Here is a 56,005-nt window from a genome sequence, read left to right on the forward strand (position 1 = left end):
CTCCCCGTCCTTCACCAGGGGCACGGGGGTGTCGTTCTCGAAGGCGTGCATCCACTCCGGCGCCGCCAGCGCCAGCACCGGCAGCAGCATGCTGGCCTCCTCCGCGTCGTCCGGATCCACGCCCCGCTGCATCCGCACGGTGAAGGTGCCCGAGACATCCCGAGCCCCCTCCAGCCGCACGCGCACGCCCGTGGGCGGGTGTTCCCGCAGCCGGCCCACGTCCACCCGCCCCGTCACCGGCTGCGTGGCGGGCACATGGTCGCCCCACCAGACCGTGCCGTCCGGCGCGTACGCCATCACCTGGTAGCGCGGCGCGGAAGGCACCGCCACCGGTCCCACCCCGCCGCCCTGCGCGGACGCGGTGACCGGGGCCTCCACCCACTCCCGCACGTTGGCCATCTCCTCCAGGCGCTTGGGACCCGCGCGCGAGCTGCGCCGGCGGCCCTCCTCTTCCCACCAGCCGCGATCCGAATCGGAGATGAACGCCGCGCCCACGCGCGCCTTGCCCTCGAACGGACGCGAGCCCTCCAGCGTCGCCGTCAGCCACAGGCCCGCGTCCACCGCGGCCTCCACCTGGGGCGCCACCTCCGGCGCACCGGCGTCCTCGACCCTCGCGGACACGGGAGGTGATGGCGGCGCGACCGGCGACGCGGACCCGGGACGCAGCAGCATCCACACGCCCACGCCCACGAGCACCGCCACCAGCATCCCTCCCAGGCCCCGCTTCACGCGCATCAGTCCGTGTCGCTGCTGGAGTACAGGGACAGCCACACCGGCGCGTGGTCCGACAGCCGGGTGACGTAGTCCAGCGGGTTCGCGATGTAGTCGCGGCCCGTGCTGGAGAACTCCGTCACGTAGGTGTCCTGCATCCAGAAGTGGTCGTACGGGTTGGCGTAGCCGCCGGACGTGTTCATCGTGGTGGCCACGTCCAGCTTGCAGGTCACCGCGGGAGACAGGCCCTTCAACTGGCTCCAGGACGCGTGCGTGCAGGCCATGTTGTGGTCGCCCACGAGGATGACGTCCTGGTCCGAGGTGCTGGCGGACTGCACGGACGCGAACACGCCGTCGATGGCCTGCGCCTCCAGCGTGCGGTCCGTCGCCGTGCCCCACACCGCGTGCCAGTTGAGGAACGTGTAGTCCGCGCCCGTGGGCACGTGGCGCACCTTCACCACCTGCGGCTCGCGCTCGAACAGGTCCCCCGTGTCCGTCCACACCGTGGAGGACAGGAGCGACACCGTGTCCGTCCGGTACAGCACCGCGTAGGACTCCTTGTAGGACGACCGGCCGATGAGCGGCGTCACCACCGCCGTCCACGTCACCCCGGAGACCTGCGTCAGGTTCTGCGCGATGGCCGTCGCCGCGGACGCGGCCATCACCTCCTGGAGGAACACCAGGTCACAGCCATTGTTCGAGTTGCTGTTCGCACCGAACTGGTTCCACAACTGCTTCGCGTCATCCAGGTAGGTCTGCTCGGCCGCCCAGCCCTCGTGGCGGAGGTTCCAGCTCACCACCCGGAGATACGAGCCCGCCTGCGCCAACGCGGGGAGCACCAGCACGGACAACACCAGGACGCGCGACAAGAAGGACGACCCTCTCATTTCACGGCACCTCCAGCCCTGCGGGACAAAAGCGCCCCATCTTCCGCACGCCCGCGCCCCAGGACCAGCCCCCCTTCGTGGAATCGAGGTGACAGCCACCCCGCACGACACTCCCTGGACCCGACACATCAAATGCAACTTGATTGCATGTGACTCCTGGTGGCATCTATTGCGGGCCCCTCGCGGGAAGGCGGGGCGGCGCGCGCACCGCCACAGGTGCGTCCGGAGGGGACACCATGAGCCGCATCATCTGGAGTGTGGGAGGCACGGGGGTCGTGTTGTCGTGTCTCGCGGTGGCCTGGCTGCACCGGCCGCTGGTGCTCCCCGCCGCGCCGGTCCCCGCCCCGCCCACCGTATCCCAGCCGGCGCCCGCCCCTCCCCCGGGGGCCGAAGCCGCGCCCCGTCCCACCGGGCCCGTGCGGGCGTCCCCGCCTGCCGCGCCAGAGCCGGAGACGCCCCTGTCGCCCGAGGTGTTCCTCGACGCGGCGTTGGCGGTGAAGGGGCCTCCTCAGCCGGAGCTCCGGGACCGTGAGCGCCGGGTGCTGCACGACACGCGCGTGCGGCTGGTGCGGGCCCTGCGCGAGGACCACCCCACTCCTCGGGCCCGCCGGGACGCCGTGCTCGCGGAGCTCACCGCGTCCGGCGACAGCGCGGAGCCCTGGACCCGGGACGCCCTCGCCGCGCTGGACACGTGGCACGCGCGCATCGGGCAGGACGTTCGGCCCGTCCAGGCGGAGCCGCCCCACTGCTACGCCGCGGGCTGCGTGACGCGCGTCACCTTCCCGGACGAGGCGTCCTTCCGCGACGCCTGGGAACGCACGGCCCGCCTGTCCCCCAGCGCCCGGGGCGCCCACCTCCAGCTCCCGCCCGAGCACCTCCCCTCGGGCGAGGTGCGCGTCCCGTGGCTCGTCCTGCGCCCGGACCGCACCTAGCCCCCGCCTTCACCCGCAGCACCCATCCAAGGAGTTCCCCATGTTGAAGCATGCCCTGCTCGCCGCTGGCGCCGTCGTCCTGCTCGCCGGCTGTGGTACCGAAGAAGCCCCCGCCCCGGAGTCGCAAGCCCCCGTCACCCAGCAGTCGGAGCTGCTCGCCGCCTGCGAGGACACGGCGGAGCTGGCGGAGGTCGCCGAGCACTCCTGCATCCACGCCGAATACGGACCCTTCGAGTCCGTCACCGCCGCGCCCTACGGCGGCCCGTCCTTCGTGGACGTGAGCGTGGGGCACACCGCGTACAACGTCACCCTGCCGGCCATCACCTACCAGCAGTGGACGCTGGCCTACGCGGGCTCCGTCATCTTCACGCCGGAAGAGTCCAACGAGTACGCCATCCTCACCTCCGGCTACCGCGCCGTCCGCGTCTTCAACGCGGCCACCAACGAGGAGGTCGGGCTCGAGTGCCGCTACCACGTCCCGCAGGAGGTCTGCGGCAACCTGCGCACCGCCGTCACGGCCGACCTGGAGGGTGGCGTGGACTACCGCCTGGACTTCGCGGCCGTCGTTCCCCAGCCCGCCACGTTCCTCCTCATCGTGGAGGAGACGGGCCACGACCACCACGAAGCCAGGTGAGGCAGCCCCATGCGCACCCCGTTTCCAGCCCTCCTCCTGGCCGGAGGCCTCGCGGTCCTGACCGCCTGCGGCGGCGACGACGCATCGCCCGGCCCGGACGACACGCCCCAGGAGCAGGGCGACCCATGCGCCCCCAACGGCCACATCCACCGCGAGCCTGAGGGCGACTGGTGCCACTGCAACCGGGGCTACCTGGCCAGCGAGGCGGGCCTGTCCTGCGTGGCGGACCCGAACTACGTGCCGCGCACGGACTTCGACTTCGGGGACAAGGGCGAGCACGCCTGCTGGCACGTCACGAACGGCCCCTTCGCCACCGTCACCGCGTCGCCGGAGCGGCAGCCGCGCGTGGATGACTTCCACACGCACTACACCGTCCAACTGCGCCCGGAGAACGGCCAGTCCGTGGGCACCTTCAGCTTCAAGGCCTGGGCGAGCGGTGACTTCATCCTCTACCTGAGCACGCCCGACGTCGCCGTCACCGTGAAGGAAGGCGAGCGCGTCGTGGAGCCCCAGGGCACCCAGGCCACGGGCGGCTCCTGCGACGGCCTGAAGCACATGGTCGGCTACGAGCTGACGGACAAGGTCCAGTACACCGTCACCTTCGGCCCCACCCCGCTCACCAGCCTCGGGCTCGTCATCGAGCACCTCCAGTGACGGCCTGAATCGCGCTGGGATTCATTGCAATACAGTTGCTTTTGCATCATGAATCATTCACCGGACGCACCGGCGGTTCTTGACCGCCTGGCACCCCGCCGCGTCCGGCATCCCGAAAGGAAACACCCATGTTGAAGATGAAGCGCATCGCGCTGGGCGCGCTGTTGTCGCTCGGCCTGACGGCCTGCGGACCGATGGAGGAGGCGCCGGAGGCCTCCTTCGAGGCGCAGGACTCGCAGGAACTGGAGGCCGGTTGCACGTCGCTGGGCACGAGCATCACCACGCACGCGTGCGCCCACGCCGGCAACCCCACGGACCACGTGTCCATCACGGCGAGCGCCACGCGTGTCACCAGCGCGCCCGCCATCAGCACGAAGCACAAGGCCTATGACCTGGCGCTGCCGTCCAGCGCCGAGGGCTCCGTGACGTACGTGCCGGCCACGACCGGTTCATACGCGTTCTACCGGACGCAGAACGTGGCCTTCACCGTCGTCAACGGCGCCACCAGCGCGACGGTGCCCTCCGCGCTGGCGCACACCGTGTCGGCCTCCGGGTGTTCGCTCGCGTACGTGTCCGTCTACGACCTGACGGCGGGCACGACGTACATCCTCGCGGCGGGGCCGGCGTCCGGCAACGCGCTCACCGTGGTGCCGGAGTTCCTCAACGACACGCGCACGCGCTACTACCAGGACGCGGACGGTGACGGGTACGGCAACAGCTCCGTGTCCGTCTACACCGCGTGCACGCCGCCCTCCGGCTACACGACGCAGCGCTTCGACTGCAATGACACGCCGGGCTCCGGCGCCAGCATCAACCCGGGCGCCACGGAGATCTGCGGCAACGGCATCGACGACAACTGCGACGGGTCGCAGTGCTGACCGCCGTCCCCTGACGCGGGCCTGAGAAGGTCCGCTCCCCGCGCCGGAGCACCTCCCTCGGAAGGGTGCTCTGGCGCGGGCCTTTCCCCGCATGCACGAAGGACTCCCCCGATGCGTCTCTCTTCCGCCACCTTCCTGTTCGCCACCTGTGCCGCCCTCGCGCTGACCGGCTGCGATGACGATGCCCCCATCGTCACGCCGGACGCGGGCACCAGCACCGACGCGGGCTCCGACGCGGGCACCAGCACCGACGCGGGCACCACCGTGTCCAGCGCCACCGTCACCACCTCCCGTCCCTCCGAGGGCGAGGCGGACGTCTACCCGCTGGAGATGTACCTGGACGCGTCCGGACAGACGCCGGTCATCGCCTTCCGCAAGGTGCTGACGCTCACCTTCAGCGAGCCCATGGACCCGTCCGCCGCCCGGGTCACGCTTCACGACCGCACGGACATCACCGCCCCGGCACGCGTCCTCACCGGCACCTGGTCCGAGGACTCGCGCACGCTCACCGTCACCGTGCCGCGCACCGAGGAGAGCACCCGGCCGCTGGAGGTCTCCACGCACCACGCCCTGTCGCTGGACGCGCTGAAGGACGCGGCCGGACGCGCGCTGTCAGCGGACACCGTGGGGCTGGGCGGCGACACCGCGCTGGACTTCACCACCGGCGAGCGCGACCCGGCGCTGGAGCACGCGTGCACGCACACGCTCGCCAACCCACCGGAGGCGGTCACCGCGGGCCGCACGCCCTTCGACTTCCCGCCCGACACGCACACCGGCCACGCGCGCTACGACGTCACCCTGCGCCCCGTCGAGGCGGGCTTCGGCGGCTACACGGGCTTCATCTCCGATCCGGAGAACGCCGAGCACGTCACGCTCTACCTGAACCAGGAGGTCCCCACGAAGGTCACCAACGACACGGCGGGGACGGACGTGGCGTCGGTGCTCGCCCCCGCGCGGTTCATCTGCGCCGGCATCACGCACACGCTGACGTTCACGTCGGAGCCGGGGGATCAGATCTACCTGCTCCAGTTCGGCCCCGTGGCCTCGGAGCACATCCAGTTCGTGCTGGAGCGCGAATAGCAACCCCACACGGCCCGCGGGGAGGGCCTGCGTCCACCAGGACAAGGTGGGCCGCCCCGCCGGTCCAATGCCGCGTGACGGGCTGCCCGCTACGGTGACGGTCTCTCTCGGACCCGGAGGCACCCCGCATGCGCCACGCCGCTACCCGAAGGACGCTCGCCCCCTACGAGGAAGTGCAGACGTTGCCCCACTATCTGGTGGGCGAGGCGCTCGATGGCATCCTCTACGTCTCGTCGCCGCCCATCGCGCGCAAGCAGGGCATGACGCCGCTCATGGGACGCGCGCCGGAAGGCTGGTGGTGGACCTCCGAGCCCCGGCTGCTGCTGGGCGAGGACGTGCTCGTGCCGGACCTGGCGGGCTGGATGAGCGGACGGCCGCCGACCCTGCCGGATGGCTCGTTCATCGACCGCGTGCCGGATTGGATCTGCGAGGTGCTCACGCCCGCCACGGCGAAGCTGGACCTGACCATCAAGCTGCCGCGCTACGCCCGCGCGGGCATCCGCAACGCCTGGGTCATCAACCCCGTGCACCGCGTGGTGGAGGTGTTCCGCCAGGAGCACGAGCGCTGGGTGCTCCTGCACACCTTCGTGAACGAGGAGCGCGTGCGCGTCGAGCCCTTCAACAAGGTCGACCTGGTGCTGGCGCCGTTCTGGACGCAGGTGTGAATCACGCCGCGGGCTCCCACGCGCCCGTGAACGCGTCGTAGCGGCGCACGTTGACGCTCAGCGCGCGGTACACCTGGGTGTCCGCCCCCACGTCCACCGGCGTCCCCTCCGCGGGCACCGTCAGCCGCTCGAAGCGCGCGCCGGTGAACCAGCGGTGCGGCTGGGGCTCCAGGACGAAGAGGCCCTCGTCGTCCAGGTCCACCTCGATGGGCACGAAGTCCACGCGCTGGAGCTCCACGGGCGGCGGGAAGTCCATCGCCACACGGAAGGGCACGCGCGCCGCGCCCTGGGTCGCGACGCCCTCCAGGAACAGGGAGCGCCCCTGCATCACGTCCGCCTCCGCGCCCAGGGCGCTCGATGGCGGCTGGAGCAGCAGCGACAGCGACCGCGCCATGCCCGCGATGCCAGGAGAGCGCCCCAACACGCGCGCCTGTCCCGCGTCCGCGAGCAGGTCGAAGACCACCTCGCGGTCCCACTCGCCCAGCACGCGCCCCCCGGAGAAGAAGTCCCCTTCGTGCGCGTGCGCGGTGGGCAGCAGCGCGTCTCCCAGGCGGCGCAGCAGGGCCTGGGGCTGGAGGGGCGAGGCCTTCTCGAACAGGTAGATGGGCCCCAGCACCAGGCGCGCGGTGGTGAGCGTCACGCGCCAGCCGGTGTCGGTGGTGAAGGCGCCGACGGTCGTCTCCCCGGGCGCGAGCGCCGTGCGCAGGCCCATGCGGAAGGTGATGCTCCGGCCGCCGGTGCCGGACAGGCCGCAGCCCGCCGCGAGCGCTCCGCCCAACATCCACGTGAAGGCACGACGCGAACAGCGCTTCATGGCGGGTCCTCCTGGAGGTCCAGGTACACGGTGAGGGTGCCGCGCACGGTGCGAGGGGCACCGGCGGAGAAGTGGCGCGTGGCCAGCAGGGACGCGGGCGCGTCGGGGCCCCGGAAGTTGGACACGTAGTTGAACTCGGACTCCCGCCAGCGCGCGTCCAGCAGGTTCTCCACGGCCAGGCCCAGCTCCACGGCGCGCCAGCGCGCGCGGGCCGCCACGTCGAAGAGGAAGATGGGCTCGCTGTAGCGGTTCAACGGCAGGGGCTTGGGCCCGATGGCGCTGTGCCCCAGCGCCACGCTCCACACCACCGGCTGCCGGGCCACGGTGGCCGTGCCCCGCCACGACGCGTCCACGCGGCCCAGCACCTGCGGAATGTACGGCAGCACCGCGCCGTCCCACAGCTTCCAGGCTGACGCTCCAGGCAACGGCTGCGTCGCGCGGGCCCACGCGAGGCTCGCCAGCACGTCCAGGTGTTGCTCCCACTGGAAGCGCGCGCTGCCGAACGCGCCCAGGCGCTGCGACGGGCCAATGGGTTGGTTGCGCCCGGTCGTCTCGCTGAACACCAGGTCCTGCGACACGCGCGTGGCGAACACGGCGCCGCGCAGCTCCAGCGTGGACGGGCCGGCGCCCCACCGCCAGCCCAGGCCCGTCTCCCCGGACGTCACCCGCGCGTAGGGCGCGAACTCCGCGTCGGACAGGCCGGCCGCGTCGCTGGAGCGGGCACCCAGGCCCGCGCTGGTCAGCCACGTGAGGCGCGGCGTCAGGCGCACCTCCGCGCTGGCGCGAGGGCTGGCGAAGAAGCCGTAGGCCTCCACGGACTCCTCCGGGATGCGCGCCCCCTGCCGGTCCGCCGCCGGCCGGTTCAGGTCCTCCACGCCGAACAGGAACGCGTCCACGCGCGCCCCGCCCCGCAGCGTGAGCCACTCCAGCGGCGCGCCGCGCAGGGACAGGTACGCGCCCAGGTTCGTCACGCGCACCTGGTTGTCGAACACCGTGGCGTAGGGCGCGCCGCCCTTGTCGCGCAGGCGCCGCGCGCGGGTGTGCACGTCGTCGTAGCGGGCCACGTAGCCCAGTTCCACCGGCCGAGGCTGCCCCCACGCGGTGAGGCCCGGGGTGTAGCGCCCGCGCAGGCCCACGGTGGTGCCCTGGTAGGACTGCTCCGTGTTGTCGCCGCGCTGGGCTTCGCCGATGGGGGGCGTGTCCTGGAGGAAGCCGGTGAAGTTCTCGCGGCTGCGCATCCGCCGGGCGATGGCGAAGGCCTGCTGCACGAAGCGGCCTCCGCGCTCCAGCCGGGACGTCAGCTCCACGGAGGCGAGGTGGCGCTGGCTCGCGCCGCCCTGGTTCGGGTCGTAGAGGCAGAAAAACTGCGAGTCCGCGTCCGGCCCGCACGGCAGCCGCGCGTCCACGACGTCCGTCTCCCGCACCACGCCCGCGGAGGCGTAGCGCGCGCCGTAGCTCGCGCCGAACAGGCGCAGCTTCGTCTCCGGCCCCAGGCGCAGCTCCGTCTGGGCCATCAGGCCCGCGTTCGCGTACGCACGGTTGGGGCCGAAGCCGTGCCCCTGGCGCAGCAGCACGCCGACGAAGGTGGCGGCGGTGGACTCGGGCGGGCCCCACACCAGGGACAGCCGGCGCGACGCGAAGCCGCCGTAGCTGGCGGACGCGGTGAGGCCCCGCCGCTCCAGCCCCAGTTGGTACTCCACCGTGCCCGCGACGCCGAAGTCGCCCTGGGACGGCTCATAGGGCCCCTCCGTCACGCGCAGGGACTGCACCAGCTCCGGGATGATGAAGTACGTGTCCGCGTAGCCGTGGCCGTGGGCGTTGGAGACCTCGTTGAGGGGCACGCCGTCCAGGCGCATCTCCACGTCCTTGCCCTCGCCCGCGTCGAAGCCGCGCAGGTAGACGGTCTCCGCGTGCCCCTCCCCGCCGTGGTTGGCGAGCATCACGCCCGGCGCGAGCAGCATCAGCTCCGTGGCCGAGTTGCGAGGCACGTCCGCCAGTTGCCCCACCGTGATGTGGAAGTCCCCCACCGCGACAGGAGGCGGCGCGGCGGACTGCCCGCGCACCGTGGTGGAGAACACGGGCGGCTCCCGCTTCGGGGGCGTCGTGGGTTGCTCCGTCCCCGCGAGCCCTGGCAGCTCCGCCGCGAGCGGCACGGCCTGCGCCACCGGCTCGAACGTCACCGGCACGTCCACGCGCACCTCCAGCGGCGCTCCCCCCTGGCGCGCGGGCTCGAAGCGCCAGCGCAGGGCCGCCGCCATCGCGGCCCGGTCGAATGCGGTGCCCCCGGACTCCTGGACCTCCACCTGGGACACCTCTCCCCCGCTGTCGATGGTCAGCCGCAGCAGCACCCGCACGGCCTCCGTCAACGGTGGGACGTCCGCCGGCATCAAGGGCGGCGGCGCCTCCACGGGCACGGGCGGCGTCACGGGCGCTTCGGGCGACGCGCTCAACAGCCAGAGCACCAGCGTCGGGATGAACACGGGCAACGACCTCGGCCTTCGGGGCCCACCCGGCACGGGCGGCCCTTCCAACGGCCGCCCGTGGATACCGCAACCCAGACTTGACTTGCAACATAGTTACAAATACCAACCAGATGCATGAACCAACGAAGCATGTGGACTCGTGGCCTGCTGCTGGGTGCGCTGGGGCTCGCGGCCTCCGGCTGCGGCGACGCCGTGGCGCGAGGTGACGTGCGGGTGTCGTTGAGCGGCGGGGACGGCACGCAGCGCGGCTACGCGGATCACCTCTTCCAGGACGGCTGGTCCGTGCAGTTCACGAAGTACCTGGTGTCCCTGGGGGACTTCACCCTCACCTCCGCGGCCGGCGGCGTGCACGCCACGACGGAGCACCTGCTGGTGGACGTGCAGAAGGGGGACGTGCCCCTCACCGGCCTGACGGGCCTGGAGGCGGGGCGCTACGGCGTGGCCTTCCGCGTGAGCCCTCCGGAGGCCCGCACCGTGGCGGGCGCGTCCGTGTCCTCGGAAGACCTGGCGATGATGCGCGAGCGCGGCTTCAGCTACTTCGTGGAGGGCCGCGCGCAGAACCGCGACCCCACCCTGGGCGTCTACACCTTCCGCATGGGCTTCCCCGTGGACGCGCGGATGGTGGACTGCATCAACGGCGCGGACGGCACCCAGGGCATCGTCGTGCCGGAGGGCTCCGTGGCGGAGGCGGAGGTCACCATCCACGCCGAGCACATGTTCTACGACCGGCTGGGCACCCACCGCGGCGTGCAGCTTCGCTTCGAGGCCATCGCCGCCACCGCGGACGCGAACCACGCCATCACGCCGGAGGGGCTGGCGACCCAGGACCTGCTCGACCTGCGCGGGCTGGATGGGGGCGAGCTGCGCGACGCCCAGGGCCAGCCCGTCGTCTACCAGCCGGGCGCCTACGCCCTGCGCACGCTCCAGGAGTTCGTCGCCCGGAGCATCGTGGATCAGGCGCACCTCAACGGCGGCGGCGTCTGCACCGTCGCCGCGCCGTAGGGCCTCCCCGTCACGACAGGGAAGGCCCCGGCGAACCCTCAGGCCTTGGGCGCTTCCTTCGCGGCGCGCTGCGCTTCGACCTCGCGCCGCACGTCATCCATGTTCAGCGCGCGGACCTGCCGGAGCAGGTCCTCCAGCGCCGCCGCCGGCATCGCGCCCGGCTGCTCGAACAGGAGGATGCCGTCCCGGAACACCATCAGCGTGGGGATGGAGCGAATCTCGAAAGCACCGGACAGCTCCGGCTGCGCGTCGGTGTCGATCTTCCCGAACACGATGTCCGCGTGCTTGTTGGAGGTGCTCTCGAAGATGGGCGCGAACGCGCGGCAGGGACCACACCAGGTCGCCCACCAGTCCAGGATGACGATGCCGCTCTTGCCCACCGTCTCCTTGAAGTTGTCCTTCGTGATTTCGAGCGTCGCCATGAAGTCTCCTCCTACCGGACGTCCAACAGCTCCACCTCGAACAGGAGGGTGGCGTTGGGGGGAATCACACCGGCCGCGCCGCGCGAGCCGTAGCCCAGCTCCGGCGGGATGGTGAGCTTGCGGATGCCGCCGACCTTCATGCCCGCGACGCCCTGGTCCCAGCCCTGGATGACGTGGCCGGCGCCCAGCGGGAAGGTGAAGCCCTGCCCCCGGTCCCGGCTGCTGTCGAACTTCTTGCCGTCCGTGAGCGTGCCCACGTAGTGCACCGTCACCCGCTTGCCAGAGACCGCTTCCGCCCCGGTCCCGACCTTCACGTCTTCTACTCCCAGGCTCATGCCAGGCTCCTCAGGCGGGAATCCGCCATGGAAAAATGCGCACTCTAACGCCGCGCGCACCCTCCTGCCTCCCTGAATGCCCCGCCCCGGACCGGAATAAAAAAGTGACGGCGGGGACCCGGATGATTCCGGACACCCCGCCGTCAGCTCCTGCCATGGAGACTTCAGGTCAGAAGGTACCGCCCACGTTCAGCGTGGTCGTGTAGCTACCACCGCCCGACGGGTCGCTGCCGCCCGGCTGGATGTCCGGGGCGAACTGCTTGTCGAACAGGAAGTTGTAGTAGCCACGCAGGTCCGCGGTGAAGTGGCCGAAGTGGCCGCGCACGCCCACGCCCGCCGGGATGTTGCCCACGGTGTCGTCGCTGTAGCCGAGCGACTCACCGCCGCGGAAGTGGTAGTTGCTGATGCCGATGCCACCCAGCAGGTACGGCTGCACCGCCGTGGGCGTCACCGCGAGCGTCAGGGCCGCCTGGCCGCCGTTGCGCACCAGGTCCGGGCCGGTATCCGCGCCCGCGGAGCCCGCGTCCTTGATGTTGTTCAAGGCGCCGGAGTAGCCGACCTCGATGCCCAGCACGGACGTCGGCTTGAGCGACGCCGTCACGGCCGCGGAGGGGCCGGGGGCGAGCTGCGGGGCCAGGGCGCCGGTGTAGCCTTCCACACCGCCACCGATGAGCAGCGTCAGGCCCTTGTTGTCGCCCTTGCTCTTCTTCTCCACCTCCAGCGGCTGGATGTCCTCATTGGCTGACGCCGAGGGCGAGTAGGCCGGAGGAGGCGTGGTCACGCCGCTGCCGCCCGTGGCCTCCTGGCCGTACATCCCGCTGTCACGCTGGCTCATGCCACCGCTGCTCGTGCCGGACGGAGGCGGAGGCGGCGCGGGAGGCTGCGCCGCGGGAGGCGGCGCCGCGGGCGCCGGTTCAATGGGTTCGCTCTGCGGCATCGTGGTGCCACTGGAGCCACTGCCGCCCACGCCGGCGCCGCTGCCGCCCACGCCGGACGGGTTCACCGGCTCGCAGCGCAGCGGCATGTTGAGGTAGACCGCGCCGCTGCCGCCCTTGGCGTCCGCGCTGGGGCTGCTCAGGCCCCGGTCGCTGGTGCCCAGGTTCTGGCTGGTCTGCGAGGAGTCATCGATCGACCCGCTGCCGCCCGTCCCCTGAAGCGATTCATCCACCGGCGTCTCCTCGATGAGGAGATCCTCCTCCTGGACCCCGTCCTGAGAGGACTGCGCCGTCGTCTGCTGCTTGTCCTTGTGGACTGCGGTCTGCCCTGGAGGGCAATCCTTCTCCGCCGCACCCGCGCCCGTCCCATACATGAGCGCCGCGACGGCGCCCGCCAGAATTTTCGCTTTCATCCAACCCTCCATCGTCGACTGACTGACATGAAGGTTGTCGTGCGAGGGACGTCCGGCAAGCCTTGCGCGGGTCGTCAAAGAAAGGTGCCCTGCCCGCCTGCCCCCCAGGGGACGAGGCGTGGTTTCAGAGCCACTTCACGGGGGCGGAGGGCCTGGACGCCTCCCCGTCCACCGTCAAAACCAGACATCAATAAACATCCGTCACGCTTTGCGCAGCCAGGCCGAGCCGGTGACGACAGGCAATTGCAGCGCGCGTTCCCGGTCCAGGTCCAGGTTGCCGATGTGCAGCGACAGCGGCGCCTGCACCCACTTGTAGATGGATTGCTGGAACAGGCGCACGAAGCGGTCCACGTACCCGCCCAGCCGGTCCGCCTCCACCTCCGGGAACATCGCGGTGAGCGCGGTGCGCATCTCCGACGGGGTGAGCTTCTCCCCCGCGTGCAGGTAGAAGCACGCGTCCAGGATGGGGAAGGGCATCAGCTCCTCCTCGCCCACCTGATCATGCGCCAGCTCCGGCCCCGCGGGCTTGGCCAGCACCTTGCGGATGCCCTCGTAGCCGGTGGTCTCCTGGAGGTAGTCCAGCAGGTACATCACCACCGTCTTGGGCACGTTGGCGATGACCGCGAGCGCGCCCATCAGGTCTCCGCCGATGGTGGTGTAGCCCACGGACTTCTCGCTCATGTTGCCCGTCTGCAGGAACAGGCCGCCGCAGGAGTTGCTCCAGTTCCACATGCGCTGGGCGCGGATGCGGGCCTGGATGTTCTGCTCCGTGATGGGGGTGAGCTTCGTCTCGCCCAGCATCGTCTGGGCGGCGGCCTTCTCCCGCTCGAAGGCCTCCTCGATGGAGACCACCTGGAAGGGCACGCCCAGCTCCCGCGCGATGGTCTCCGCCGCGTCGCGCGTCTGCTGGCTGGAGTACGGGCTGGGCATGTAGAACGCCTGGATGAGCGAGCCCGGGTTGTCCGGCCGCGCGCGCTTCGCGTACCGGTGCGCGATGAGCAGCGTGAGCAGCGAGTCCCGCCCGCCCGACAGCGCGATGCCGAACAGCTTGAAGGCGCGCGTCTTCTCGAAGTAGTCGCCCACGCCCAGCGACAGCGCGTCCAGGATGTCCTCGCACAGCGCCACGCGCGCGGTGCGGCGGGTGTCCGGCGCGGGCAGGAAGAAGCTGCGGTGCGCGGGCACGGGGTACGTCAGCTTCTGGCGCTGCGTCTTCACCGCCTGCGTGCAGTCCAGGGTGGGCACCTTCCCGCCGCCGGCCGCGATCCAGTCCTCGCGGTCCACGCGCCAGGTGGTGTTCTCCGTGCGCAGGCGCAGCGTGCGGTCCAGGTCCACCACGGCGGAGGTGAAGCCCTGCTGGAAGCGCGGCGTCTCCAGCACGTGGCGGCCGTTCTGGTTGATGAAGCCGCCGCCGTCGAAGATGAGCCCGTCGTTGCTGCCCACCGCGTTCGCGTAGGCGATGGTGACCTGGTGGTCGGACGCGCGCGTGGCGATGAGCTCGCGGCGCGTCTCCCAGAAGCCCAGCCGGAAGGGGGACGCGGACAGGTTCACCACCAGCTCGCCGCCGGAGTACGCGCGCCGGCGCATGGGGCCGTCCGCGCTCCAGATGTCCTCGCACACCTCCGGCGCCAGCGTGCCGAAGTCGAACTGGAAGAGGTAGTCGCCCAGCGGCACGCCCCGGTGGCGCTCCGCCATGCCCGGCTGGCCGTGGCCGAAGGTGCGGCCTTCATAGAAGACGTTGTACGTGGGCAGCTTCTCCTTGGGCACCAGGCCCAGCACCCTGCCGCCCGCCACCACCGCCGCGCAGTTGAGGCGCACGCCCTGGTGGGCCACGGCCACGCCCAGGATGCTCACCAGCGGCAGCGCCGCGGTCTCCCTCGCGAAGCGCTCCAGCTCCGGCCACTGGTGGTCGATGAAGCCCTGCCACTGGACCAGGTCCTCCGCGGGGTAGCCGGCGATGACCTGCTCCGGGAAGACGCCCAGCGTGACGTCCTCCGCCGCCATCTTCCTCGCCAGGTCCAGCACCCGGTCGGTGTTGGCCTGGAAGGCGCCCACGGTGGTGTTGACGCTGGCGATGCCAATCTTCACGAGCCGCATGGTGCGTCGCTCTCCCTCAAGAAGGCGTGAGGCCCCGAGCAATGCGCGCCTGGGGGCGCCAGGGCAAGCGGATGCTGCGGCCCCGGACCCGGCGCGTTCAGTTCCCGCGCCGGGCGCGACCGCGCGGCTAGTTCAGCGGTCCGCTGGGGCGCATGGGCTGGAGCTGGCTCAAGAGGTCGCTCACGTCCTCCAGCACCTGCTCCAGGCGGCGCCGCACGTCCAGCTCCCCCAGCAGCTCCTGCCGCCGTCCGGGCTCCGGCACCAGCGCGGACGCCACCACGTCCGCCAGCATGCCCCCGCCGGCGCGCGCGGCCACCGGCAGCAGGCTCTCCGCGAACGAGGGCGGCACCCGGCCCGCCAGCTCGAAGACGGCCTGGCGCAGTTGCTCCTCCTCCGGCCCGGTGTAGGGGGGATCCGCCAGCACCTGGGCGCGCACCTGGCGGTAGGGCGTGTCCGGCGCCAGCTCCGTCACCATCCGGACGCGGCTGACGCCCTGCAGGAGGATGTTGTAGCGCCCGTCCTCCACCTGCTCGTCCCAGACGATGACGCCCGCGCACATCAGGGGCTGGAGCGGCGGGCGGCCCTCGTAGTTGCCCTCCCAGCCCGGCTCCAACTGGCCCAGCGCCAGCACCCGGTCCGTGGCGAGGGCGTCCTTCACCAGGGCCCGGTAGCGGGGCTCGAAGATGTGCAGGGGAATCACGGTGTGCGGGAACAGGACCGCCGACGGCAGGGGAAACACCTTCAGCGCACCGGCGGCGCGTTCCACGGTCTCTTGTGCGGTCATGGTCACCCTTCCCCGTGTGTAAGCCCCCGGGGCATGGGGCGCATTCCAATCAGGCAGGCATCCGGGCCCGGGGGCCCGGTGGCAAGGGCCCCGCGTTCCGCTAGGGTGCGCCCCCGAATGTCCTCCACCGAGCCTTCCCCCCAGACCTCCCCGGCCGCCACGGCCGCTGACGCCCCGAAGCCGTCCTGGTACCGCCGGCTGTACCAGCGCGTGGAGGCCGCCTCCTCCACCCCGCACGCGCTCGCCACGATGATGGCGGTGTCGGTGGTGGATGGCTCCGTCTTCCCCATCCCGCCCTTCGCGGTGCTGGTCCCCATGGTGCTCGCCCAGCCGAAGAAGTGGGTGCGCTACTGCCTGCTGGGCACCCTGGCGAGCCTGGTGGGCGGCCTCATCGGCTACGGCCTGGGGGCGTTCGTGGGCGAGGGCATCACCCAGCTCCTGCACATCGACCTGGACGTGCGCGTGGACCGCTTCGGCGTGTCCGGCACGGTGGGCGAGCTGCTGGGGCGCAACTTCTGGGTGCTGGCGCTCCTGTGCTCCATCCTGCCCACGCCGTTCAAGATCGTCGCCATCGGCAGCGGGCTGGTGTCGGTGCCGCTGGAGCGCTTCCTGCTCGCGTCCATCATCGGCCGCTCGGTGCGCTTCTTCCTGGTGGGCGGCGTGGTGCGCTTCTTCGGCCCCACCGCCCGCAAGTGGCTGCGCGTCTGAGCGGACCCTAGCCGCGGCGCGTGCCGCCCACCGCGCCGCGCGCCGCCACCGGTTGGGGGCCGCCCTCCAGCACCGCCTCCACCGTGGACAGCAGCACGTCCGGGCGGACCGGCTTCTCCAGCACCCGCTGGGCCACCGCCTCCACGAACGCCCTCGCCTCCGGTGATGACGCCCCGCCGGAGATGAACACCACGCGCGACGCCAGCGCGGGCGCCTCCGACTGGAGCCGCCGGTACACCGCGATGCCGTCCATGCCCGGCATCTGGAGGTCGCACAGCACCAGGTCGAAGGACTCGCCCGCGGCCACCCTCGCCAGCGCGTCCTCGCCGCGCGTGACGGTGACCACGTCGTGGCCGGGCTCCAGCAACAGGCGCATGGACTGCGCCAGCCGGGGCTCGTCGTCCACGATGAGCACCCGCCCGCGCCGCCCGGAGGCCGCCGTCTCCGGCGCCTCCTCGCCGCGCGCCACGGCGTGCAGCGGCACCAGGCTCCCCGCGCTCTGCACGGGCGCGGGCGGCAGCAGCAGCGTGAAGGTGGCGCCCTGCCCCGGCGCGCTGTGCACGCGCAGCTCGCCCCCGTGCGTGCGGACGATCTGCTGACAGATGGCGAGCCCCAGGCCGGTGCCCTCGTCGTTGCCCTTGGTGGTGAAGAACGGGTCGAAGATGCGCGGCAGCACGTCCGGCGGGATGCCGCCGCCCGTGTCCTCCACCTCCACGCGCGCGTGGCCGGACGCGTCCGTCCCGGTGCGCACGCGCACCTCGTGGCGGCCGGGCTCCCCCTCCGGGATGGCCTGCAGGGCGTTCACCAGCAGGTTGAGCAGCACCTGCCCCAGCCGCGCCTCGCTGCCCAGCACGCGCGGCACCGGCCCGAAGTCCTCCACCAGCCGCGCGCGCGAGCGCAGGGCGTGCAACACCACGCGCACCGCGGGCGGCACCAGCGCGTTCAGGTCCACCAGGCCGCGCTCCGGCGCGCCCTCGCGGCTGAACACCTGCAGGTCCCTCACGATGAGGCGGATGCGCTCCGCGCCCTCCTGGGCCCCGCGCACGCTCACGAGCGCGTCGCGCACGGCCTGCGGGGCCTGGGCCCCCTCCCCCGCGAGGCTCTTGCGCGCGGCCTCCAGGTTCAGCGCCAGGTAGGCCAGCGGGTTGTTGATTTCATGGCCCACGCCCGCGGCCAGCGTGCCCACGGCCGCCACGCGCTCGGCGGCCACCAGCCGCGCCTGCAGCTCCTTCGTCGCGGTGACGTCGCGGTGGGTCGCCACGAAGTGCGTCACGGCCTGGCCGTTGGCGCGCACCGGGGAGAGCTGGATCTCGCTCCACACCCGCGTGCCGTCCGGCCGCGTCAGCGCCACCTCCGCGCGCAGCGAGCGCTCCTCGCGCAGCGCCTCCAGCAGCCGCTGCCGGTCCCCGCCGTCCGCGGACGCCAGCAGCTCCCCCGGCGCCGCGCCGACGAGCTCCTCGCGCCGCCGGCCCACCAGCGCGCACAGGGCCTCGTTGACGAAGACGGTGTGCAGGCCGCCCGACTCGCGCACCTCGCAGATGAGCACGCCTTCGTGCACCGCGCGCACGGTGGTGGCCAGCAGCTCCAGCAGCTCCACCGCCTGGCGGCGCTCCGCGCGCGCCGCCGCCAGCAGCAGGCCCGTCAGCGCGGTGATGCCGATGAAGAGCTGCAGCACCACCAGCCCCCGGTGCGGCAGGTCCACCGTGAAGAACGGCCCCAGCCCCCGCGCCGTGCCGGCGATGGCCGCCAGCGCGATGGAGAGCGAGGACAGCGCCGCCCCCCGCAGGCCGAAGCCCAGGGCCGCCCAGGCCATCAGCGGGAAGAGCAGGAACGTCAGGGCGTGCGCCGCCCCGGAGCCCGGCCGGGGGAAGGCGAAGACGCCCACGCACACCGCGGCCGTCAGCGCCGTGAGCAGCAGCGCCTCCCACGAGCGCGCCATGCGCCGGGGCCTGCGCAGCAGCACCACCGGCGTCACCAGCAGCATGCCCAGCAGGTCCGCCATCCACCACAGCCAGCCGGAGGGGCCCCACTGCGCGGCGGGCACCACCCCGCCCAGCACGAGCCCCAGCGTGCCCAGCCCGGAGCCCACGAGCGCCCCCAGCCCCGCGCCCGCGCCCAGCCACGCGACGTCGCGCACGCGGTGCAGCTCCCGCGCGCCGCCCATGCGCTGGAACAGCAGCGCCGGCAGCACCGCCTCCAGCGTGGAGCCCAGCACGACGGACAGCCCCACGCCCGGAGTCACCCCCATGGCGTACGCCACCGCGCCCGCGCCCAGCGCCACCGCCGGCCAGCGCGACACGCCCAGCAGCAGGAGCCCGCCCAGCGCCACGCCCGACGGCAGCCACACGGGACAGATGTGGCTCTTCTCCGCGGCCAGCGACAGCGCCACCCGCGCGGCCAGCAGGTACACCGCCGCCAACGCGAGGACCTCCACGAGGCCCCGGACCGGGAACGCCGCCACACGGGCCTGAGGACGACCTTGGATGATGACTCCCCCCGTCCTCTCCGGGCCGTGACACCAGGGCCGACAGGAACATGCGTCATGCTAGCGGGGACCGCGGTGCGTTGCACCCCGTCCGCCGGCAGGCCCGCCCGGCAGGCAGGCGGTGTGCGGCAGGCGATGCAATGACCACACTGGGGGACCGTAGGAAGGGGCAAGGAGGAACGAAATCCATGTCGCGTCCCGGACTTGCTGCGCTGCTGTCGTTCTTCATCCCCGGCGTGGGGCAGATCTACAACGGTGACATCCTGCGCGGGGTCTTCTGGCTCATCATCACGCCCGGCTTCTGGCTGGGCACGGGCGGCATCCTCGGCTGGGTGTGCCACGTCATCGCCGCGGCCACCGCCTACAACCGCGCCGAGGACAAGGAGCGGCTGAGATACGGCATGGGCTAGTCACGCGGACATGAAAAAGGGGCCCGCTGGCCCCTCGCCCACCGCCGCCCCGGTGCCCTCATGGGCCGGGGCGGTGTCGCTTCATGAAGCTCAGGTATTGAACGCGTCGGGCAGCGGTTGCGGGCCCGGGATGATGCCGGCGATATCGGGATCCTCTTCGCCCGGCCCGCGAGTCGGACGGTTGTCCTTCTCGGTCTTGCGCTCGGCCTTCTTGGCGTCCTTCTCGCGCTGCTTCTGCGCGCGCGCCATCTCCTTCTGCCGCTTTGTGGACCTTCCCTGCATGGAACCTCCTGGGAAACATTGACCGAAAAAGAGGCCCGGCCCCGTCAAGGCCGGACCTCGTGGATGCGTGAAGAGCAACCGAGCCGGTGGGCTCAGCCGACCGGGCGGACGTTCTCCGCCTGCAGGCCCTTGGGGCCCTTCTTCACGTCGAACTCCACCTTCTGGCCCTCGGCCAGGGTGCGGAAACCGTCCGACTGGATGGCGGTGTGGTGGCAGAACACGTCCGGACCACCGCTGTCCTGCGTGATGAAACCAAAGCCCTTCGCATCATTGAACCACTTCACCGTACCACTTGCCATGATCTGCTTCCTTGTCCCACAGACAACCTGGCGAGAGCGCCGGGCTGCCCGCCCCGTGACTTTGGGGCGAAGACCGCGCCTTAACCCTGAACAGGCATGAAGTCGAGCCGGGAACCACTCCCGGCCTGCCTCACGCCGTCGAAGGTAACAACCTCGATCTCAGCGTGAAACGCCTTCTCGGGGCCGGGCATTTCCCGCTGGCTGACGCTCCAGGCAGCCAGGGGGTGACAGGTTTTGGGCCCGGCGGTGTTCCGGAATAGTTTCCACCCCTGAACACTTCCGCCTGGACGTGTCCTATCGTGGAATCCGCCGGACCCTGCTCCACCCCGCCGTCCCCCTCCCGTGAGGCGCCCCTCCCAGTGACGAACCCGACCCGTGTGACCTTTGGCCAGCGCGATGCCTCCTTCGCGGAGGACCTGAAGCAGCGTGTCTCCGAGTACTTCGAGACCCGGAACCTTTCGCAGCGGGCCAACAAGGCCATGTACGTGAAGGCCCTGGCCATCCTGGGCTTCACGGCGGGCGTCTACGGACTGCTGCTCAGCGGCCACTTCAACGCCTGGGGCATGCTGGGGCTGTCGGTGCTGATGGGCGTGGCCATCGCGGGCATCGGCTTCTGCATCGGCCATGACGGCGTGCACGGCTCCTTCAGCGACGACGCGCGGGTGAACACGGTGGTGGGCTTCGCGTTCGACCTGATTGGCGCGAACAGCTACATGTGGCGCATCACCCACAACGTCCTGCACCACACGTACACCAACATCCAGGGCATGGACGAGGACCTGACGGTGAGCCCGCAGTTGCGGCTGTCGCCGTACAGCGAGTGGAAGGGGTACCACCGCTTCCAGCACCTGTACGCCTTCGCGGCCTACTCGTTCACCACCGTCTTCTGGGTGTTCGCCAAGGACTACAAGTACTTCTTCCAGAAGGACCTGGGCCCCTACAAGGGCAAGAAGCACGCGCCGGCGGAGTGGGCCCGCCTGGTGGCGATGAAGGCCGTGTACTACGGCTGGACGCTGGTGATTCCGTGGCTGGTGCTGGACGTCACCTGGTGGCAGTTCGTGCTGGGGCAGTTGGCCATGCACCTGACGGCGGGCTTCATCCTGGGCATCGTCTTCCAGTTGGCGCACGTGGTGGAGGACGCGGAGTTCCCCGTGCCGGACACCGACGGCAAGGTGGAGGACGCGTGGATGGTGCACCAGTTGCGCACCACCGCGAACTTCGCCCGCAAGAACCGCCTGCTGAGCTGGTACGTGGGCGGCCTCAACTTCCAGGTGGAGCACCACCTGTTCCCCAAGGTGTGCAGCATCCACTACCCGGCCCTGAGTGAAATCGTGAAGGCCACCGCCCAGGAGCACGGCCTGCCCTACCTGGAGGCGGAGACCTTCCGCAGCGGCGTGGCCTCGCACTACCGGATGCTCAAGCGGCTGGGCCGCCCGCCCGCGGTGGACGCCGTCGAGGAAGGCGCCAAGCCGAAGCTCGCCGTGGCCGCCTGATCCACCCGGACAGCCGCGCGGCAAGCCCCAGGGGCCGTCCTCCTCGTCCGAGGGAGGCGGCCCCTGCTGCTTTTCAGGCGCCCGCGCTCCGCAGCGCCGCCAGCAGCTCCCCGGCGGACGACACCACCGCGCGAGCCCCGTGCGCGTGCAGCTCCTCCGCCGTGCGGAAGCCCCAGGTGACGCCCACGCCGTACATGCCCGCGGCCTTCGCCGTGTCCATGTCCACGGAGGTGTCCCCCACGAAGCCGCACGCGCCCGGCGCCACGCCCAGCTCCTCCGCCAGGGCCAGCGCCGCGGTGGGGTCCGGCTTGCGCGGGATGCCGGGCCGCTCGCCGTACACGGCCGTGAAGCGCACCGCCGGCAGCAGCCGCGCCGCCAGCCGCTTCACGAAGTCGTCGGACTTGTTGCTGAGCACGCCCAGCCGCACGCCGTCCGCCGCCAGCCGCGCGAGCGCGTCCTCCACGCCCGGGTAGGCATACGTCCGGTCGAACAGGTGGGTGTCGTAATAGGCGTGGTAGGTGGCCAGCACCTGCCCCTGGAGCGCGGGGGCGGCCCCGCCCGTGGCCCGCTCCGCGAGCTTCGCCACGCCCTCCCCCACGAAGCGCAGGTAGGCGGACTCCGGGTGCGGCGGCAGGCCGTGTTGCGTGAGCGCGTGGTTCATCGCCGCGGCGATGTCCCCCAGCGAGTCCACCAGCGTCCCATCCAGGTCGAAGAGCACGGCGCGCAGGAGCATGATGGGGCGCTTCTCTAGCAGAAACGCGAACGCCCCGACCCACGCGGGGTCAGGGCGTTTTTTGTAAAGCGCGGAGCCCGGAACCGGCCGGGAGCCGCCGCGAAGCTAGTGGGGCGTGGCGGCGGCGGTCTTCTCACCGCCGGCGCCGCCGCTGGCCTGGATGACGGCGAAGTTGATGTTGCTGTAGCCGGCCGTGGCGCAACTGAACATCACCCGCTTGATGATCTTGAACTGCACGTCCTTGTTGGCCTGGATGTTCACGTCGCCCTTGAAGGTCTCGCCACCGCCGGCCATGGAGTGCAGGTCCTCGAACTGCTTCTTCATGTCCCGCAGCTTCTCTTCCAGCGCGGGGATGTTGAGGTACTCGTCCTTGGTGAGGTCCTCCACCCGGCCCACGATGGTGCCCGACACGCTGACCTGGTCGTTGGACACCATCACCACCGGGTGCATCTCCACTTCCTTCACGTTGACCGCTTCGGGAAGGACGATGTCCTTGGTCATCATCAGCACCTCGCCCGTCGCGGAGAAGTTCGCGATGAGGAAGAGCACGATGATGACGAACATGTCGACGAGCGGGGTGATGAGCAGGTCCGCGTTGCCGTTCTTCTTGCCGTGACCGCCGTGGCCGAAGACCTTGGAGTGCTCCAGCCGCTTGCCGTACCGCTTACCGGGAACCTTGATGCCCATGGCTTGGGTGCTCTCCTGTTAGCCCATCGCCGCGGAGACCGACACCTGGGGCAACCCGGAGCCGATGCACTCGTCGATGATGCGGACCAGGTCCTCGTAGCGGACCGCGTCCTCGGTCTGAAGGGTGATGGCGGACTGGTCCGGAAGCTGCGCCTTCAACTCCTTGAAGCGCGCAATCAGCTTGGTCAGGTCCGGCCGGCCCTTGTCATCCCGGGTGAGGGGAATGGGGTCGAAGGCGCTCTGGTCGGCGGTGAGGCGCATCTCCGTGGGCGACACCAGGAGGGTGAGCTGGACCGTCTTGGTCTTCTCCTCCTCCTGCTGCTCGTCCGTGGAGGCCCCGCCGGCCTGGGACACCTGGAGACGGCCGATCTGGGTCCAGACCGCCGTCATGATGAGGAAGCTGATGGTCACCGCCATCAGGTCGATGAAGGGCACCATGTTGATGGCGGTGTCGAGCGGCTTCTTGCCACCCTTTCCACCGGTGCCCAGGTCCATTCCGCCGGCCATGGCGACTACCTCCCAACCCTACCGCGCTCTTCGCGCACGAACGACGTTTCAAGAAGACTGCGAAGGATGGCGCGCCTGCGGGTGCTCTCCATGCCTCGGGGCATCCAGACAGCGCGCCAGGACTTCAGGTTCCACGACCACCGCGCGACCGCGAGGAGGACTACTCCTCGGCGTGGGCGGAGGCCGGGATGTTCAGGTTCTTGAACTTGTCGCGGTTGGCCACGATGAGGTTCAGCACGGAGACGCTGGTCTCGTTGATGTCGTTGATGATGCTCTGGGTGCGGCCCATCAGCACGGAGAAGGCCACCAGCGCCGGGATGGCCGTGAGCAGACCGAAGCCCGTGCAGTTCATGGCTTCGGAGATGCCGTTCGCCAGAATGGTCGCCTTGTCGGCCGGGTTCACGTTCGCCACCGCCTCGAAGCAGGTGATGAGACCGTTCACCGTGCCCAGGAGGCCCGCGAGCATCGCCGCGTTACCGAGCATCGCCAGGTAGCCCGTGCGCGCCTCCAGCTTCGGCGTCTCACGCAGGCTGGCCTCGTCGAGCGCCGCCTGGACCTCTTCCTGGCCCTTGGGCACGCTCATCAGGCCGGCCTTGACGACGTTGGTCAGCGGCGTGCTCTTCTGGCCGGCCACGTAGTTGATGGCCTTGTCCAGGTCGCCCGCGTAGATGTGCTTCTTCAGCCCGCGCAGGAAGCCTTCCTTGTTGATGGAGGCCTTGCCGAACAGGACGATGCTGCGCTCGATGATGATGGAGAGCGCGATCACCAGACAGACCGCGATGGGGTACATACCGGCCTGACCGGACTCCCAGCGGCGCCCCAGCTCCTGCAGGAAGGTCTCATTGCTTCCGCCGGCGTTGGCGAGAACGGACAGATTGGCTACGAACCCCAGGTTCATCACGGAAAGCCTCCAGATGGACGGCGCGGCACGCGCTTGCGAACCACTCCGCACTGCTGCCGGCCGGGTGGACATCCACCCAGGTCAGCGGCAGGAATTTTGGATCACGGTGGCGCCGAGTCTAGGAACCGCTCCCAGGCGTGTCAAGGCAGGCACCCTCAGCGTTAGTTACTGAAATCTCACAGGAATTTTGCGTTGGCGCGCGGCTTGCCAAGTCGCTCCACAGGGCACAGGACGGGCCCTTTTCCGTGGCTTGCGCAACAGCCATGCCAGCGATTTGGGCAGCTTGGAATGACGTGTTAGGCGGGAAAACCATGGCCAGGAAGCGGATTGGTGAGCTGCTGGTGGAACGTGGCGCGATCACCCCGGAGCAGTTGGAGGCGGGGCTCGCGGCGCAGCGACAGACGCGGCAGCGGCTGGGGGTGACGCTCATCGGGCAGGGCGCCATCACGGAGGCCACGCTGGCGCAGGCGCTCAGCGAGGCGCTGGGGATGCCGCAGGTGGACCTGGCGGCGATCACCCCGGACTGGGCGGCGGTGCACCTGCTGCGGGCGCGCTTCTGCGAACAGCACGACCTGTTCCCGTACGCGCTGGAGAACGTGGGCGGCAAGCGCCAGTTGGTGGTGGCGATGGCGGATCCGCTGAACATCACCGCCATCGAAGAGATTGAGTTCACCAGCGGGCTGAAGGTCAGCGGCCGGGTGACGGCGCTGTCCGCGGTGCGCGGCGCCATCCTGCGCTACTACCACAAGGTCCCCGTGGCCTCGGGCCCCCGCCCCGCACCGGCGCGGCCTCCCGCCAGGGCGGCGCCGGTGCCCGTGCGTCCGGCCGTGGTGGAGGACGACGAGGAGGTCATCGTCGGCGAGGAGCTGCCCGCGTCGGAGAAGACGCAGCGCACGTCGCTGGCGGACCTCATCCGCGAGCGCGAGGAGCAGGCGAAGCGCAAGCGCGGCGGCGCGGGGGACAAGCCCAAGGCGCGGGCGCCCTCGTCCGGCGGGGGCGGGGTGCTGGATGACCTGGACTACCTCTTCGGCCAGGCGGCGCGCGAGGAGCCGGACCGGCTGGAGGAGCTGGAGCGCCGCTTCTGGGCGTTGATGCGCATCATGGCGCGCAAGGGGCTGCTCACGAACGAGGAGTTCCGGCGCGAGCTGGACGACGACGGCGGCGAGGGCTGAGGCGCCCCCCACCGCTCGCGCTCAGTCCGCGGCCAGGGGCAGCCGCACCGTGAAGGTGGTGCCCTGCCCCAGCGTGCTCTCCACGGTGAGGCGCCCGCCGTGGTTCTCCACGATGCCCTGGCAGATGGACAGGCCCAGGCCGGTGCCGCGCCCTTCCGGCTTGGTGGTGAAGAAGGGCTCGAAGATGCGCGACAGGTTGCGCGGGTCGATGCCGGTGCCGGTGTCGCTCACGCGCACCACCGCCTCCGTGCCCTCCTGGGACGTGGACAGGGACACCTGCCCGCCGGGCTGCATGGCGTGGCACGCGTTGGTGATGAGGTTGACGAACACCTGCACCAGGTTGGCGCGCACGGCGGCCAGGGGCGGCACGTCGCTCGCGTAGTCGCGCTGCACGCTGACGCGGGCCTGGGACACGACGTGCTCGCAGAAGCCCACGGCCATGTCCACGACGGCGTTGAGCGCCACGCGCTCCGGCCGGTCCTGCGCGGGGCGCGCGTAGCTGACCAGGTCGCGGGTGAAGCGCAGGATGCGGTGGCTGCTCTCCAGAATCTTCTTCAGCTTCTCCTGGTCCGCTGGGTTCGCGCCCGGCGTCAACCGCGAGCGCTGGAGCAGCGCGTCCGCGTAGGTGGCCACCGCGGTCATGGGGTTGTTGATTTCATGCACCACGCTGGCCGCGAGCTGCCCGATGGAGGCCAGCTTCTCCGCGTGGATGATGCGCTTCTCCAGCTCCTTCACCACCGTGACGTCCTGGCCAATGGCGATGACGCCCTCCACCTCCCCGGGCTGGGTGAGCATGGAGGAGGTGGCGAAGGACACGCGCACCTCGCCGCCGTCGCGGGTGAGCAGGCGCGTTTCAAAGTTGTTCACGGACTCGCCGCGCATGGCCGCCGCCAGCACGGGCACCAGCCGGAGCTGCTCGCTGTCCGCCACCAGCGAGGACAAATCCCGCCCCAGCACCTGCTCCTTGGTGAGGCCGGTGAGCGCGCTCAGGGCCTGGTTGAAGACCACCACCTGCTTGTCCCGGTTCACCACCAGGATGAGGGCGTTGGCCTTCTCCAGCAGCTCCTCCAGGTACTTGCGCACGAACGTCAGCTCGTCGATGAGCTTCGCGTTCTTCACCGCCACGGCGACCTGGCTGGCCAGTTGGAGCAGCACGCGCTCGTCGTGCGCGGGGTCCGCGTCCAGCCCCTCCGGGTACTCCATGTTGATGGCGCCGAAGAGCTGGCCGCTCGCGACCAGGGGGGCGCTCACCGCGCGGGTGCTGCCGTGGAAGAGCAGCGGCACTTCCTCGGAGATGGTCACCCGCCCCTGGGGCAGCGCCGTCTGCGTGAGGTTGGTCTTCTCCACGGAGCGCTGGAAGAGGACCAGCGGTTCGTGCGCGCCCTCCTTGAGGCGCCCTTCCGCGTAGAGCGACGTGAGGCCGCCGGTGCGCGCGTCCACGATGCGGATGCAGAAGGCGCGGCCGGGGAAGAGCTCCTTCACGCCGCGCGCCACCGCGGCCACCAGCTCCTCCTCGCCGCCGGCCTCCGCCACGCTGCGGCCCAGGTCCAGGAGCACGCCCTCCGTGCGCGCCTGCTCCAGGAGGGCCCGCTCCGCCACCACCAGCCGGCCGCTGATGACCTCCGTGTCCACGCGGGCGCGCACCGCCACGGTGTCCGAGCGGCGCGACAGGGTGAGCACCAGCGAGGTGCCGCTCTGGAGCACGAGGTCCACTTCGTGGGACTGCCCGTCCTCCGGGGCCACGGCGTCCGCCAGGGCCTGCGCCACCACGTCCACGCTGATGTCGTGCGTGGCGCAGAAGCGGCGCATCGCCGGGTTCACGGCCGCGATGCGCAGGGCCACGTCGCAGACGGCGGCGGGTTCGTCCAGCGCGTCGAAGAAGGCCTGGAAGGCGTCGGGGGCCAGATTTCCGGACGGGCGCACGGCGCGGACCTCACTCTTCATGGGAGCTGGCCTTGTCGAGGTCGAGGATCTGCTGCGCCCCCACGTACGACTTCGTCTCGTAGCGGGTGATCTTCCCGATCTTCCGGACGATCTCCGCCATGCGCTCCGCCTCGCGGTAGATGATGTCCACCGGCCTCCAGGCGAAGTCCTCCTCCTTGAGCTTGCGCTTGAGCAGCTCCGCGTAGCCCATCACGGACGTGAGGGGCTGGTTGAGCTCGTGGGCCGCGGTGCCGGCGAGCGCGACGATGACGGCGTTCTTCTCGCTCTCCTCCAGCCGCGTCTCCACGTCGGACAGCTTGCGCTCCAACTGCACCCGGTCGCGCAGGTCCGTGAAGATGCCCACGGTGAAGGACTCGCGGCCGCCCTCGTAGACGATGGAGGCCGTCATGTTCACCGGCACGCGCTCGCCGGAGCGGTGCATCAGCTCCTGGCGCGTGAGGGACAGCCGGCCCTTGCCGCCCATCTCGGGGCCGCGAAGCTGGGCCATGATGCGCTGGGCGACGCCGGGCGGGTAGAGCTGGAGCGCGTTGAGCTTCTCCTGGGCCTCCTGCGCGGTGTAGCCGCACATGGCCTCCGCGCCCTTGTTGAAGAGGATGATGCGCCCCTTCAGGTCGGCCGCGATGATGGCGTCCACCGACGAGTCGATGAGCCGCTCCAGGAAGTCCTTCGTGTTGCGCAGCTCGTCCTCCAGCTTGCGCGCGTGCGTGACGTCGCGGAAGGAGAGGATGGTGGCCGCGTCCTCGTCGCGCAGCGGCGCCGCGGACATGGACAGCGTGAGGCAGCGGCCGGCGGGCGTGCGCACCACCACGTCCACGCCCATGCGCGCCTCGCCGCGCGACGCGGACGTCACCAGCTCCATCAGCACGCCGTCGTCCACCGGCTGGGTGATTTGATTCAGGTGCTTGCCGCGGGCCTCGCCCGCGGTGGTGTCCAGCATCTGCGCGCCCGCGGGGTTGAGCGACAGCACGGCGGCCTCGTCGTCGAGGATGGCCACGCCCTCGCTCACGTGGGCGAAGAAGAGCTGGTAGGGCTTGAAGGACGCGGCCTTCTCCTCCGCCGCCAGCCGCGCCGTCTGCACGGACTGGAGCACCGACGCGCTCCGCAGCGCCACCGCCGTGGCGTGGGCCACCGTGGTGAGGAAGTCGATTTCCCGCGTGCTGAAGGCCCGCCTGCGTCCGGCCGCGCGCAGGAGCAGCACGCCGCGCACCTGGCCCCGGATGGGCAGGGGCAGCGCGGCGATGGCGTGGATGCCTCGCGCGGCCACGGCCCGGCGCTCCAGGTCGCCCAGGAGCGGGTGCGTGGCGGCCTCCTGCATCACCACGGGCTTGCCGGTGCGCACGACCTCACGGATTTCGGGATAGCGCGCCAGGTCGATGCGCAGGTCCTTCATGCCCGGGTCGTCGCTGGCGGCGACGATGACGCCCTCGTCCACGCCGCCGCCCACCATCACCAGCGTGGCGCGCGCGATGTCCAACTGCTCCGCCAGACGCCGCGTCACGCCGTGCAGGAGCGCTTCCACGTCGGAGCTCTCCGCGTAGTCGGCGGTGAGCTCCAGCAGCAGCGCCAGGTCCGTCTGGCTGCGGGCCTGCTCCTCACGCTCGCGGTGGCGCTCCGCGGCGCGCTGGAGGCGCCAGGTGAGCTCATGCGGCAGCCCCTGGTGGGTGACGATGTCCGCGGGGCGCAGCGTGTCCACGGCGGCGAAGCCTCGCGGCTCCGGGGACACCACCGCGAGCAGCGTGAGGTGCGGCCCGTTGAGGGACGTGAGCAGCTCCACCACCGCGGGGCCGCAGCCGGGGGCGGTGAGGTCCACCAGCGCCAGGGCGGCGTCGTCCGGGTCGTCCACCACGCGCAGGCCCGCGCGCTCGGCGGCTGCGTTCAGGGGTTCTCTTGCCACCGACCCTGGGGGGACCAGGACGATGCCGAAGGCGGGTTCCGACGGGGCCGACACGGGGCGCTGGACTCCGGAGCGAGGGGCCCCGGAGTCTACACAACCCCCGGGGTCAGGGGCAGCCTGACTCGAAGGCCCCCTGGTCCGGCGCCGCCCCGCAGAAGGGCAGGCCCAGGGACAGGCCCGCCTCGCGCGCGGGGGACTGCGCGGACAGTTGGTAGTCATCCGCGCCCGTGTCCACGAAGCCGGGCGCGCGCTCCTGCGAGCGCTTGTCCAGGCCGGCCCTCGTGCGCCAGTCCGCCAGGCCCAGCGTGGCGCCCTCCAGGTTGAACACCGCCGCGCCGCCGCCGCGGAAGTACAGGTTGCCGTCCACCACCGCGCCGCTCCGGCCCGCGCCGCCGCGAGCGGCGATGCCACAGCCGGCGAAGAGGTTGTTGCGCACGTCCAGGCCCTGGCTCGCGCCGTTGGAGCCCGTGCCGAAGACGAGGCACGCGCCGCTCAGGTTCCACACCGTGTTGTGCTGCACCTTCACGTCCACGGACGCGTCCACGCGGATGCCGGTGCCCTCCTCGCCGTCCGCTTCCCCCAGGCCGTCGTGGATGAGGTTGCGGCGCAGGATGACGCGCGTGGGGGGCGCGCCCTCGCGGTTGCCGCCAATCTGGATGGCGCGCGCGTTGGCGTAGAAGACGTTGTCCTCCAGCGTGACGTCGGAGGGGGACATGTGGATGAGGATGCCCTCGCCCGCGGAGGTGGACACCGCGCGGTGGTTGTAGACGGTGTTGCCGCGCAGGGTGACGTGGGTGCACGTCTTGATGTCCGCGCCGTTCTCCCGGTTGTCGTGGAGCTGGTTGTTCTCCACGAGCAGGTTGTCGAACGGGGTGCCCGGGGTGGTGGCGCCGCCCTCCGGTCCCAGGCACTGCACGCCGTCGCCGGAGTTGTGGTGGATGTCGTTGCCGCGCACGGTGACGTTGCTGGCGGAGGTCTGCACCGCGACGCCGTGGCTGTCCACGTCGCCCTGGTCGAAGTGGGAGATGTCGTTGTTCTCGATGAGGACGTCGTGCGCCTTCTCCGTCACGTAGACGCCCGCGCCCTCCGTGCCGTTCTTCACGATGCTGTCCCGGAGCACGCCGTGGTGCGCGCCCGCGCCGCGCCACATCACCGCGAAGGTGGACTCGCCGCCCACGTCCACCGTGAGTCCCTGGATGTTCCAGTACGCGCCGCTCACGTCCACCAGCGCCGTCTGGCCAATGGAGCCGCCCTTGAGGATGGCCGTGGCGCCCGGCGCGGCCCTCAGCGTCAGCGGCTGGTCCGCCGTGCCCTGCCGCTCCTTCAGCGCCACGTGCTCGCGCCACGTGCCGGACTGGAGGAACACCGCCTCGCCGGGCCTCACCAGCGACACGGCGCGCGCCACCGTGCGCAGGGGCAGTGCTTCCGTGCCCGCCGCGGAGTCGTTGCCGCTGGGGGACACCCAGAGCACGCGCGTGTACTGGGGCTCGGCGGGCGGCGGCGGCTCGGGCTCCTGGGGCTCCTCCGGGGGCGGTGGGTCCACGGGATCCGCGGGCGGGGTGCCGCCGTCCTCGTCAGGGGGCGTACCCGCGTCGGCCGGTGTCTGGGGCCGCCCGGGCGGGGTGACGATGGGTGGACCGGACGTGCCTGGAGGCGTGGCTGTCGCGGGCGCGGGTTCGACCTTGCCGGTACAGCCGACGGTGGCAGCGAGCATCCCGGTGGCGCAGACGATGGTCGTCAGGGTCTGGCGGAAGCGCATGTGGACTCCTCGTGAGGGTTCACGGCGCGGGGGTGCGCTCGCGGGGTCGGCGGGCAACGGGAACACGCGTGCCGTGCATTCCCCGTCAGCCGTGGACTCCGCCACCGCCTGCTTGCCGGGCAGCCAGGCAGGAATGTGAATCCGCGCGGTTGGGCCTGGCGCCAGAGGACCGCGGATGTGCCGGAGGGTGGGCCGCGCGCGCAGAAACACGCGGGCCGTGTCCCCATGAGGAACACGGCCCGGGTGCTGCGGCGGATGACGGGTTCAGGGGGCGGTGGAGTCCCGGGCCTCCCTGCCGAGGAGTGCGTCCAACTGCCCTCGCGCCTCCAGGTCATAGAGGTCATCGCAACCGCCGATGTGGCGGCCCGCGATGAAGATCTGCGGCACCGTCCGCCGGCCGCAGCGCCGCAGCATCTCCTCGTGCCGCGCTTCATCCGCGGCGACATCCACCTTCTGGAACTCGCAGCCCTTCTCGTTGAGCAGCTCCATGGCCTGCCGCGAATAGGGACACGTGCGCTTCATGTAGACGACGACCTCAAGCATCACGACCTCCTGCGTCGAAGGGTGGGAACGCCGTCCCCGGTCCGCCACCCGGCGCGAGGCCGCCCGCTCCCCTGCCCGGTCCCGTCTCCGGCCGCCGATGCCCCTGAAGCCGGGCGTGCTAGGTAGGCGTCATGTCTCCCCGACGCCCCGAAATCCTCGCCCCCGCTGGTGACCTGGAGTCGTTGCGTGCCGCCCTGGCCAGTGGGGCGGACGCCGTCTACTTCGGGCTCGATGAAGGCTTCAACGCGCGAGCCCGCGCGGAGAACTTCTCGCTCGAGCGGTTGCCGGAGACGGTGGGGCTCATCCACCGGGCGGGCGCGCGCGCCTACGTGACGCTGAACACGCTGGTGTTCGAGCCGGAACTGCCGGTGGTGGAGCACCTCTTGCGCGGCGTGGCGAAGGCGGGCGTGGACGCGCTCATCGTGCAGGACCCGGCGGTGGCGCTGCTCGCGCGGGCCCTCTGCCCCCAGTTGGAGCTGCACGCGTCCACGCAGATGACGCTGTCCAGCGCGGAGGGGGCGCGGTTCGCCACGGGCCTGGGCTTCACGCGCATGGTGGTGCCGCGCGAGCTGTCGGTGGCGGAGATCCGCCGGCTGGCGTCGCAGACGGACATCGAGCTGGAGGTCTTCATCCACGGCGCGCTCTGCATGTCGTGGAGCGGCCAGTGCCTCACGAGCGAAGCGTGGGGTGGCCGGTCCGCGAACCGGGGCCAGTGCGCGCAGTCCTGCCGGCTGCCGTACGACCTGGTGGTGGACGGCGAGACGCGCGACCTGGGCGAGGTGAAGTACCTGCTCAGCCCCAAGGACCTGGCGGGCGTGCGCGCGGTGCCGGAGCTGGCGGACATCGGCGTGCACAGCCTGAAGATTGAAGGCCGGCTCAAGGGGCCGGCGTACGTCTCCAGCACGGTGCAGGGCTACCGCCGCTGGCTGGATGGCGTGATGGCGGGCAAGCCCGACGGCGCGCGGCTGGCGAAGGACCTGGCGGAGATGTCGCTGTCGTACAGCCGGGGCTTCTCCCACGGGTTCCTGGCGGGCTCCGACCACCAGACGCTGGTGGAGGGGCGCTTCCCGAAGCACCGCGGGCTGTACCTGGGCCGGGTGCGGGCGGTGTCCGGCAAGGACGTGCTCGTGGTGCCGGACGACCGGCCGTGGACGGGCGCGCTGGGGCTGGGCGACGAGCGGCCCGAGGCCCCGGCGGGAAACGTGTCCGCGCCGCTCACGGGCGAGCCCGACCCCGCGGACGTGGATCCGCGTCCGGGCATGGGCGTGGTGTTCGACGCGGGCGCGCCGGAGGACAAGCACGAGCCGGGCGGCCCCATCTTCCGCGTGGAGCGCGAGGGCGACGCGTGGGTGCTGGGCTTCGGCCACCCGGGTCCGGACCTGGGCCGCGTGGCGCCGGGGCAGCGCGTGTGGCTGAACAGCGACCCTGCGCTCGCGCGGCGCACGGGGGAGCTGCTCGCGCAGGGTGAGCCCGAGGGCCGCATCCCTCTGTCCCTGGTGGTGTCCGGCGCGGAGGGCACGCCGCTGCGCGTGCGGATGAGCACCGCGCGCTTCACGCGTGAGGCGGTGGGCACGACGGTGCTCGCGCCGTCGCGGGGCGCGGGCGTGGACGCGGCGCTGCTCAAGGACAAGCTGGCCGCGCTGGGCGGCACGTCGTTCCACCTGGCGGAGCTGGACGCGTCCGGCCTGGCGCCGGGGCTGCACCTGCCGGTGTCGGAGCTGAAGGCGCTGCGGCGGCAGTTGGTGGCGGAGCTGACGGCGGACGTGGAGCGGGGGCCCGCGCGGACGGTGAGCACGGAGGCCGTGGAGGCCGGCGTGCGGCAGGCGTTGCTTTCGAAGGTGGCGGCGCGTCCGGCGGAGGAGGCGCCCCGGCTGCTGCCGCTGTGCCGGAACGACGCGCAGTTGGAGGCGGTCATCGCCGCGGGGCTGCGCGAGGTGGAGCTGGACTGGATGGAGATGGTGGGGCTCCAGAAGGCGGTGGAGCGGGCACACGCGGCGGGGCTGCGCGTCACCATCGCCACGGTGCGCGTGCAGAAGCCCGGCGAGGAGGGCTACGACACGCGCCTGGACCGGCTGCGTCCGGACGCGGTGCTGGTGCGCCACTGGGGCGCGATGATGCACTTCCTGGAGCAGCCGGCGGGGGCGTCGCGGCCGGTGCTGCACGGGGACTTCTCGCTGAACGTGACGAACTCGCTGACGGCGGCGCACCTGCTGAGCCTGGGGCTGGACACGCTGACGGTGTCGCACGACCTGGATTCGGAGCAGCTCTTCGCGCTGCTGGAGCAGGCGCCGGCGCACCGGTTCGCGGTGGCGCTGCACCACCACATCGCGACGTTCCACACGGAGCACTGCGTGTATTCCCACACGCTGTCCAACGGGCGCGACTACAAGACCTGCGGGCGGCCGTGTGAGAAGAGCGCCATCGCGCTGAAGGACCGGCTGGGACTGGAGCATCCGGTCATCGTGGACGTGGGGTGCCGCAACACGGTGTTCAACGCGCAGGCGCAGAGCGCGGCGTCGCTGGTGCCCCGGCTGCTGGAGCGCGGCGTGCGGCGCTTCCGCGTGGAGTTCGTGCGCGAGACGCGCGAGGAGGCCGCGCGGGTGCTGGGCGCGTACCAGGAGCTGCTCGCGGGCCGGCTGTCACCCGCGGAGGCGGTGAAGCGCGCGGCGGTGCACGAGCAGTTCGGCGTCACGCGCGGCACGATGCAGGTGCTCAAGCACCCGGCCGCGAACGCGCGCTGAGACGCGGTGCGGGCAGGGCTCCTGTTCTGGGCCCTGCCTACCGCGTTCAGGCCGCTGCCGCCGATGAGGGCTCGGCCTTGGGCGTCACGAGGTTCACCGGCTCACCGTCCTCGCCCAGCACCACCGGGGCGATGCCCAGCTTGCGCTCCACCAGCGCGTGCCCCAGGTAGACGAGCGGCGTCAGGCCGATGGCCACCAGCAGCTTCACCGCGTACGAGGTGAAGATGATCCGGAAGATGACCTCCCGGGGCAGCACGCCCGTCCAGGCGACGAACTGCACCACCACCGTGTCGATGAACTGCGACACCACCGTGGAGCCCGTGGCCCGCAGCCACAGCATCCGGTTGTTCGTCACCCGCTTGAGCAGGTTGAACACCGAGATGTCCAGGAACTGCGCCACCAGGTACGCCATCATCGACGCCGCCAGGATGCGCTGCGAGCCGCCGAAGACGTTGTTGAACGACGACGCCACCGTCCCGCCGTAGTCCTTCGCCTCCGTCATCGGCGCCCACGGAATCAGGCCCGCCAGCGCGACAATCACGAACGTGAAGATGGCCATCACGAAGCCCACCCACGTCACGAACCGCGCGACCTTCTTGCCGTAGAACTCGTTGAGGATGTCCGTCAGCAGGAACGTCACCGGGAACGGCAGCATCCCCACCGACATCACCGCCACCACCGGGCCCAGGTGCACCTCGAACAGCTTCACCCCGATGATGTCGCCCACCACCAGCGAGGTGATGAACAGCCCCGCGAGCACCAAGAAAAGCTGAATCCGCCGGTCCAGGGTCATCCGATGCGTCCTTCAAGAGCGAGGCGCCGCTACAGCTAGCATACCCTCCGCCCCCGTCGCTTGGACGCCCGGGGCCTACTCGGGCAGGTAGTACTGCCTGCCCGGCCCCACGGGCGCCGTCTCCCCGGCGCCGCCCGCCCCGGAGAGCACCAGGCGCGGCCGGTACACGCCCAGCACCGTCTGCTCGGTGGCCGTCGGGTTGTCGTAGCCGTGCCCGAACACCTCCGGCCCGCTGAACGCCATCCCCCGCCCCACCGGCTGCCCTTGCAGCACCAGCCCCGCGCCCAGCACCAGCTCCATGCCTTCCGTGTGGCCGTCCGCGCGCGCCGGGATGCCGCCGCCCGGATCCACCCGCAGCCGGTACACGCCGTAGGTCGCGCCCTCGTGGATGACGTCCACGTGGCCGAAGGGCTTCGCGTCCGTCCGGTACACCATCTCCGCCGCGGTGCGGTGCACCTGGAGCGACGGGATGGCCCACCCTGTCAGCGCCTCCGGCTTGGTGACCCGCACCGTGGCGGCGTGCAGCGGCGCGTGCGGCGCGGCGTCCGTGGGCGGAGCCAGGAGGTAGCGGCACACCGCCTCCGCCGCGGACTCCAAGAGCTCGAAGCGGCACGCATCCAGGAGGAAGCGCAGCTCCCCGGCCAGCCGCCCGTAGTGCACGGTGTTGGCCAGCCTGCCGCCCACCGCCGCCTGCCTCGCGTCCAGGAAGAGCGCCACGTCCAGCCGCAAGGGCTGCGGCGTCACGCGCTCGCGGTTGTAGAGGCCCACGATGACGTCCACCGTGAGCCCGCGCAGCTCCATCACGTCCAGCGGACGGCCCTGCGCGTCGGTGACCACGGGGTGGATCCACACGGGTTCCTGGCTCACAGTCGCGCGCTCCTTCCACCATCCACGGCGATGACCTGCCCGGTGAGGTACGGCGCCTCGCGCGCGAGGAACACCACCGTGCGCGCCACGTCCTCCACGCTGCCCTCGCGGCCCATGGGCACGCGGTCGAGCACCTCCTTGCGCGCGGCTTCGTCGAAGTCCTCCGGGAAGGCCACCACGCCCGGCGAGATGGCGTTGACGCGCACGTGCGGCGCCAGCTCCACCGCCAGCGCGCGCGTCAGCATCACGAGCCCCGCCTTGCTCACCGAATAGTGCGAGTAGTGGCTCACCGCCCGCTCCCCGCCGATGTCCGTGAGGTGCACCACCAGCGGGTCCTTCCCCGCGCGCAGCGACGGCAACAGCGCCTGCGTGAGGAAGAACGGCGCGTCCACGTTCACGGCGAGCATGCGGCGGTACTGCTCGCGCGTCACGGCCGCGAAGTCCACCCGCTCATAGAGGCCCGCGTTGTGCACGACCACGTCCAGCGCGGGGTGCGCCTTCTGGACCTGCGCGCCCAGCGCGTCCACCGCCTGCGCGTCGGAGAGGTCGCCGCGGTACAGCGTGACCTCACGGCCCAGCGCCCGGAGTTCGTGCGCCAGCGCCTCCAGCGGCTCCAGGGAGCGGTTCGCGTGAAGCGCCAGGTCGTAGCCGGCGCGGCCGAGCGCGCGCGCCACCGCGCTGCCGATGCGCACGCCCGCGCCCGTGATGAATGCGGTCCCCATATGCGGGCCCTCCCTAACAGGCCCGCCCGCGAAAGGCACCTGCACGAAACACCGCGGGGCGACACCTGGAGACCCCTCTCCAGGCACCGCCCCGCGGCACTGCGTCGTCCCCTTTGCGTCGTCCGTCCCGTCTCGTCTCCTCGTGCTTGCTACGGGTAGTAGACCACCGTCTGCCAGCGGCGCCCGCCGTACGGCACCCAGACCCACTCCGTCACCGCCTGGTAGCCGCCCGGCACATATTGCTGGTCGTAGTAGCCCGGCGTGCAGCGCACGTGGCGGCCGTGGCGGCCACGCGCCACGCACTGCTCGGGGACCCAGACCTGCTCGTAGCGCGCCGGCACCCAGCGCTCCACCGTCTGCAGCTCGTAGCGGCCGCGCGAGTCCACCGGGCGCGGCATGGGGCCGTGGTTGCAGTTCGGGCCGCGGCAGCCCATGAAGCGGCGCGTCTTCGCGTCGTCATTGTCGTAGCGGAACGCCTGGCCCCGGGGCGCGGAGTCCCAGTCGCCGCTGTACCGCTGCTGGCCGCCCCACTGCGAGTCCGCCCGGGTCGGGCCGCGCCAGTCCGCCGCGAACGACGTGGAGGAACCGAGCAGCAGTGCACCGAAGGCCAGGGTCGCGAGTCCGAGCTTGAAAGCCATGTCTTCCATCCTCCGTCCGAGTTGCTTGTCCTGACTGACGGAGCCCCCGCCGGAACATTCAAATCCCGTCGAGTCCCTCTCCACCCGGGTGGCGGAGCCAGGGGGATGTGGGTACACCTCATCCCATGTTCCACCGCGACGGCCCCACCTTCCGCGAGCTCGCACGGCAGGCCCTCACCTCCGTCGAGGAGGGCTACGACCTGCTCGCGCCCAAGTTCGAGCACACGCCGTTCCGCACGCCGGATCCGGTGCTCAAGGCCGCGCTCGCGCACGTGGGGCCCGAAGGCAGCGTGGGCAGCGCGCTGGACGTGTGCTGCGGCACCGGCGCCGCGATGCGCGTGCTGCGCCCGCTGTGCCGCGAGCGCGTCGTCGGGTTCGACCTGAGCCAGGGCATGCTGGAGGAGGCGCGGCGCGGGCTCGGGGATGCGCCGGGCGGCGCGGCGCTCGACTTCGTCCGGGGCGACGCGCTGGCGCTGCCCTTCGACGCGGCGTTCGACGTGGTCACCAGCTTCGGCGCCTTCGGGCACATCCTGGAGCAGGACGAGCCGCGCCTCGTCGAGGGCATCGCGCGGGCGCTGAAGCCCGGCGGCCGCTTCATCTTCGTCACCGCTCGGCCGCCGTCCGCGCTCAACCCCGGCTACTGGGTGGCGAAGGGCTTCAACGCCGCCATGCGCGTGCGCAACGCGCTCTGGAAGCCGCCGTTCGTCATGTACTACCTGACGTTCCTCGTGCCCCGCGCCCGCGCGCTGCTGGAGGCGGCGGGGTTCGACGTGGAGGTGCGCGAGGGCGACATGCCGGAGCCCTTCGGCCGGCTCGTCACCGTCATCGCCACGAAGCGCTGATCACGGCGCGGCCGCGGCGGCCTCGGACTCCGCGTACTCCACCGCGAGGATTTCGTACTCCACCGTGCCGCGCGGACGCTCCACCTGCACGGCCTCGCCGGCCTCCTTGCCCAGGAGCGCGCGCGCCAGCGGGGACTCCACGCTCAGCCGCCCCGCCTTCACGTCCGCCTCATCCGGACCGACGATGCGATAGCGCATGCGCGCGCCGTCCTCGTCCTCCAGCACCACCCACGCCCCGAAGAAGACGCGGCCCGCCTGCGAGGGCTCCGGCGCCACCACCCGCACGTCCTCCAGGATGGCGGTGAGCTCGCGCGCCCGGCGCTCCCGTTCGCGCTTGCGCACGCCCGCCTCCAGCTCCGGCCAGTCCCGGGGCGCGGGGCCCTGCAGCTCCAGCAGCTCCTCCTGGAGCGCGCGGTAGCCCTCCGGCGTGATGTAGCGCCGCTCCGCAGACGTCGACCGGGGACGCGCGGGGGTGAGCCCCTCGTCGCCGCCCCCGTCTTCCTTGGTGAATGCCTTCGACATGGCCGCTCCCTCCTCCCAGGAGATTTCTCAACGTTTCCCGGGCCTTGCACGACCGGGCCGCCTGCCCGCCTGCTCTCCATTGGCGCAATTTTACTACTCAGGCGGAATCCGCCAGGATTCGGGGCATGCACCTCCCCCGAGCCGTGCCTCGCTTCGAGCATCGCCTGGCCGTCCGTCTGCGCGGCATGCTGCCGCTCTACACGCGGGATGTGTCGGAGAGCGGCTTCTGCGCGGAGATGCTCCAGCCGATGAAGGCGGGCGATCTCCTGGAAGGCGCGTTGCTGCTGGGGGACGAGGAGGTCCCGTTCCAGGCCCGGGTGATGTGGGCCCGCCGCTCCGCCGGGGAGCGCACGCGGGGACGCTGCGGCGTGCGCTTCGTCACCATCGGCGAGGACTTCCAGCGGCGGCTGGGGGCGTTCAGGCGCTTGCAGGGCAGGCGCCTGATCCGCTGGTTCACCTGACGAACCGGAACTACTTCGCCGTTTCGGAGGCCGCCGGGGCCGCGGTCTCGGAGGGAGCGCCGGGGGTCGCGGGCGTGGTGGACGGAGCGGCCGGCTCCGCGGCGGACCCGGCCGGGGGAGCGATGGGCTCGCCTTCGGGCGCGGGGGCCTGACCGGAGGGCACCACCTGGAGCTTGTAGCTGCGCACGCCCTTGGGCAGCACGACCTCCACCAGCGGGTTCTCCTTCACCAGGCCCGGGTCGAGCTGGAGGGAGAACTCGCCGTTCTCGTCGGTGGTGGCGTTGATGTGGTTGCGGTACTCGCCGCCGAGCACCTTGGCGCCCTTCACCGGCTTGCCCGTCGCGGCGTCCGTCACGCGCAGCACCACGAGCTGGCCCGCCTGGAGCGCGGTGGCGCCGTTCGCCTGGATGACTTCGTTGTAGCGCGGGCGCAGCGCGCAGCCGGACAGCAGCGCGGAGGAGAGGACGGCGATGGTCAGCAGGTTGCGGCGAAGGCTCATGGAATCCATCCAGGCTGGGAAGCGGTACGGCGGAGGCGCGGCAGCATAGCCGCCAGCCACCGGACGCCAAGTCTCCGATGCGTCACGCCCCCCGGGTGCGGCATCCGCCCCCACGGCGGGTCCCGGAAATTCCCGGCGGGCAGGCACGGCAGGGGCCCACCTCCCCGAGGACCGGTGGAGCCGTCAGCCCTTCCACCCGCACGCTTCCAGCACCATCTCCCAAGGTGTCCGGGCACGTCCTTCCCCCGCCCGCACGGAGGTCAATGCTCCATGGATGAGACCCATGTGGAGGAACCCGGACGCGTCGCGCGTCCGGATCACCGCTACCCGCTGGAGAACGGGCGGGCCGACTACGTGACCCTTCCGCCCGACACGCGCGTGGAGGAGAGCCGCATCGTCTGGAAGCACAACCGGTTCGACGTGAGCGTGCTGACGATGGTGCTCATCAGCTTCGCCACGTTCTTCATCCCGTTGTTCAGCGGCCTGCTGGCGGGCACGTTCGGCGGCTTCCACGCGGGGCGTCCCCGCAGGGCGCTGGCCGCCGCGCTCGTCACGGCGGTGGCGGTGCCCGCCACGCTCTTCGTGGCGTTCAACGTCTTCAGCGTGGGCTCCGTGCGCGTCTTCTACGGCATGGGCTGGTGGAACTGGACGATGCTGCACGCCATCGGCCTGTTCATCGGCGCGCTCTGCGGCGCCTCCAGCCGCCCGGTGTTCACCGGGGAGGTCCCCCTCTTCCGCGCGCAGTACGTCAGCGGAGCTCCACTCCTAACGCAAGGCGATGTCGCGCCAGCCCTTCCGGCAGGCTCGCGAGACTTCTCCCGGGACCTGCCCACGACGCAAGTGTCCCCTCCCAGTGGACCTGTGCGCGGGGAGTGAGCAGCACGCTCCAGCGGGCGACGCGCCCCAGGTACCACTCCACCTGGAGCGTCGCGTCCGCCTCGTGCGTGAAGCCGGGCGTGATGCCCGTGCGCCATGACGGCACGTACGTGGCCTCCAGGCGCAGGGCGCTGTTGCCCGGACCGGGCAGGCCCGTGCGATGGGCCAATGACAGACGGGGCCCCACCGTGGGGACCGTCTCCCGGGGGCTCCAGGCCATGGTGGCCTGGGCGCCCAACCCCACCGCAAGGAAGGTGTCGAAGCGCTCCGAGGCCGCCACCACGCCCAGCGCCTCCGCCTCCACCGTCGCGCGGTAGGGCAGCGGGCGGCCGATGTCCGTGGACATCCTCGCCTCCGCGCCCCAGCCCAGCGAGTCGGAGAACGACCGCTGCTGCTGGGGCAGCTCGGGCAGCAGCGTGCGGTAGCCCACCAGCGTCAGGCGCGAGCCGAGGAGGCGCGGCACGCCCCAGCGCGGCTCCACCGACAGCTCGCCGTCCAGCACGCGCAGCTCGCTGCTGGACTGGAAGCCGTGCAGGCGCGCGTCGCCCAGGGCCTCGTTCATCGCGGAGGTGCGCAGGCTCACCACCGGCCGCGCGGCGCCCACCTCCGGAAAGTCCACGCCGCCGCTCACCACCGTGCGGGCCGCGCCGGATTCGCGCAGCGCGCCCCGGGCCCAGGTGGTCTCCGTCTCCACCTTCTGTTCATGGTCCTTCGCGAGGAAGGCCCGCGGATCCACATCCGCGAGCGGTCCGTCGTTGAGCGCGCCCTGCGCCTCGGTGGCCGCGGCGAAGGCGGCCTCGGCGTGCTCCGCGCGGATCAGGGCCTTGAGTTCCTCCGGAGTGGGCGGGCGCTTGATGGCGGTGTCCAGGGCCTGCTGGAGCAGGGCCGTGCGGTCGAGCACCGCGAGCTTGCGCTGCATGGCGTCCTCGCGCTCGAAGAGGGCCTGCCGGTCCTTCACGCCCTGGGCGGCGCCGCCCTGCCCCTTCAGCTCGACGGCGACGAGGCGCTCGCGCTCGATGGCGAGCTTCTCCCCTTCCGCCTGATCCACCGCCGCGCGCTCCACCCGCACCGCGTGCGCGACCCAGGCGTGCAGGGCCTCACGGGCTTCGGCGCGCGCGGAGGCGGGAGCGGCGTCGAGCGCCGTCGTCACGGCGTGGACCACTTGTTCCCAGGCCAGCCTGCGCACTTCGGGTTCGGGGGACTGGAGGCGGCGGTGCACCTGGCGCAGCGGCGCGACCGCGTTGGAGGGAAGCAGGGAGGCCAGCTTCGTGAGCAGCCGCTCCTCTTCCACGAGCGCGCGCCGGGCGCGGTCTCCCGTGGACTCGAAGGCGTCCGGGACGTGCTCCAGCAGCGGCACCGTGCGCCCGCTCGCGTCCACGACGTTCGTCTTCGCCAGCGTGTCCAGCGTGGCCGTGGGCAGGACCCACAGCGTGCCGGGGGCGCTCACGTGGCGGCCGTTCTCCAGCGAGCCGTTGAGGAGGAAGAGCAGCGCTGCGGCGCAGTTGTCGGTGAAGAAGTAGTAGCCCAGGTAGCCGCGACGCTCGAGCTCCCAGGTGCGCTCCAGCATGCGCTGGGACTCGCCGGGCGTGAGGTTCAGCCGGAAGCGGCGGATGGTGCGCTGCTCCAGCTCCAGCGATTCATGCGTGATGTCGCCCAGGGTGCCCGTGAGGAAGACGGTGCTGTAGCCGCCCGTCATGCCCTTCATCAGGTAGCCCAGGCCCTTCTCCTCCATGCCGGTGAGGGCCACGAGCTGCACGACGCGCTCGAAGCCCGGGCCCTGCACCGTGGCGCCTTCGCGCCAGACCGGGCGCAGGAGCAGGTGGCCGAAGAGGGACTGGGGCTGGCGACCCGTGGCCGCGACGAGCAGGACCTCCAGGTGGGAGAGCGCATCCGCTTCCGCCCACGCGTCGAAGGCCGGGCAGTCACCCCGCGCGGGCAGCGTGCCCAGGCGCGCCTCCGAGATGAACTCCGACAGGGCGCGCGCCTTGGACAGCTCCTGACAGCGCACCTGATCATCCTGGGGCAGCGCGTCCGGGCGCAGGGACTCCACGGGGACGAACAGCTCCTCCGCGAAGGTGACGAGGTCCAGCGAGGCGCTGGCCTGCCCCCGGGCGCGGCTGAAGGCCCCCGCGTAGGTGATGCTCGCGGTCTCCTTCCACGTGAGGGGGCGCTCGAAGGGGAGCAGCCATCCGTCCAGCCTGCGCCACTGGGGACGCCTGCTCCATCCGCGCGCGTCGTCCCAGCGCTGCACCACCGCGTGCACCACGGCGCGGCGGCGCCACAGACGTTCGGCCTCCGCGTCGGTGAGGCGTGACAGGCGCAGCGTGGCCCGGCGCTCCTCGGAAGGGACGTAGCGGTAGAGGTGGAACTGCTCGCGCCGCGCCTCCGACCACTCGGGGCGGGCCTCCGTGCCGTCCCCCAGGCCCAGCGGCGCGGGCTCCGCGTGGAGCACGAACTCCAACCGGCCTCCGGGCGGACGTCGCATCGCGGGAGGCAGGGCGGCGAGGCCCGCCTCCACGTCGGAGACGAGCAAGGCATCCCGCGCCGCGGCGCCCCGCAGGACGATGCCCGCGGTGGCCTCCAAGGCCGCGACCCGCTCCGCCAGGACGACCTCCGGGGACAGCCTCTTCAAGAACGCCGGCACCGCCAGGTGGCCCGGGGGTTCTTGCGCCTGCGCGCTCACGGGCAACAGCAGCACCGCGAGCCATCCCAGCCAGGCGGTGCGAGGCCTCACTGGAGGGCCTCGGCCGTCTGGGGCGCTCCCTCCTGTTCCAGGATGAAGGCCTGACGGTCTTCCTCGAGCCGGGGTTCGGTGCGCGCCAACTGGCCCACGCGCTCCAGCCAGGCGCGGGCGCGCTCGGGCGTCAGCGTCTTCGCGTCCGCCATCATCAGCAGCTCCTTGCGGTGCGTGCGCAAGAGCTTGCCGAAGACATCCAGGTTCTCACGGCGGATGCGCGCCGCCTGCGCCAGGTCCTCCACCGTCGGGCCCGCGCCCAGCGCCAGGTCCTCTCGCAGTTGGTGCGTGCGCGCCCGCAGGTACACCTGGGCCGCCTGCCCCACCTCCTTCGGCGAGTGCTGCCTGCCCTTGCGCCGCTCCGCCCTCGCGTGCACCTGCCAGATGATGATGCCCAGGCCCATCACCGTCAGCGCGACCGTGGCCGTCGACAGGAGCTGATTCTCGCGGCCGTTGCTGCTCTCGCTGCGCGTGCGCGAATCGTCACCCTGGTCCACCTGGTTCGACTCGCTGGTGCCCGCGTTGCTGTTCTCACTGGAGCCGGAGTGACTGGAGCCCCCCTCCCGCGAGCTGTGGTCGCTGGAGCCCGAGGAGTCACCCGAGTCCGACTTGCTCGAATCCCCGTGGCTGGAGTTGCCCGAGTCGGAGTCGCTGGACTCGCCCGAGCCCGACTCGCTGGAGCCCTCGTCGCTGGAGCCGTTGGACTCCGACTGGCTGGAGTCACCCTGGCTGGAGTTGCCCTGACTGGAGTCGCCCTGGCTGGAGTTGCCCGAGTCCGACTGGCTGGAGTCACCCTGGCTGGAAGCGCCCGACTCCGACGAGTTTCCCGAGTCCGACACCTCCGCGGCCCTCAAGCCCGCGGCGGGCGTGCGGCACCCCACGGCGAGCACCAGCATCGACGCCGTCACCATGCGCTTCCACGAAGACTTCGTCCGCATCCATCCCCCTCGAAAGGGCGCCACCGGGCCTGGCGCCAGCCAGTGCCCTAGCCAACCGCATGCCGGGCGCTGGATTGTGCATTATCGAGAGGTTGGTGGATCGTCTGACGCGATACGGCGCGAAAATACACCTCCGGGGTGCGTCACGCGCTTCGCGCCCCTGATTCACCGCGGGTGTGACGCACGTCCTCCAGGAAGAGACGTCTCAGATAGGGATTGAGGAAGCGCCCCTCCGGGTCCAGTTGCTCGCGCACGCGCTGGAAGTCATCCCAGCGGGGATACAGGTGTTTCAGTGTCGCGGCCGTCTGCGTGTGCAGCTTGCCCCAGTGCGGCCGGCCGCCGTGGTTGCGGAAGATGGCCTCCGCGCCGGAGAAGTAGGGCTCCAGCGGCATGCCCCGGTATTGATGCACCGCGATGAACGCGCGGTCCCCGCCGTGCGCCGGGCTGAGGAAGATGTCGTCGCCGCGCACGAAGCGGTACTCCACCGGGAAGTGCACGGGCAGTTGCTCGCGCGTGATGTATTCGGACAGCTCACGCAGGCAGTCCGGCCCGCGCTCCACCGGCACGGCGTATTCCATCTCCTGGAAGCGCACGAGCCTCGGCGTGGCGAACAGCGTGTGGCTCTGCCCCGCCAGCACGCCCTCCGACGCCAGCTTCGCGGACAGCCGGCTCACCGGCGCGCACCACGCCGGCCGCATCCGGCACGCACGGCTCACCGCGCCGAAGACCGCGTTCTCCATCACCATCTCGCTGAACCAGCGCCCCACGCCCACCCCGTGCGGAGTCTCCTCCGTGAGGTCCATGGCCTTGGTCATCACGCGGTCGGAGTGCGGGAACCAGAAGAACTCGTAGTGCCGGTGGCGCGCCCGCGCTTCATCCAGGCCCGCCAGGCACTCCTCCAGCGCCAGGTTCCGCCGCGTCAGCCGCAGCCGGTACTCGGGCAGCAGGCGCAGCCGCACCCGCGTCACCACGCCCAGCGCGCCCAGGGACACCCGGGCGGCCTGGAGCAGCTCCGGCGATGCGTCCTCCGAGCACGTCACCTCGTCCCCGCTCGCCGTGACGAGCGTCATCGCCGCCGCCTGCGTGGAGAGGATGCCCAGCCCCACGCCCGTGCCGTGCGTGCCCGTGCCCAGCGCGCCGCCCAGCGACTGCTTGTTGATGTCGCCCAGGTTCTCCATGGCGAGCCCGTGCGACGCCAGCAGCGCGCCCAGCTCGCGCAGGTTCGTGCCCGCCCACACCACGGCCTCGCGCGTGCCCTCGTCCACGGACTCCAGGCCCCGCAGCGCCTCGATCGACACCATGGTCTCGTCCGTCGCGCACAGGGGCGGGAACGAGTGGCCGCTGCCCACCACGCGCACCGTGCGCGACCGGGCGGTGGCGTCGCGGAGCGCGGCCTTCAGGGCGTCCACGGAGTCCGGCTGGAGGAAGCCGGAGGGATGGGCCACCACCCCGCCCGACCAGTTGCGCCACGTCCTCGTCTTCGTCGCCTCGGTCGTCATGCCGTCACCCCCATTCGCCCCGGTAGGTCGGGACCTCTTCCACGACGCGGCCCCCGGAGATGAGCAGCAGCGTGCGGAAGTGCTCGCACAGCTCGCCCGCCTTCGCGTGCCGGAAGAACACCGGCGCGCCCAGGGGCAGCGGCACCGGCCCCGCGTACGCGATGGGCGTCTGCACCTCGCCCGCACCCTCCAGCGGGAGGAGCTTCGCGCCCTCGGGCAGGTAGGGCACGGGCAGCTTGTCCACGCCCGCCGAGCCGGAGGCCACGAAGCCTCCTCCCTGGAGCGTGAAGAGGCCCGGGCCGGGACGCCGCGTGACGGGGATGGCGAACGCCACCGCGGGCTGGTGGTGGAAGCCGCGATAGCCGTCGAAGAGCGCGGGCGAGTACAGGCCGCTGCCCGCGGTGAGCTCGGTGACGCTCGCGTCCTCGCGCGTGGACTCCAGGCTGCCGGTGCCCCCGCCGTTCACGAAGCGCGGCGCGAACCCCGCGCCCTTGAGCGCGGCCACCACCGCCTGCCTGCGCGCGTGCACGCGGCCCACCGAGCCCCGCTTGAGCGCGCGGATGACCACGTTCTTCGGCCCCGCGTGCGGCGCGGCGTCCGGCACGCCCGCGAGCTGCGCCTCGTAGCCCATGACGCCCGCGAGGAAGACGGCGTCCCCTTCCGCCTCGATGCGCTTCGCCACCCCCAGCGCGTCCTCCGGCGAGCGCACCGGCGAGCGGTGCACCCCGAAGCGCAGGCCCGGCAGGTCCACGGACAGGTCCACGTCCAGGCACAGCGGCGCTCGCGTCCCGTGCAGGCGGGCCGCCCGGGCGGCGAGCGCCACGTGCTCCACCGAGTCCACCATCAACGTCACGGGCGCTGGCGGCCTGCACAGCTCCGCCAGGGCCTCGGCATCCACCACGGGGTAGCCCATGAGCAGGTCGCTAAAGCCGCGCTCGCGCAGGTGCACGGCCTCGTCGGCGCTGAAGCACATGAGGCCCTGGAAGCCGGGATGCCCGTCGAGCACGCGCCGCAGCAGGGTCACGCACCGCACCGACTTCGTGGCCAACCGCACCGGCAACCCGCCCGCGCGCCGCACCAGCGCCGCCGCGTTCTCGTCGAGCAGGTCCAGGTCCGCGAAGGCCAGGGGCAGCCTCCGCCCCTCCAGCGCCTGGGCGTAGTAGGCGTAATCACGCGGCATTTCAGGGCCTCCGGGCGCGGTCACGACGGGAGCGGACATCATCGCCGCGCCCCGTCGGGCCCGGGGCCTGCTGGCACCGGGCGCGTGGGGTGGTGGACAGGCGGGGACAGGAGCCGGAAAAGGGGCAGCGCGCCGGACATCCCTGGGGGAACGCCCGGCGCGCGCACACGCGGATACTTCGACTCCTAGGTCGGCCCACCCCCCCGGAAGGGCACGGAACGCCATGGTGCCGTCGGCCGAAAGTCATTTCTATTGAGGAAATCACGCGAGTCGTAAACGACTCGGGGGGCGGGAACTCACTTCCCACCTGGACAGGCGGAAGAAGCACTGATTCCACTCCCGACCTCACAAGTCTTCCAATTGGCCCCAGCCGCTATAGTAAGTAAATCGTGATTGATTTGATTTCCGAGGACCAACGCCTCTTGCAGGAGCTGGAGGGCCTGCTGGAGGGGTTGGAGCCCGGCTCCGAGGCCCTGCCGACGGTCCTCGCCGCGCTCCGAGGCGCCCTGCGCGCGGAGCGGACGGCGGCCTACGGCGTGGACGTGGGCCCGGACCGCTATCACACGGCGTTCGTGCACGGCGTGGGGTTCCCGCAGCCGCCCTCGGTCCTCACCGAGGCCTTTGACGCGGCGTTGCCGCCGGCGGGGAGCCGCTTCGGCTATTTCGATCCCGCGCGTCCGCCGCTGGCCCAGCGCAACCGGGCGATGCGCTTCTCGCCCCTGGGGATGCCGGAGCCGCTGCGGGCCCTGCCCATCACCGGCGAGGGCGAGGGCCCCCTGTGGGAGCGGCTGGGGCTGAGCGAGGCCGAGTGGGAGCACGCGCGGACGCAGTTGGCCGGGCATGCCGCCCAGCTCTACCGGCAGTTGGGCCTGGAGCACCTGGCGCAGTTGCGGGTGCTGGTGTGCGAAGGCGACATGCTGTTGGGGTGGGTGGGCGCCTTCCGGACAGAGCCCTTCACGGAGCGGGAGCAGCGGCTGCTCCAGGCGCTGACGCCCGCCATCCAGCGGCGGATGGCCATGGACCGGCGGCTGCGCGAGGCGGGCCTGCTGGGGCCGGCCCTGGGCGCGGCGCTGGAGGTGCTGGGGCGGCCCGCGTGGGTCGTCACGTTCAGCGGCCGGGTGATGCACGCGAACAAGGCGGGGCAGGCGCGCTGGGAGCAGGACTCGCAGGCGCTGGCGGCGCAGGTGCGCGAGTGCCTGCGGAGCCCGCCGGGCACGGGGCCGCTGTTCTCCTCCGGGCCGCTGCGCACGCAGGGGCTGCCGGACCACTACCTGGTGCTGGACCCCGGACCGCCGATGGAGCCGACGTCGCGCCTGCCGGTGCTGACCCAGCGCTGGGGGCTCACCGCGCGCGAGGCGCAGGTGCTGGAGCACGTGGTGCAGGGAGAGACGAACAAGGCCATCGCCCTGCACCTGGGCTGCGCCGAGCGCACGGTGGAGGTGCACGTCACGCACCTGCTGAACAAGGCGCAGGTGGAGAGCCGCTCCGCGCTCATCTCGCGCTTCTTCCAGTCCTGATGCGCCGGTGGGCACGGCCCGGCGCATGACTAGGATGGAGGGATGGATGACGCGCTCTTGAGGAAGGCGCTGGCCCGCGCCGACGCGGCGGTGGCGAAGGGGCCACACGCGCTGGCGGCGGATGGCCGGCGCCGCACGCTGCACGCGGCGATGGGCGACCCGCAGGCGGACTTCGAGCGGGTGCTGTCCATCCTGTCCCTGCACGGACTGCTGGACGCGGAGGGCGGGCTGCGGCCGGACGTGTGCCTGGTGTGCGTGGGCGACTTCTTCGACTGGGGCCCCGCGGCGGACCGGGAGCGCGTGGCCCGAAGCGCGCTCCGGCTGGTGGCGTGGCTCGCGTCCCATCCGGCGGACCAGGCGGTGATGCTCCTGGGCAACCACGACCTGGGGCGCGTGGGGGAGCTGGCGGACTTCACCGATGAGACGTTCCGCGCCGCGCGGGCGGAGGCGGACCGGGTCTACGCGGGGGACGACACCGACGCGGCGGCGGAGCGCGCGTTCCTCCAGCGCTGGCCCGGCCTGCCCACGGCGGAGCTGGCGGCGCGGGACTTCAGCACCTGGACCGGGGAGCAGCGCGCGTGGGTGGAGCACCTGCTGCGCGCACGGCGCTTCCGCGTGGCGTACGCGGCCGGGGACTCGCTGCTGGTGCTGCACGCGGGCGTCACGCGCGAGGACCTGGGGGTCGTGGGGCTCGCGCCCGAGCGGTGGGCGAACGCGCGCGCGGTGGCGGACGCGCTCAACGGGGTGATGGACCGGGCGGTGGCGGCGTGGAAGGGCGGGCCGCTCGTGCTGCCGGGGCTGCACCATCCGGGCAACGCGAAGGACGGCGAGGGCGTGGGCATCTTCTACCAGCGGCCCAGCCTGGCCGCGGAGGATGGGGAGCGCGTGCGGGGGACACCTCGCCGCAGGTTCGACCCCCGGAGGTTGCCGCCCGGGTTGACCCAGGTGGTGGGCCACACGCGGGACAAGCGGGTGCGGGAGCTGGTGTCCCCCGGTCCCGTGCGCGACGGAGTGCTGCGCCACCTGGTGACGGACGGGACGCGCGTGGACTACGCGCACGGCCCGCCGCCCACGACGGGCCCGGGTGAGGCGGTGATGGTGTTCACCGACGGCGCCATGCGCGAGGGCCGCGCGGAGGACTTCGAGCTGTTCGACCTGGATGCCCGCCGCGCGGTGCCGCTGGCTCCGTGATGGGTCCGCGCGAGGGCCCGTGCCTCTGTTACGGCGCCGCGCCAGGAACGGCGGCGGGCGACTTGAGGCCGGCGAGCTTCTTCTCCAGCGACTCCACCTGACGCGGGGACACCTGCGCGGCGGGCAGCGTCTTCGCGAAGGTCAGCGCCTCCTCCAGCGTCTTCACCGCGCCCGCGGTGTCCTTGCGCGCGACCTGGATGTCCGCGCGGCCGGAGAGCACGGACAGCCGCCGCGCGCCCTGCACCCGCGCCAGCGCCCGGTCGTTCGCGGCGAGCGCGTCGTCCAGCCGGCCCGACAGGCGGTACAGCGTCGCGAGCCGCGCGGGCGGGTTGTAGTCCTGCGGCAGGTCCTTCTCGCTCTGCTCCAGCGCGGGGATGGCCCGCTGCGGCTGCTCCAGCGTCATCGCCGCGAGCATGCGGTGCGAGTCGAACACGCTGCGCGCCTCCGGGTTCGGCGCCTTCGCGGCCTCGCCCTCCAGGAACGTCAGCCACTCCTGGGCCACCTGCTTCGCGCCCGCGGTGTCGTGGTCCTGCTTGCGCGCCTCCACCAGCACCTCGTACAGGCCGGAGCGGTCATCCGCCTCCATGTCGATGGCCGGCGGCGCGAGCACGTCCCGCGCCTTCGCCTCCAGCGCGTGCCGCAGGTCCGCCGCCTGGGGCGTGCCTTCCGGAATGGCCAGCGCGCAGCCGAGCCCATTGAGGACGCCGTTGGCCAGGCTGAGCGAGCGCGGCACCTTCGGCAGCTCCTCCACCGCCTTGCGCGCGCAGGGCTCGTACTGCTTCGCCCCGTACTGCGCCATCAGCAGCGACTCCAGCGCGCGGCCCCGGCGGGACCAGTCGGCCGGAGCCTCCGCGAGCGCGAGCGACAGCGCCTCGGCGGCCTCCGCGGGCTTGCGCTCCCCGTAGAGGGCATCCCCGCGGGCGAGCAGCGCCTCCGCGCCGGTGGCCCCGCCCTGATAGGCGCGCTCGCCGTCCTCGAAGAGGCGCTCCAACTGCGGCACCGTCGCGCTGCCGGCGAAGCGCAGCAGGGCCTTCTCCTCGCGCGGGTCGATGATGAAGAAGGTGGGCCAGAACTCCACCGGGTACTTCTCCTGGAACGTCGCGTTCCGGGTCAGGTCGGTGTTGAGCTCCAGCCACACGAAGCGGTCCGCGTGCTTCGCCAGCGCCTTGTCCGTGAAGACGTACGCGCGCATGGAGCGGCAGGTGTGGCACCACGGCGCCCAGGTGTCGACGAACAGGGGCACGCCCTTCGCCTTCGCGTCCGCGAGCGCGCGGGCGTAGTCGTCCGGGATGAAGGGCAGCGGGCCTTCGGCGTGGGCCTCGGCGGACGCGGGCGCGGGCGCGTTGGCGTTCGTGGCCGTGCAGGCGATGGACCCCGACAGGAGCAGGCAGGCGAGGAGGGAGCGCATGCGGCGCACCCTACCGCGCCTCTCCAGGGGTGTCCCCGGTGGACAGAGCGCGCACACCGCGCTGGGCACCACGCGGCGCGCGTGTTGTCCTGCGCGCGGCCCCCTATGCCCATGAAGGACCCTCGCGCCCTGCGCACCGCCCTCGCGTCCGCCCTGGACGCCCTGCCCGCCTCCGAGCGCTTCCCCGACAGCGCTGACGCCGACGTGGCCCGCCGCCTGGCGGAGCGCCTGCGCCGCGACCTGCTGCCCCGCCTGGGCTCCGGCGCGGAGGACGCGCCGCTGCTCCTCGTGGCCATCGCCGGCCCCAACAACGTCGGGAAGTCCACGCTCTTCAACTCGCTGGCGAAGGCGTCCCTGTCCCCCGCGCGCCCCGAGGGCGGACTCACCAAGCAGTGCCTGGCCGCGGCGAACCCGGAGACGTGGACGGGCGCGCTGAAGGACGTGCTCACCCAGCGCTACGACATCATCCCGGTGGCCGACGGCACCGTGGCGCCCGTGGACGAGCCCGGGCCTCCGGGCCGTTTGTACCTGGTGCTGTCCGCCGCGGTGCCGCGCGGGCTGCTGGTGATGGACACGCCGGACTTCGACAGCGTGTACCGCGACAACCGCGAGCGGGCCGAGGCGCTGCTCGTCACGGTGGACGTGCTGGTGTTCGTGGTGAGCCGGCAGACGTACCAGAACGCGGCGCTGGTGGACTTCCTGCGCGCGGCGGTGGGCCACGGCAAGCCGTACCTGCTCATCTACAACGAGGCCACGCGCGAGGAGGTGGCGCGCGGCCACCTGGACAAGCTGGCCCAGGACGTGGGCCACCCGCCCATCGCGCGCTACCTGGCGCCGCACCAGCCGGACGTGGAGGCGGGGCTGAAGCCCCTGGCCACGGAGGCGCTGGATGGACGGCCGCCGCTCGCCGCGCTGCTGGGACAGGCGGAGCATGCGCGCGAATTGAAGGCGCGGGCGCTGGAGGCCTCGCTGTCGGATGCGCGCTCGGAGCTGGACGCGGTGGCGCGGGCGGCGACCCGCGCGGCCCGCGAGCCGGAGCGGCTGCGGCAGCGGCTGCGGCACGACCTGCGAGGCATTGGCGCGCAGGCGGCGCTGAAGGCCGTGCCCGCGGACGTGCTGGTGGATGCGTTCCGCGACGAACTGGACGCGCGCAGCACCTTCCACCGGTTCGTGCGGCTGCCGTTCCGCGGGCTGGCCACGGCGCTCACGTTCGTGAGCCGCAAGGTGCGCGAGTCCTTCACCGGGCCCCAGCCGAATGAGGCGCTGCCCACGCAGGCGGTGGATGACTCGCTGAAGGACGGGCTGCGCAGGCTGGTGGACGCCTTCGCGCCGGAGGTGGCCGCGTGGCGCGGGGACGTGGAGACGCGGGAGAGGCTCGAGCAGGCCTTCGGACCCGCGATGCTCGGCCGGCTGGACGCGCCGCTGGACCTGGGCGCGCTGCACGCGCACGCGGCGGACCGGGCCACGCTGTATGACTTCTGCCGCCAGTTGGTGGGCAGCGAGCTGCAGGGCGGCATGCGCGAGGAGCTGCTCCAGGCGCTCACCACGCTGGTGTACTCGGTGCCGTCCGGCGCGGCGGCGGTGGTGACGGTGGCCACCGGCGGCCTGGGCCATGACGCGGTGGTGTGGGCGGGGACGCTCCTGTCCACCCCACTGCTGGAGCGCTTCGTGGACCTGCTGGGCGCCCAGGTGCGAGCGACGGTGACCCGCAAGTGGGCGGACGCGCACGGGGCCACGCTGGCGCAGGCCCTGGAGACGCGCTTCTTCGCGGAGCTGTTGTCCCACCTGGACGCCCAGGCGGAGGGCTGGCTGCGCACGGCCTCCACCCTGGAGGCGGCGCGGCGGGCGGCGGAGTAGGCGGCCGGTTCCTGACAGGCTCCCGCCTCCGGGGTGGAGGCGAGACTTCGTGCCTCGCCGTCACCGATGCGTCATGCTGGGTCCGCCATGACCGGTCCGGACCCGGAGTCGGGTTCTCCTCTCATCCTGTCGTTTCGTCATCTGCTGACCGAGTCCGTCAGTGCGTTCCTCGACGAGGCGGACATGACGTGCCCTCAGACAGCGGACTCGCTCAGCGAGCTGCTGGTGACGCTGTCGCGCTACCGCGAGGAGGGCGCGCTGCTGTTCCCCACAGCGTTCCTGGGTGACGACCTGGGCGCGATGATGGAGCTGCTGGGCGGGCACGACCCGATTCCCCTGGGAGTCGGGCCGCGCACGCGCTCCACCATCCAGCGGGCGCTCAAGCAGTGCGCGCCGTTGGGCCAGGGGCGCTGGTGGGCGCTGTACCTGCTGCGCGAGCCGGCGGGCCTCAGCTACGGCATCTTCCGCACGGATCCGTTCCCCCTGGCGGAGACCCCGCTGGAGCGCCTGCGGCACGCGCCGGACCGGGGCGCGCGCGTGGTGGGCGTGTTGCAGCTCGCGGACAACATCATCGAGCTGCGCGGATGCGGCGGCCTGTGTCGGCACGTGTACCTGTCCGGCGCGCGCATCGACGTGGAGCCACCCTCCGTGGTGCTGGACACACTGGCGAGCGCGGTGACCGAGCAGGTCCTGCCCTCCAGCCGCGAGTACGCGCGGGGCTTCTTCCGCCGGGTGCTGTTCGAGGTGATGCAGTCCTCGCACGGCACGCTGGTGGCGGTGCTGCCCCGGGAGCGCGCGGGCTCGGCGCTGTTCGTGGACGGCATCCTGTTACCCCGCCCCATGGACGTGGTGGCGCTGCTGGAGCGGCACCACGCGACGCAGGACGGCAGCGCGGCGTCGGCGGTGCGGGCGGCCGCGCAGCTCCTGCGAGGCATGATGGCCACGGACGGCATCACCGTGCTGCGCGCGGACGGGTGCATCCTCGGGTACAACGTCTTCGTGCGTCACCCGGAGACCCTGGCGCGGCAGCCGGGCTTCTTCGGCGGCGCCCGGCGGCGGACGTTCGAGGTGCTGTGCGCGGCCCTGGGCAACGAGCTCGCCGCGGCGTTCATCCGCTCGCAGGACGGGGACGTCGCGTGTCGTCGCGCGTGACGGTTTCCTGTTTTGCACGCTGTCCGGGTTGATTGCGGCGCGGAGGGACGAAGGACCCTGGAGGTCGCATTCCCCATGGGGATTTGAGACGCGGGCGGAAGGTTGAGAACGTCAACTTAATCTGTAAGGCTGCGCCCGTTTTGCGCACAGCTCCCCTTCCCCTCCGCGCGGTTGCCGCGCTGTCCCTGCTCGCCGTGTGCCTCGCGAGCGCGTCTGCCGTGGCGCAGAAGCTGCCGGATGTCGTGGTGACGGGGGCACCCGCGGCGCCGTCGCCCACCGACACAGGTACAGGGCTGTGCATGGCGTCCAACGTGTGGACGCGCACCGCCGCGGAGTATCCGCAAAGTCAGTCGCTCTATACGGACGTCCTGAATGCATACATGGAGGAGAACCGCGCGACGCGCATGACCTCCGTGCTGCGCTCCGCGTTCGACCTGTCGAACAATCTGAACGACGGTCGCATCCTGAGCTACGGCGACTTCGTCAACGTGGTCTCGGGCTGCGCCCAGGGTGGCTGCCCCTTCCACTACAACGATCCGAACACCCGGTTCGTCTCCCGCTTTCGCGGCTACCTGAACGTCACCCCGGCCATGGTCGGGCGGGTCCTGCACTTCGGCTTCTACGCGGACGACGCCATCAGCCTCGTGCTGTTCGACAAGGCCAGCACGCGCTACGACGTGGTCATCCGGCCGCCGGAAATCGGGGCTCCGACACGACGCACCACCAACACCGTCACCTTCACCCAGTCCGGGCTCTATCCCATTGAGCTGCTCTACGTAGAAATCGTGGAGCACGCGGCGCTTGAGTTCGCGGTCCTTGACGGAGCGTTCACGGACTTCGACCGTCCCGCGAACGTTCCTCCGGTCGTCCCGCTCAACACCTCTGGCTTCTCCCTGGTCCAGCCCGCGCAGTTGTTCCAGACGGAGACCGGCCGGCCGTCGTTCCCGGGCAACCTGGACCAGTGCGTCCAGTGCAACCGGCAGTTCGCGAACCAGCCCGGCAATGGCAGTTGCGGTCCGTCCTACTACTGCAACTCCGCCGCGCTCTGCGCGCCTTGTGACACGAACCTCCTTTGCGGCGACACGTGCTCGCCTTGCGGACCGACCGCGCCCATCTGCGCGCAGGTCAACGGCCAGTTCACCTGCGTCGCGTGCACCCAGAACAGCGACTGCGCCACCGGCCGCTGCGACACCACCAACAACGTGTGCACCGGCTGCGTCCGCGACTCCGACTGCGGCTCCGGCCAGGTCTGCGACGAGCCGAACTTCACCTGCGTCCAGTGCACCGCCGACGCGGAGTGCCCCGGCAGCCAGGTCTGCGACCTCACCGCGAACACCTGCGTCGAGTGCAACGAAGACACCCAATGCGACCGCGGCGAGTCGTGCTCCAACCACGTCTGCACGCCCTGCGACACCAACGACGCCTGCGCCGGCAACTCCTGCAACTGCTGCCCCAATGGCACCCAGTGCGCCGCGCCCACTCCCGGCGCCCCGCCCTCCTGCGTCGAGTGCACCACCGACAGCCAGTGCGCCAACGGCCAGCGCTGCGACACCCTGAACGGCGCCTGCGTGGACGCCGTCCCGGAGTGCAACACCTCCGACCGCTGCGGCCCCGGCTGCTCCAAGTGCCCCGGTGAGCGCCCCTACTGTCTCGACGGCGAGGTCTGCGTCCAGTGCCGCAACGACCTGGAATGCGGTGACGGCCAGTTCTGCCTCAGCGGTGAGTGCAGCTCCTGCACCACCGACAATCGCTGCGGCCCCCGCTGCGACTCGTGCGGCGGCGACACGCCCTTCTGCCTCTCCGACGGCACCGCGCGGAACAGCGTGTGCGTGGGCTGCGTCAACGACTCCGACTGCGGCAGCGGCACCTGCGACCCCACCACCCGCACCTGCTCCAACACCGGCGCCTGCGCCGTGACGTGCGCGGAGGGCACCGTGTGCGACGGCTCCGCGTGCGTCGAGTGCTTCGCCGACGCGCACTGCCCCTGCGGCGGCACGTGCGACGTCGCCACCAACACCTGCCTCGAAA

General features: G+C 71.7%; 50 protein-coding genes (2 of these 50 running past the window's edge). 19 read left to right on the forward strand and 31 right to left on the reverse strand.

The features are described 5' to 3' along the window. A protein-coding gene (locus K8612_RS10965; protein ID WP_223762241.1) for a carboxypeptidase regulatory-like domain-containing protein crosses the window boundary here: on the reverse strand, nucleotides 1-735 show its 5' end (the start). It extends 984 nt beyond the left edge of the window; only the first 735 of its 1,719 coding nucleotides appear in the window; its start codon is at nucleotides 733-735; the stop codon falls past the left edge of the window. After that, entirely contained in the window at nucleotides 735-1,598 is an 864-nt protein-coding gene (locus K8612_RS10970) for a deoxyribonuclease I (RefSeq protein WP_223740913.1), read from the reverse strand. The genes K8612_RS10965 and K8612_RS10970 overlap by 1 nt, the downstream gene beginning before the upstream one ends. 236 nt (nucleotides 1,599-1,834) lie before the next feature. Between K8612_RS10970 and K8612_RS10975 the strand changes: the two genes are divergently transcribed. From K8612_RS10975 to K8612_RS11000, 6 genes are all read left to right on the forward strand, one after another. Beyond that, nucleotides 1,835-2,530 (forward strand): hypothetical protein, encoded by a 696-nt coding sequence (locus K8612_RS10975; RefSeq protein WP_223762242.1) that lies wholly within the window; start codon nucleotides 1,835-1,837, stop codon nucleotides 2,528-2,530. 40 nt (nucleotides 2,531-2,570) lie between these two features. Further along, entirely contained in the window at nucleotides 2,571-3,164 is a 594-nt protein-coding gene (locus tag K8612_RS10980) for a hypothetical protein (protein ID WP_223740911.1), read from the forward strand. 9 nt (nucleotides 3,165-3,173) lie between these two features. Then, entirely contained in the window at nucleotides 3,174-3,818 is a 645-nt protein-coding gene (locus K8612_RS10985; RefSeq protein ID WP_223762243.1) for a hypothetical protein, read from the forward strand. 128 nt (nucleotides 3,819-3,946) lie between these two features. Further along, nucleotides 3,947-4,696, forward strand: a complete 750-nt coding sequence (locus K8612_RS10990; protein WP_223762244.1) for a putative metal-binding motif-containing protein — start codon at nucleotides 3,947-3,949, stop codon at nucleotides 4,694-4,696. A gap of 111 nt (nucleotides 4,697-4,807) precedes the next feature. Further along, a complete protein-coding gene (locus K8612_RS10995) occupies nucleotides 4,808-5,776 on the forward strand; it encodes an Ig-like domain-containing protein (RefSeq protein WP_223762245.1) in 969 nt (322 codons plus the stop codon). Nucleotides 5,777-5,904: 128 nt separating this feature from the next. Next, nucleotides 5,905-6,441, forward strand: a complete 537-nt coding sequence (locus K8612_RS11000; RefSeq protein WP_223762246.1) for a Uma2 family endonuclease — start codon at nucleotides 5,905-5,907, stop codon at nucleotides 6,439-6,441. Nucleotide 6,442: 1 nt separating this feature from the next. Here the strand turns inward: K8612_RS11000 and K8612_RS11005 are convergent, their stop codons facing one another. Beyond that, the gene (locus tag K8612_RS11005) at nucleotides 6,443-7,255 is read right to left on the reverse strand and encodes a hypothetical protein (protein ID WP_223762247.1); all 813 of its coding nucleotides are present in this window, start codon (nucleotides 7,253-7,255) and stop codon (nucleotides 6,443-6,445) included. After that, nucleotides 7,252-9,735, reverse strand: a complete 2,484-nt coding sequence (locus K8612_RS11010) for a TonB family protein (protein ID WP_223762248.1) — start codon at nucleotides 9,733-9,735, stop codon at nucleotides 7,252-7,254. The genes K8612_RS11005 and K8612_RS11010 overlap by 4 nt, the downstream gene beginning before the upstream one ends. Before the next feature lie 132 nt (nucleotides 9,736-9,867). Here K8612_RS11010 and K8612_RS11015 point away from each other — a divergent pair, with 132 nt between their 5' ends. After that, nucleotides 9,868-10,740, forward strand: a complete 873-nt coding sequence (locus tag K8612_RS11015) for a hypothetical protein (RefSeq protein WP_223762249.1) — start codon at nucleotides 9,868-9,870, stop codon at nucleotides 10,738-10,740. Between the two features lie 38 nt (nucleotides 10,741-10,778). Here the strand turns inward: K8612_RS11015 and trxA are convergent, their stop codons facing one another. The 5 genes from trxA to K8612_RS11040 all read right to left on the reverse strand — a co-directional run bounded on the left by trxA (nucleotide 10,779) and on the right by K8612_RS11040 (nucleotide 15,723). Further along, on the reverse strand, nucleotides 10,779-11,162 hold the full coding sequence (trxA, locus tag K8612_RS11020) for a thioredoxin (protein WP_223639122.1): 384 nt from the start codon (nucleotides 11,160-11,162) through the stop codon (nucleotides 10,779-10,781). 11 nt (nucleotides 11,163-11,173) lie between these two features. Next, entirely contained in the window at nucleotides 11,174-11,497 is a 324-nt protein-coding gene (locus K8612_RS11025) for an FKBP-type peptidyl-prolyl cis-trans isomerase (protein WP_223740903.1), read from the reverse strand. A gap of 169 nt (nucleotides 11,498-11,666) precedes the next feature. Further along, entirely contained in the window at nucleotides 11,667-12,845 is a 1,179-nt protein-coding gene (locus K8612_RS11030) for a hypothetical protein (RefSeq protein WP_223762250.1), read from the reverse strand. A 201-nt stretch (nucleotides 12,846-13,046) separates the two neighbouring features. After that, the gene (gene nadE, locus K8612_RS11035) at nucleotides 13,047-14,939 is read right to left on the reverse strand and encodes an NAD(+) synthase (protein WP_223762251.1); all 1,893 of its coding nucleotides are present in this window, start codon (nucleotides 14,937-14,939) and stop codon (nucleotides 13,047-13,049) included. 127 nt (nucleotides 14,940-15,066) lie between these two features. Then, nucleotides 15,067-15,723, reverse strand: a complete 657-nt coding sequence (locus K8612_RS11040) for an LON peptidase substrate-binding domain-containing protein (protein ID WP_223740900.1) — start codon at nucleotides 15,721-15,723, stop codon at nucleotides 15,067-15,069. A 117-nt stretch (nucleotides 15,724-15,840) separates the two neighbouring features. On the opposite strand from K8612_RS11040, the gene K8612_RS11045 reads away from it, so the two are divergent. Next, nucleotides 15,841-16,431, forward strand: a complete 591-nt coding sequence (locus K8612_RS11045) for a YqaA family protein (protein WP_223740899.1) — start codon at nucleotides 15,841-15,843, stop codon at nucleotides 16,429-16,431. 7 nt (nucleotides 16,432-16,438) lie between these two features. Here K8612_RS11045 and K8612_RS11050 read toward each other — a convergent pair whose 3' ends face one another. After that, the gene (locus K8612_RS11050) at nucleotides 16,439-18,892 is read right to left on the reverse strand and encodes an ATP-binding protein (RefSeq protein WP_223762252.1); all 2,454 of its coding nucleotides are present in this window, start codon (nucleotides 18,890-18,892) and stop codon (nucleotides 16,439-16,441) included. A gap of 212 nt (nucleotides 18,893-19,104) precedes the next feature. On the opposite strand from K8612_RS11050, the gene K8612_RS11055 reads away from it, so the two are divergent. Beyond that, nucleotides 19,105-19,326 (forward strand): hypothetical protein, encoded by a 222-nt coding sequence (locus K8612_RS11055; RefSeq protein ID WP_143903121.1) that lies wholly within the window; start codon nucleotides 19,105-19,107, stop codon nucleotides 19,324-19,326. 90 nt (nucleotides 19,327-19,416) lie between these two features. On the opposite strand, the gene K8612_RS11060 is transcribed toward K8612_RS11055, so the two are convergent. Beyond that, nucleotides 19,417-19,608 (reverse strand): hypothetical protein, encoded by a 192-nt coding sequence (locus tag K8612_RS11060; protein WP_014400217.1) that lies wholly within the window; start codon nucleotides 19,606-19,608, stop codon nucleotides 19,417-19,419. Between the two features lie 92 nt (nucleotides 19,609-19,700). Further along, nucleotides 19,701-19,907: a cold-shock protein gene (locus K8612_RS11065; RefSeq protein WP_014400218.1), complete on the reverse strand. Its 207-nt coding sequence runs from the start codon at nucleotides 19,905-19,907 to the stop codon at nucleotides 19,701-19,703. 359 nt (nucleotides 19,908-20,266) lie between these two features. Between K8612_RS11065 and K8612_RS11070 the strand changes: the two genes are divergently transcribed. Next, nucleotides 20,267-21,400, forward strand: a complete 1,134-nt coding sequence (locus K8612_RS11070; RefSeq protein WP_223762253.1) for an acyl-CoA desaturase — start codon at nucleotides 20,267-20,269, stop codon at nucleotides 21,398-21,400. A gap of 73 nt (nucleotides 21,401-21,473) precedes the next feature. Here K8612_RS11070 and K8612_RS11075 read toward each other — a convergent pair whose 3' ends face one another. From K8612_RS11075 to K8612_RS11090, 4 genes are all read right to left on the reverse strand, one after another. After that, entirely contained in the window at nucleotides 21,474-22,133 is a 660-nt protein-coding gene (locus tag K8612_RS11075; protein WP_223762254.1) for an HAD family hydrolase, read from the reverse strand. Nucleotides 22,134-22,238: 105 nt separating this feature from the next. Continuing rightward, a complete protein-coding gene (locus K8612_RS11080) occupies nucleotides 22,239-22,820 on the reverse strand; it encodes a biopolymer transporter ExbD (RefSeq protein WP_223762255.1) in 582 nt (193 codons plus the stop codon). An 18-nt stretch (nucleotides 22,821-22,838) separates the two neighbouring features. After that, a complete protein-coding gene (locus K8612_RS11085) occupies nucleotides 22,839-23,327 on the reverse strand; it encodes a biopolymer transporter ExbD (RefSeq protein ID WP_223639154.1) in 489 nt (162 codons plus the stop codon). Between the two features lie 160 nt (nucleotides 23,328-23,487). Next, entirely contained in the window at nucleotides 23,488-24,225 is a 738-nt protein-coding gene (locus K8612_RS11090) for a MotA/TolQ/ExbB proton channel family protein (RefSeq protein WP_223740894.1), read from the reverse strand. 314 nt (nucleotides 24,226-24,539) lie between these two features. Between K8612_RS11090 and K8612_RS11095 the strand changes: the two genes are divergently transcribed. Further along, on the forward strand, nucleotides 24,540-25,400 hold the full coding sequence (locus tag K8612_RS11095; RefSeq protein ID WP_223740893.1) for a general secretion pathway protein GspE: 861 nt from the start codon (nucleotides 24,540-24,542) through the stop codon (nucleotides 25,398-25,400). 21 nt (nucleotides 25,401-25,421) lie between these two features. Here the strand turns inward: K8612_RS11095 and K8612_RS11100 are convergent, their stop codons facing one another. The 4 genes from K8612_RS11100 to grxC form a co-directional block, all read right to left on the reverse strand. After that, the gene (locus K8612_RS11100) at nucleotides 25,422-27,344 is read right to left on the reverse strand and encodes a GAF domain-containing sensor histidine kinase (protein ID WP_223762256.1); all 1,923 of its coding nucleotides are present in this window, start codon (nucleotides 27,342-27,344) and stop codon (nucleotides 25,422-25,424) included. Then, nucleotides 27,334-29,292 carry a PAS domain S-box protein gene (locus tag K8612_RS11105; protein ID WP_370639933.1) on the reverse strand — a complete coding sequence of 653 codons (1,959 nt, stop codon included), beginning with the start codon at nucleotides 29,290-29,292 and terminating at the stop codon, nucleotides 27,334-27,336. The genes K8612_RS11100 and K8612_RS11105 overlap by 11 nt, the downstream gene beginning before the upstream one ends. A gap of 52 nt (nucleotides 29,293-29,344) precedes the next feature. Beyond that, nucleotides 29,345-30,997, reverse strand: coding sequence for a nitrous oxide reductase family maturation protein NosD (locus K8612_RS11110; RefSeq protein ID WP_223762257.1), 1,653 nt, complete (start codon nucleotides 30,995-30,997; stop codon nucleotides 29,345-29,347). Between the two features lie 264 nt (nucleotides 30,998-31,261). Further along, nucleotides 31,262-31,540 (reverse strand): glutaredoxin 3, encoded by a 279-nt coding sequence (grxC, locus tag K8612_RS11115; RefSeq protein ID WP_223762258.1) that lies wholly within the window; start codon nucleotides 31,538-31,540, stop codon nucleotides 31,262-31,264. Nucleotides 31,541-31,671: 131 nt separating this feature from the next. Here grxC and K8612_RS11120 point away from each other — a divergent pair, with 131 nt between their 5' ends. Further along, on the forward strand, nucleotides 31,672-34,281 hold the full coding sequence (locus tag K8612_RS11120; protein ID WP_223762259.1) for a U32 family peptidase: 2,610 nt from the start codon (nucleotides 31,672-31,674) through the stop codon (nucleotides 34,279-34,281). A 46-nt stretch (nucleotides 34,282-34,327) separates the two neighbouring features. On the opposite strand, the gene K8612_RS11125 is transcribed toward K8612_RS11120, so the two are convergent. From K8612_RS11125 to K8612_RS11140, 4 genes are all read right to left on the reverse strand, one after another. Further along, nucleotides 34,328-35,074, reverse strand: coding sequence for a queuosine precursor transporter (locus tag K8612_RS11125; RefSeq protein WP_223762260.1), 747 nt, complete (start codon nucleotides 35,072-35,074; stop codon nucleotides 34,328-34,330). A 75-nt stretch (nucleotides 35,075-35,149) separates the two neighbouring features. Then, nucleotides 35,150-35,941 carry a dihydroneopterin aldolase gene (locus K8612_RS11130; RefSeq protein ID WP_223762261.1) on the reverse strand — a complete coding sequence of 264 codons (792 nt, stop codon included), beginning with the start codon at nucleotides 35,939-35,941 and terminating at the stop codon, nucleotides 35,150-35,152. Continuing rightward, nucleotides 35,938-36,663 (reverse strand): SDR family oxidoreductase, encoded by a 726-nt coding sequence (locus K8612_RS11135; protein ID WP_223762262.1) that lies wholly within the window; start codon nucleotides 36,661-36,663, stop codon nucleotides 35,938-35,940. Before K8612_RS11135 ends, K8612_RS11130 begins: the two co-directional genes overlap by 4 nt. Before the next feature lie 149 nt (nucleotides 36,664-36,812). Further along, nucleotides 36,813-37,301 (reverse strand): hypothetical protein, encoded by a 489-nt coding sequence (locus tag K8612_RS11140; protein WP_223740884.1) that lies wholly within the window; start codon nucleotides 37,299-37,301, stop codon nucleotides 36,813-36,815. Between the two features lie 125 nt (nucleotides 37,302-37,426). Here K8612_RS11140 and K8612_RS11145 point away from each other — a divergent pair, with 125 nt between their 5' ends. After that, nucleotides 37,427-38,143, forward strand: a complete 717-nt coding sequence (locus tag K8612_RS11145) for a class I SAM-dependent methyltransferase (RefSeq protein WP_223762263.1) — start codon at nucleotides 37,427-37,429, stop codon at nucleotides 38,141-38,143. Here K8612_RS11145 and K8612_RS11150 read toward each other — a convergent pair whose 3' ends face one another. Next, nucleotides 38,144-38,665, reverse strand: coding sequence for a GreA/GreB family elongation factor (locus tag K8612_RS11150; RefSeq protein ID WP_223740882.1), 522 nt, complete (start codon nucleotides 38,663-38,665; stop codon nucleotides 38,144-38,146). It abuts the gene before it with no gap. Between the two features lie 125 nt (nucleotides 38,666-38,790). Here K8612_RS11150 and K8612_RS11155 point away from each other — a divergent pair, with 125 nt between their 5' ends. After that, complete coding sequence (locus K8612_RS11155) at nucleotides 38,791-39,126, forward strand: PilZ domain-containing protein (protein ID WP_158619177.1); 336 nt, start codon at nucleotides 38,791-38,793, stop codon at nucleotides 39,124-39,126. 10 nt (nucleotides 39,127-39,136) lie between these two features. On the opposite strand, the gene K8612_RS11160 is transcribed toward K8612_RS11155, so the two are convergent. The 5 genes from K8612_RS11160 to K8612_RS11185 all read right to left on the reverse strand — a co-directional run bounded on the left by K8612_RS11160 (nucleotide 39,137) and on the right by K8612_RS11185 (nucleotide 46,852). Continuing rightward, nucleotides 39,137-39,625, reverse strand: a complete 489-nt coding sequence (locus K8612_RS11160; RefSeq protein ID WP_223740881.1) for a hypothetical protein — start codon at nucleotides 39,623-39,625, stop codon at nucleotides 39,137-39,139. A 748-nt stretch (nucleotides 39,626-40,373) separates the two neighbouring features. Continuing rightward, on the reverse strand, nucleotides 40,374-43,235 hold the full coding sequence (locus K8612_RS39220; protein ID WP_373692099.1) for a DUF4105 domain-containing protein: 2,862 nt from the start codon (nucleotides 43,233-43,235) through the stop codon (nucleotides 40,374-40,376). Continuing rightward, complete coding sequence (locus tag K8612_RS39225) at nucleotides 43,232-44,173, reverse strand: hypothetical protein (protein ID WP_306799639.1); 942 nt, start codon at nucleotides 44,171-44,173, stop codon at nucleotides 43,232-43,234. Before K8612_RS39225 ends, K8612_RS39220 begins: the two co-directional genes overlap by 4 nt. A gap of 143 nt (nucleotides 44,174-44,316) precedes the next feature. Beyond that, nucleotides 44,317-45,672: a D-arabinono-1,4-lactone oxidase gene (locus tag K8612_RS11180; RefSeq protein ID WP_223762265.1), complete on the reverse strand. Its 1,356-nt coding sequence runs from the start codon at nucleotides 45,670-45,672 to the stop codon at nucleotides 44,317-44,319. A gap of 4 nt (nucleotides 45,673-45,676) precedes the next feature. Continuing rightward, nucleotides 45,677-46,852, reverse strand: coding sequence for an amino acid deaminase/aldolase (locus K8612_RS11185; RefSeq protein ID WP_223762266.1), 1,176 nt, complete (start codon nucleotides 46,850-46,852; stop codon nucleotides 45,677-45,679). A gap of 389 nt (nucleotides 46,853-47,241) precedes the next feature. On the opposite strand from K8612_RS11185, the gene K8612_RS11190 reads away from it, so the two are divergent. Both K8612_RS11190 and K8612_RS11195 read left to right on the forward strand, forming a co-directional pair. Then, nucleotides 47,242-48,369: a LuxR family transcriptional regulator gene (locus K8612_RS11190; protein WP_223740876.1), complete on the forward strand. Its 1,128-nt coding sequence runs from the start codon at nucleotides 47,242-47,244 to the stop codon at nucleotides 48,367-48,369. A gap of 42 nt (nucleotides 48,370-48,411) precedes the next feature. After that, nucleotides 48,412-49,560 (forward strand): metallophosphoesterase, encoded by a 1,149-nt coding sequence (locus K8612_RS11195; protein ID WP_223762267.1) that lies wholly within the window; start codon nucleotides 48,412-48,414, stop codon nucleotides 49,558-49,560. A gap of 28 nt (nucleotides 49,561-49,588) precedes the next feature. Here the strand turns inward: K8612_RS11195 and K8612_RS11200 are convergent, their stop codons facing one another. Then, the gene (locus K8612_RS11200) at nucleotides 49,589-50,968 is read right to left on the reverse strand and encodes a thioredoxin family protein (protein WP_223762268.1); all 1,380 of its coding nucleotides are present in this window, start codon (nucleotides 50,966-50,968) and stop codon (nucleotides 49,589-49,591) included. Between the two features lie 111 nt (nucleotides 50,969-51,079). Here K8612_RS11200 and K8612_RS11205 point away from each other — a divergent pair, with 111 nt between their 5' ends. From K8612_RS11205 to traA, 3 genes are all read left to right on the forward strand, one after another. Then, entirely contained in the window at nucleotides 51,080-52,825 is a 1,746-nt protein-coding gene (locus K8612_RS11205; RefSeq protein WP_223762269.1) for a GTPase, read from the forward strand. Between the two features lie 87 nt (nucleotides 52,826-52,912). Next, the gene (locus K8612_RS11210; RefSeq protein ID WP_370639930.1) at nucleotides 52,913-53,977 is read left to right on the forward strand and encodes a hypothetical protein; all 1,065 of its coding nucleotides are present in this window, start codon (nucleotides 52,913-52,915) and stop codon (nucleotides 53,975-53,977) included. A gap of 218 nt (nucleotides 53,978-54,195) precedes the next feature. After that, nucleotides 54,196-56,005 carry the 5' portion of an outer membrane exchange protein TraA gene (traA, locus tag K8612_RS11215; RefSeq protein ID WP_223762270.1) on the forward strand. The gene runs 215 nt beyond the window's last position, so 1,810 of the gene's 2,025 nt are visible here — the first part of the coding sequence; its start codon is at nucleotides 54,196-54,198; the stop codon falls past the right edge of the window.

It is taken from the genome of Corallococcus sp. AS-1-6, from assembly GCF_020037015.1.
Lineage (GTDB): Bacteria > Myxococcota > Myxococcia > Myxococcales > Myxococcaceae > Corallococcus.

Bases quoted from the DNA above. Each gene is read 5' to 3' on its own strand.
- K8612_RS10970 (WP_223740913.1), bottom strand. From the start codon at position 1,598: ATGAGAGGGTCGTCCTTCTTGTCGCGCGTCCTGGTGTTGTCCGTGCTG.
- K8612_RS10975 (WP_223762242.1), top strand. From the start codon at position 1,835: ATGAGCCGCATCATCTGGAGTGTGGGAGGCACGGGGGTCGTGTTGTCG.
- K8612_RS10980 (WP_223740911.1), top strand. From the start codon at position 2,571: ATGTTGAAGCATGCCCTGCTCGCCGCTGGCGCCGTCGTCCTGCTCGCC.
- K8612_RS10985 (WP_223762243.1), top strand. From the start codon at position 3,174: ATGCGCACCCCGTTTCCAGCCCTCCTCCTGGCCGGAGGCCTCGCGGTC.
- K8612_RS10990 (WP_223762244.1), top strand. From the start codon at position 3,947: ATGTTGAAGATGAAGCGCATCGCGCTGGGCGCGCTGTTGTCGCTCGGC.
- K8612_RS10995 (WP_223762245.1), top strand. From the start codon at position 4,808: ATGCGTCTCTCTTCCGCCACCTTCCTGTTCGCCACCTGTGCCGCCCTC.
- K8612_RS11000 (WP_223762246.1), top strand. From the start codon at position 5,905: ATGCGCCACGCCGCTACCCGAAGGACGCTCGCCCCCTACGAGGAAGTG.
- K8612_RS11005 (WP_223762247.1), bottom strand. From the start codon at position 7,255: ATGAAGCGCTGTTCGCGTCGTGCCTTCACGTGGATGTTGGGCGGAGCG.
- K8612_RS11015 (WP_223762249.1), top strand. From the start codon at position 9,868: ATGTGGACTCGTGGCCTGCTGCTGGGTGCGCTGGGGCTCGCGGCCTCC.
- trxA (WP_223639122.1), bottom strand. From the start codon at position 11,162: ATGGCGACGCTCGAAATCACGAAGGACAACTTCAAGGAGACGGTGGGC.
- K8612_RS11025 (WP_223740903.1), bottom strand. From the start codon at position 11,497: ATGAGCCTGGGAGTAGAAGACGTGAAGGTCGGGACCGGGGCGGAAGCG.
- K8612_RS11030 (WP_223762250.1), bottom strand. From the start codon at position 12,845: ATGAAAGCGAAAATTCTGGCGGGCGCCGTCGCGGCGCTCATGTATGGG.
- nadE (WP_223762251.1), bottom strand. From the start codon at position 14,939: ATGCGGCTCGTGAAGATTGGCATCGCCAGCGTCAACACCACCGTGGGC.
- K8612_RS11040 (WP_223740900.1), bottom strand. From the start codon at position 15,723: ATGACCGCACAAGAGACCGTGGAACGCGCCGCCGGTGCGCTGAAGGTG.
- K8612_RS11045 (WP_223740899.1), top strand. From the start codon at position 15,841: ATGTCCTCCACCGAGCCTTCCCCCCAGACCTCCCCGGCCGCCACGGCC.
- K8612_RS11055 (WP_143903121.1), top strand. From the start codon at position 19,105: ATGTCGCGTCCCGGACTTGCTGCGCTGCTGTCGTTCTTCATCCCCGGC.
- K8612_RS11060 (WP_014400217.1), bottom strand. From the start codon at position 19,608: ATGCAGGGAAGGTCCACAAAGCGGCAGAAGGAGATGGCGCGCGCGCAG.
- K8612_RS11065 (WP_014400218.1), bottom strand. From the start codon at position 19,907: ATGGCAAGTGGTACGGTGAAGTGGTTCAATGATGCGAAGGGCTTTGGT.
- K8612_RS11075 (WP_223762254.1), bottom strand. From the start codon at position 22,133: ATGCTCCTGCGCGCCGTGCTCTTCGACCTGGATGGGACGCTGGTGGAC.
- K8612_RS11080 (WP_223762255.1), bottom strand. From the start codon at position 22,820: ATGGGCATCAAGGTTCCCGGTAAGCGGTACGGCAAGCGGCTGGAGCAC.
- K8612_RS11085 (WP_223639154.1), bottom strand. From the start codon at position 23,327: ATGGCCGGCGGAATGGACCTGGGCACCGGTGGAAAGGGTGGCAAGAAG.
- K8612_RS11090 (WP_223740894.1), bottom strand. From the start codon at position 24,225: ATGAACCTGGGGTTCGTAGCCAATCTGTCCGTTCTCGCCAACGCCGGC.
- K8612_RS11095 (WP_223740893.1), top strand. From the start codon at position 24,540: ATGGCCAGGAAGCGGATTGGTGAGCTGCTGGTGGAACGTGGCGCGATC.
- K8612_RS11100 (WP_223762256.1), bottom strand. From the start codon at position 27,344: ATGAAGAGTGAGGTCCGCGCCGTGCGCCCGTCCGGAAATCTGGCCCCC.
- K8612_RS11110 (WP_223762257.1), bottom strand. From the start codon at position 30,997: ATGCGCTTCCGCCAGACCCTGACGACCATCGTCTGCGCCACCGGGATG.
- grxC (WP_223762258.1), bottom strand. From the start codon at position 31,540: ATGCTTGAGGTCGTCGTCTACATGAAGCGCACGTGTCCCTATTCGCGG.
- K8612_RS11120 (WP_223762259.1), top strand. From the start codon at position 31,672: ATGTCTCCCCGACGCCCCGAAATCCTCGCCCCCGCTGGTGACCTGGAG.
- K8612_RS11125 (WP_223762260.1), bottom strand. From the start codon at position 35,074: ATGACCCTGGACCGGCGGATTCAGCTTTTCTTGGTGCTCGCGGGGCTG.
- K8612_RS11135 (WP_223762262.1), bottom strand. From the start codon at position 36,663: ATGGGGACCGCATTCATCACGGGCGCGGGCGTGCGCATCGGCAGCGCG.
- K8612_RS11140 (WP_223740884.1), bottom strand. From the start codon at position 37,301: ATGGCTTTCAAGCTCGGACTCGCGACCCTGGCCTTCGGTGCACTGCTG.
- K8612_RS11145 (WP_223762263.1), top strand. From the start codon at position 37,427: ATGTTCCACCGCGACGGCCCCACCTTCCGCGAGCTCGCACGGCAGGCC.
- K8612_RS11150 (WP_223740882.1), bottom strand. From the start codon at position 38,665: ATGTCGAAGGCATTCACCAAGGAAGACGGGGGCGGCGACGAGGGGCTC.
- K8612_RS11155 (WP_158619177.1), top strand. From the start codon at position 38,791: ATGCACCTCCCCCGAGCCGTGCCTCGCTTCGAGCATCGCCTGGCCGTC.
- K8612_RS11160 (WP_223740881.1), bottom strand. From the start codon at position 39,625: ATGAGCCTTCGCCGCAACCTGCTGACCATCGCCGTCCTCTCCTCCGCG.
- K8612_RS39225 (WP_306799639.1), bottom strand. From the start codon at position 44,173: ATGCGGACGAAGTCTTCGTGGAAGCGCATGGTGACGGCGTCGATGCTG.
- K8612_RS11180 (WP_223762265.1), bottom strand. From the start codon at position 45,672: ATGACGACCGAGGCGACGAAGACGAGGACGTGGCGCAACTGGTCGGGC.
- K8612_RS11185 (WP_223762266.1), bottom strand. From the start codon at position 46,852: ATGCCGCGTGATTACGCCTACTACGCCCAGGCGCTGGAGGGGCGGAGG.
- K8612_RS11195 (WP_223762267.1), top strand. From the start codon at position 48,412: ATGGATGACGCGCTCTTGAGGAAGGCGCTGGCCCGCGCCGACGCGGCG.
- K8612_RS11200 (WP_223762268.1), bottom strand. From the start codon at position 50,968: ATGCGCTCCCTCCTCGCCTGCCTGCTCCTGTCGGGGTCCATCGCCTGC.
- K8612_RS11205 (WP_223762269.1), top strand. From the start codon at position 51,080: ATGAAGGACCCTCGCGCCCTGCGCACCGCCCTCGCGTCCGCCCTGGAC.
- K8612_RS11210 (WP_370639930.1), top strand. From the start codon at position 52,913: ATGACCGGTCCGGACCCGGAGTCGGGTTCTCCTCTCATCCTGTCGTTT.